Below are 57,671 nucleotides of genomic sequence, written 5' to 3' on the forward strand. Positions count from 1 at the left end.
CGCGGGGCCGTTCGCCACCATGGTCCTCGGAGATCTGGGCGCCGACGTGATCAAGGTCGAACCCCCTCATGGTGACTTCATCCGAGAGCAGGGACCGTTCGCACCGGATGACGAACTTCGCGCATTCGGTGGGTATTTCCAGAGCGTCAATCGCAACAAGCGGAGTGTCGTTCTCGACCTCACCACCGAGGAGGGACGCGCCTCGCTGCTCGAACTGGTCGCGCACGCCGATGTCGTCGTCGAGAACTTCCGCCACGGGGTCATGGACCGGCTCGGGCTGTCCTACGAGCGACTCCAGGAGAAGAATCCCCACCTGGTATATGCGGCGATCCGCGGATTCGGTGACGAACGCACCGGCAGCAGCCCGATGCGGGACTGGCCGGCGTACGACATCACCGTCCAGGCCCTCAGCGGCTTGATGGAAATCACCGGCGAGCCCGACCGCCCCCCGATCAAGACCGGCCCCGGTCTCGGTGACACCGTGCCTGCGCTCTTCGCGGTGATCGGCCTGCTGTCGGCCGTGCACCGCGCTCGCCGCGACGGAGTCGGCGGCTTCGTCGACGTGTCGATGTACGACGCCATGCTGGCCATGTGCGAACGCACCGTCTACCAGCACTCCTACAACGGCGACGTGCCGACCCGGCAGGGAAACAGCCATCCCCTGCTCTGCCCCTTCGATGTCGTGCCCGCGGCAGACGGGTGGGTCAGTATCGCCGCGCCGGGCAACAATCATTGGCAGCAACTCTGCGCGGCAATCGGGCGCCCCGAGTTGTCGACGGACGAACGCACAAGGGACAACGTCAGCCGACTGGCCAATCGTGACTTCACCATGTCTGCGGTGACCGCGTGGACAACCACCCGGACCAAGGACCAGATCGTGGAAACACTCGGTGGCAAGGTCCCGGTGGCACCGGTCAATACCGTAGAGGACATCTATGCGGATCCTCACGTGCGTGCCCGCAACATGTTGGTCGAGGTCGATCACCCCGGCGTGTCCCACCCGCTGACGATCGCCAACTCTCCGATCAAGTTCGCGGATGCGCCCCCGACCCAAATCCGGCGAGCACCGCTACTCGGTGAACATACCGACGAAGTGCTGGCCCAGTTCGACAACGCCACAACTGCCTTCCAACTCGAAGAAACAAGATAGGGAGATCATGTCCAGAACACAACGACCGCGGCGTTCCTGCCTCGCGGTTCCCGGTTCGAACCCGAAGATGATCGAGAAGGCGAAGGGTCTCGATTCCGACCAGGTCTTCCTGGACCTCGAGGACGCGTGTGCTCCACTCGCGAAACCTGGTGCGCGCAAGACCATCGTCTCGGCACTCAACGAAGGTGGGTGGGGATCGAAGATTCGCGTGGTGCGGGTCAACGATCTCACCACCCACTGGACCTATCGTGACGTGGTCGAGGTCGTCGAAGGTGCCGGTCAGAATCTCGACTGCATCATGCTTCCGAAGGTGCAGTCGGCTGCCCAGATCGACTGGCTCGACTTCACTCTGACCCAGATCGAGAAGACCATGGGTTTCGAGGTAGGCCGAATCGGAATCGAGGCGCAGATCGAGGACGCCGCCGGATTGATCAACGTCGACGAGATCGCAGCCGCGTCGCCGCGCATCGAAACGATCATCTTCGGCCCCGGTGACTTCATGGCGAGCATCAACATGAAGTCGCTCGTGATCGGTGAGCAGCCACCGGGCTATGGGGTCGGCGACGCATTCCACTATCCGCTGATGCGGATACTGATGGCCGCCCGAGCCAACGGGCTGCAGGCAATCGACGGACCCTATGTTCAGGTCCGTAACGTCGACGGCTTCCGCCGGGTTGCCGGACAGGCCGCCGCACTCGGCTACGACGGGAAATGGGTGCTGCATCCGGCCCAGATCGACGCCGCCAACGACACCTTCAGTCCCGCCCAGGCCGACTACGACCACTCCGAGAACATCCTCGCCGCGTACGAGTGGTTCACCTCCGACCAGGGCGGCCGCAAGGGCGCCGTGATGCTCGGCGACGAAATGATCGACGAGGCGTCCCGCAAGATGGCGTTGGTCATCGCGGGCCAGGGCCGCGCGGCCGGCATGGAACGACTCGACGTATGGAAGCCGGAGATCGAGACCGTAGAAAGCGGTGTGTGAACATGACGACCACGGAGAAAGAGCAGAACATGCAGTTCGGTCGCTACTTCGAGGACTTCGAAGTCGGAGCAATCTACAGGCATTGGCCAGGCAAGACCGTCACCGAATACGACGATCACCTGTTCTGCCTGCTGACGATGAACCACCACCCGTTGCACATCAACTCCCACTTCGCCGAGGAAACAACAGAATTCGGGCGCAACGTGGTCGTGGGCAACTACGTCTACTCGCTCCTGCTCGGTATGTCCGTACAGGATGTGTCCGGCAAGGCGATCGCCAACCTCGAAATCGAATCGTTGCGGCACGTCAAGCCGACGTTCCACGGTGACACGATCTATGGCGAAACCGAGGTCCTGGAAGTCACGCCCTCGAAGTCCAAGGACGACCGGGGCGTCGTGTACGTCGAGACCCGCGGCTACAAGCAGGACGGGCAGATCGTCTGCATCTTCCGACGCAAAGTTCTCGTACCCAAGCGAAGCTACGGCGACGCGCGCGGCGGCGAACAACCCGCTCGACCGCTGCCGCACGCGTAGTCGACTCCGGTTGGGAGCGTTCCCGTCTGCAACGCCCACAGCCGTTCTCACCGAAGCCGGATGGGTCTGCAGGTCGGCTGCGTGATCCGCGGATCGAGGATTTCGTCCCGCCGATCTTCGATCCGGGCCGGGTGTCCCCCGCTGGAGGGAGGACACCCGGCCCTTGACAGAGATCGCGGGAACGATCCAAGCTATCAACAGAAACACTGTGCCGTATATCGGCACACAGCCGGTGCGGCCGGACACCCGGGTGCACCACTCGGAATAGGAAGCACAATGCGAGAGCGTTACGAAACGTTCGTCGGCGGACAGGACGAGCGCAGTAAGAGTGGGAAGTACTTTTCCACTCGTGATCCCGCCACAGGCGACGTCATCGCCGAAGTCGCGCTCGGCGGAGCGGAGGATATCGAGGCAGCAGTTGCCGTAGCGCAGAGCGCCTTCCGCTCGTGGCGTGACACCCCGGCCGCCACTCGCGGTCGCATTCTCCTCGAGGTCGCCCGCACACTGCGTGAACACGCAGACGAACTGGCCCGAATCGAAACACTCGATACCGGTCAGACTTTGTCGCAGTCGAACGTGGACATCGAGACTGCCGCACGATACTTCGAGTACTACGGCGGGGCGGCAGACAAGGTACACGGCGAGACGATTCCGCTGGGACCCGACTACCTCTCGTACACCCGCAACGAACCGTTCGGCGTGATCGGCGTCGTCACACCCTGGAATGCGCCGATCAACCAGGCCGCGCGGGCCATCGCACCCGCATTGGCGATGGGCAACGTGGTAGTCCTCAAACCCGCCGAGGACACTCCACTGTCGGCGCTGGAGATGAGCCGTCTCGCCGTCGAAGCGGGACTGCCCGCGGGGGTTCTCAACGTCGTCCCCGGATTCGGTGCTGATGCGGGAGCTGCGCTGACCGGCCACGACAAGGTCCGCAAGATCGTCTTCACCGGCTCGGTGGACACCGGCCGGGCGATCATGCGGGCAGCCGCCCAACGACTGATTCCGCTGACTCTCGAGTTGGGCGGGAAGTCCCCCAATATCGTCTTCGACGACGCCGATCTCGACGCGGCCGCGGCAGGCGCCTGGACCGCGTTCACCACCAAGGCGGGGCAGGTGTGTTCGGCCGGCAGTCGGTTGCTGGTGCATTCTTCGGTGCACGACGAGTTGGTCGATCGGCTCGTCCAGCACGCGAAGACCACGATCATCGCGCCGGGCATCGAGGACCCGGACATCGGATCCCTGGCCACGCGAGGGCAGTTCGACAAGGTCCGCTCGTATCTCGAACTCGGACCCAGCGAGGGTGCACGTGTCGCGACCGGTGGACACGTCGCCGACACCGGGCGGCTGGCCCGCGGGTTGTTCATCGAGCCGACCATCTTCGTCGACGTCGACAACACGATGCGCGTGGCGCGCGAGGAGATCTTCGGCCCGGTGCTGACGGTGCTCCGATTCGATTCCGATGAGGAGGCGGTCGAGATCGCCAACGACAGCGACTACGGACTCGTCGCGGGGGTCTGGACCCGAGACCACGGCCGGGCTCATCGCGTGGCCGGCGCCATCGAGGCGGGGCAGGTCTTCATCAACCAGTATTTCGCCGGTGGTGTAGAAACCCCGTTCGGTGGCTACAAGTTGAGCGGATTCGGCCGGGAGAAGGGCTTCGAGGCGCTCAAGCACTACTGCCAGATCAAGACAATTACCGCACGGTTATGAGGCCCGCAGATCACGTCTCTCCATAACTGAATACGCCGAGGAGACAATCAACGGGATTCGCAGCACCCATGAGCGGTGCACTAGCTGGGGCCGTCGACGGGAGTGCGCAATGACCAAACCCGAGACGGTCCGAGTCGTCCACAATGCCGACCGGCATCGATTCGAACTCCGAGTTCGACGAGAGCTGGTCGGCATTGTGGGGTACTTCGATCTGCGAGACCTCACTGAACCGCTCAGGATCCAGGGCAGTATCGGGCCCCGGTCCGAGGACGTCGTAGTGTCCTTCCCGCACGCAACAGTCTTCGAAGAACTCGAAAACCGCTCATTCGCTGCCCTATTCGTGCGACAGGCGCTCGACCTCGCCCGCGACTGCCGATGCAAGGTGCGACCGGTCTGCCCGTGTGTTCGGAGGTTCCTTGACGATCGCCCGGAATAGGGCGATCTATTGGTCGCCTGGACGCGTAGGCGGGCGCTTCACACACCGCGACAACGCCCCGGTACAGAGCACGGCTCAACACGGGGCGTTCTCCATCGCTAAAGCATTGTGGAAGGCATTTGCCAAAAGTAATAGCGATTCGCTGGCTCGTAGAAGCAACGGACCGCGACCCGGGAACCCGTAACCCCTGTCCATCCTCCCGATCACGACTGACTTACCTCGAAGCCCAGTGACTACGAACACGATCGCAGTGAACACCGTCCGATCGCCGACCGGTGCGTTGCCACCTCCCTGCGGCAGTGCGACGAACCGGGAATTGACGGTTCGGCGATCTCCCACAACGCATCCAACATCAACCGCAGTGACAGCTCACCCACCACGCGTCACATCATGCATCACAAGTCACTTCATCCACACGAGACATACTCTTGGACAGGGCCGCGCACCCTCTACGCCGGCCAGGCCTTCGAAATCATCGGCGCTGGGCATGTTCGGCTGAACTTCGCCACCAATGAGGACATTCTCACGAGGTCGAAACCGTGACCAACTGTCGTGGAGCTGGCTGTCAGCTCGGCGACTTGTCGGACAACTCGTTGAGTGGTTGTCGATCGTAAACCGGGTGACGCCGAAACGATCCCCGAGCATGTCGACCGCATCACGAATCATGAAGAATCCTCACCGCTGCAGCAAGTCCGTCGCCGGCTCGTCCACGCTGTGCGCAATAGGAGCGCACTCGGGAACCTCGCCACGGCCGAGCCGTCCGGAATCGTGGGGCACACACCCCGCGAGCCGACCGTGATTTCCGCAGGTATGGCGCGATCGGGTGTTGTCCTGGGTTGCCCACTCCGATCCACTCCGCATTGCCGCCCGCTTGTCGCCACCAAATCGGATGGACGGATGCCAGCATCTTCCGAACGACGAACCTACCCGCAGGCGAACCACACTTCGCCCGGCTGTTGAAGGGTCGTGCCGAGATGGGCAGTCAGCGGTGTTGCCAGACAGGGGGACGTTTGGCGAGAAAGGCGGTAATCCCCTCCTGCGCATCGTAAGTGGTGGCATTTACTGCCATCGTCTCTTGCATCTGTCGGTACGCTTCGTCCTCGGACAGTTCAATTTGTCGGTAGAAGGCTTCTTTCCCGGTAGCCAGGGTCAGTGCGCTCGCCCCCGCGACCGTTTCCGCCAACGATCGCGTTACGTCGGTCAGGGTGTGGGGTTCGGTGACAAGGTTGATCAGTCCCCAGATCTCTGCCGTGACCGCATCGATCATCTCACCGGTAAGGAGCATCCTTAGGACCCGCTTTCTGCCAATCGCACGGGAGAGGGCGACCATCGGTGTCGAACAGAACAAGCCGATCTTGACCCCCGGAGTGCCGAATCGAGCCGTCGAGGACGCCACCGCCAGGTCACAGGCAGCGACGAGTTGACAACCCGCGGCGAGTGCCACACCCTGCACCGAGGCGATGACCGGTTGAGGAACGCGATGTATCGCCTGCATCATCTCGATGCAAGCAGCGAAGACCGCGCGTCCGTCATCGAGAGAGCACCCAACGAGTTCATTGAGGTCATGGCCGGCGGAAAATGCCGCCCCGCCCGCCTGGAGCACGATCACTCGGATCGAGTTATCGCCTCCCAACGCACCGAGAGCGTCCCGAATCCCTCGCATCATATTCACCGACAGTGGATTACGTCGATCAGGATCCGTCAGAGTGATCCATCCAATGGGTCCGTCGGCGCTGATGCCGATTGACGCCGAGCCAATTCTCGAGTCGGTCATCGTCTCCCTTTCTAAACCAGCAGCAGGACGATGCAGCCGCTGGGCGCTGATGGCACTCGGCCTAGGGGTAGTTAGCTGTTGCGGATACGCTCGGCGGACGCGAGGGACTTGAGGCCGTACACGACAGCACCTCCGGCTCTGAGGCTGGCAGCGATATAGGTCGCCTCTGCCAACTCTTCATCGCTTGCACCGCAGGCGACGGCATCATTGGTGTGCACCTTGATGCATCCTTCGCACTGCGTGGTCAGTGCGACCGCCACGGCCATGAGTTCTCTGTATTTTCGGGGGATCTCACCGGGTCCGGTGAAGACCGAGGCGTTGAAGGCGGCCAGCGCCTGACCCATCGAGCTGGCTCGGTCACCGAGCGGCGCCGTGCGATGGTTGTGCGTCATCACAGTCATCAAGTTTCCTTCAGATAATGGCTCGAATAGCGTTTCGAGACAACGGTCGCCAACTACACCTACGTGTCGATGGCCGAGTTCGCCTATTCCGCGTTCAGCGTCGATGTCTTCGCCCGCCGAATTCTAGGTTGGCGGGTGATGACTACGAGGCCCCGCCGTTGGTCAGCGGCGTCCTCGAACAAGCGCTGTTCACGCGACGGAGGACTGATTTCCGCTTCACTTTAACAGGTTTGGCGCATCACGCGGATGCGGGCAGTCAGTACACGTCGCTCGCGTTCACCGAGGCGTTGGTCGAATCCGGGATCACGGGCTCGATCGGCAGCGTCGCCGACACCCTCGATAATGCCATGATGGAATCGGCCATAGGGCTCTACAAGACCGAACCCATCCGCCGGGAATGGGTATGAACCGGACGGGCCGAGGCGGAGCGGGAGACGGCCGTGTGAGTTCGCTGGTTCAATGCTCGGCATAGACCGGGGGCACCGTGGGAGCAGCAGCCAGATAGGTCAACCGTGGACAACATCAGATCGGCCATTATGGCCCGACCAGCGACGCTATCTCCGACTTACTGAAAAACGGGAATTGACAACGCAGACTCGGTGTTGGACTATCAACACGCGGCGTGCCGACCAGCGGAACAGCATGCCAGCCAATTGGGATGCGGCGCGGATCTCCTGCGCACACACCGACAATAGGGCGGAACCATGGGCGTGGGACTTGACGATGACCTGCTACGTGACTTTTTCGGCAACGCCGAACAACGTGCGATCTTCGACGGACCGCAGCGACTGCAGGGGTGGCTGGATGTAGAGCGCGCTCTAGCACAAACTCAGGCTGAACTCGGAATCATCCCGGCCGAAGCTGCGCAGCGTATTTCAGCGCACTGTCAGAGCGATCTTTTCGATATCAATCAGCTGCGCCAACACGTCAGCGCAACACAGCATCCAATCGTTCCGATGGTTAATGCGCTGGAGAAGTTGGTTGGCACAGAGTTTGGACAGTTCGTGCACTATGGTGCAACTTCTCAAGACATCATGGATTCCGGTCAAGCCCTTCAACTGCGTCAATCACTGCAGGGTATCGAGCGCGATGTGGCTGCAGCCACGAAGGCAGCCGCGTCGCTCGCTCTGAAGCATCGCAACACTACTCAAGTTGGTCGAACGCATGGACAACACGCCGTTCCGATCTCATTCGGTCTGAAGGCCGCTACCTGGGTAGATGAGCTGCAGCGGTTGCACACACGCATAGCAGAATCGCGTGATCGAATTCTCACAGTTCAGATCTTCGGTGCCGCCGGAAGCATGGCGGGGTACGGTGACCGTGCCTTCGAAGTAAAAGCGGGTGTGGCATCGCGGCTCGGCCTTACGGAACCGGTGGCACCCTGGCACGCGACTCGAGACCGCATAGCCGAGCTAGGTTGCTTGATGGCCCTCCTCGCTGGTGTATCCGAGAGGATCGCGGCAGAGGTGATTCGCCTGCAATCCACAGAATTTGGGGAACTGGTAGAGCCTCTCCAGCCTGGTCACATCGGATCATCGACGATGCCGCAAAAGCGAAATCCGCACCTTTCCGAAGGCATCGTAGCCAAAGCACGAATTGCGCAAAGCCTATCCGCTGGGCTACTCCGAAATGGCGCTCACCAGCACGAACGAGACATGGGGCATGGGCTGTCGAGTGGCTGACTGTCCCTGAGTTGATGGTTGGATCTGGCGCGATGGCAGCCGATCTGAACCATCTGCTGGAAGGTTTGCAGGTAAATGTCGAGCGTATGCGAAGAAATGTCGGAATCACCGGGGGCCAGGTCAACGCCGAATCTCTGATGATGATTCTTGATTCATCCATTGGACGTGATCATGCCCATCACCTTCTTGTTGAGTTGACTCGATCCGCCGACCTTCGAAACCTGAACTTCTCCGAGGTTGCGACGGCGGATGAACGAGTAGCCTCCCACCTGTCGCGAGATCAGATAATGAAAGCTCTTGATCCAACACAATACCTAGGTTTCGCGCCCGAGGTGGCAGACCGTATCAGTCGCGCGCTCACCGCTGATGCGGAGGACCGACCCTCGATCAGCCCATAGCCCGGCATCTCGTTCTTTGGCTCAGCTCTGCCGCCTGCGACAACATCAAGTTCTGGCGAAGCGTGCCCTGACAGGCAGCAGGTGGAGGGGAGGTTGAGGAGTTCGAAACACTGAAACGCTACGCCCAAGAATCGATCACCGTACGGATCCTTCACCTGTCCGATCGTACGGCGAGCACGGCCAGCGACAGGAACGATCCACTCAACTTGTACGGCGCTCCAGAGAAGTTGATTTCGAGCGCACACTCCTGCCCTATTCGGTTCATGAGGGCACGAGCGCAGAAAACCCACCGGCGGTCGTGACTACCTCGTCGCGCACACCACACAAGATGCAGTCGAAACAAGGCCGAACGCAAGCGCTGGGCTGACGAATCGTAAGGAAAAAGAATTGAAGCTTGGACTTCGGATACCACAACGCGACAAGGTGAACCTTCGTCTAGACGTCACCGAGGTGGCTCAGACTGCGGAAAATAGCGGATTTGACAGCCTCTGGGTCTATGAGCGAAGCCTCTATCCCCTAACGCCCGAGGAACCCTATCCATACTCTGATCCGCCCGGCGGCGATTGGCCATCCTATTATCGGCAAACCGCAGATCCACTCAGCGTACTTGCCGCTGCCGCGATGGTAACCAGTCACGTGCGTCTTGGGACGAGCGTGCTCATCGCCGCGCAACATATTCCTTTCCAACTGGCGAAAACAATAGCAACAATCGATCAGATCAGTGAAGGCCGATTCGTCGCGGGCTTCGGTGCCGGATGGTCGAAGGACGAAATGCGCGCCGCAGGAGTGGATCCCAATCTTCGAGGGCGCTACCTCGACGAGACGCTCGACGTCCTCGCGGCAGCATGGGGACCGGATCCAGTGAGCTACCAAGGACGACGCACGATCGTCAGCAACGCTATCGTCGGCCCGAAGCCGGCGTCACGAGTGCCTGTTCTCATCGGGGGCGGAGGTACCCCCCGGACCATCGAACGAATCGCTTCTCGAGCCGATGGATGGCTGTCCATTCCCTTCGGCTCAAAAGGATTCCAGGAGATCGAATCCACCTGGAACAAGATCCGCGAGCGCGCCGTCGAACTAGGTCGCTCCGCCGAACACCTCGAGCACATCGTCTGTGCAAATATGACTCTCACCTCCGAGCTCGCGGGGGCCGAACGCACACCTTTCGTCGGCACGATCGACCAAATTGTCGAGGACGTCGTCGCCGCGTCGGAAGTGGGCGTCGACGAGCTGATCATCGATCTGAACCTTCAAGATCCTTGGTTCACCGATAGCAGAAAGATGCTAGACACGGCACTCGAGATCTTCCACCGTGTCAACAAAACGCTGAAACATACGGTAGCCGATATCTCCCTATCGGGTTCTTCGGAACCACGATAGGGAGATATCGGCGTACTTGATCTCGTCGACCGAGGTGGTCTTGTCGTACACCGGAGCATCGAAGGGGAAGGTTTGAGCGCCTCGGTGGCTGCGATATCAATCATGGAGCGCAACCGTGATGGTGGTTGCGCTGTTGGTCACCGTCGACGAGCACGTGACAGTGGCCGAACCGATTTGCCGGGTTCGCGATCAAGGCGAGAGCGGAGAATCCGGCGATCGCGCCGGCACAGACGACACGGCGCGTGATTGATACAGCCACGAGACTGTACCTTTTCGAGTCACCGCGCCCCCGCGCACCGGTTGCCCAGGCGTCGCTTCCACCGATTGTGGTAACGACGCGGTTGCCCGATCCGGAAGACGTCCTGGGGACAACGAACCCCCGCTCCGATTTCACTACCGACCGGCTTCGACGGGAAGCTTTCGCGGCTGCCCCTTCGTGAGCCGGCGAGCTCGCTCCTCTGTCGGGGCTGTGGAAGAACACTGCGTGGCTCGACGTTGATCAGGCTCGATGTTCACGGGAGGCCAGCGGTGCACTGGCCATCGGTGCGCACAATGTTGGCGAGCCGACAGTCGACCCAACAATCCGCGGCTGGCTCGATCGGCTACCGGGCATCAGTCTGTTGTTGTTGTGGTCGCCGTGCAGAGCCACAAACGCAAGCAAGGTGTGGAATCCGGTGACAAAGCGCTCGACGGATCAGAGCAGTGAACTCACGTTCGCTGCAGTGTCGGAGACCTGCTTTCCCCACCAGGGCACACGATGCTCGTCGAAACGGGTCTCCGGCATCGAGATACCGATGCCACCTACCGGGCATCCCCCCTCCCCCAGCACAGCTGCCCCGACGGCACATACTCCCATGCGGTTCTGATTGACATTCACCGCATATCCGACGCGGCGGATCTCCTCGATCTTCATTCGGATCGATTCGGGATCGGTGTCGGTCTGCGGAGTGAGTTGCTGGATGGGATTGGAAAGAATTCTGTCGACCTCGTCGTCCGGCAGGCGCGCCATGATCGCCATTCCCCCCGACGTGTGAGGTAGCTGCCATGTGCTGCCGACCTTGATGAAGGTGCGAACCGCCTGATGGGAATCCATGCGTTCGATCTGAACCACCCGTTCCGCACCGTCACGGACCTGGAGTGTGATGGTCTCGTTCGTCAGATCCCGCAGCTCACGCATCGGTTCGAGCGCGACCGTTCGCAAGTCTCCCTTGTCCCAGCCGCGCCGGCCCACGGCGAGTGCCCGTGAGGTGAGCTTCCATCGTGTGTACTCGCTCTCATCGCTGCGGATCCAGCCGGCGGATGCGAGTGCCTGAAGAGTCCGCTGCACGGTCGATTTCGGCAACTGAAGGGTGCGTGACAGTTCGCCTACTCCGACCGGCTGGCTCTCCGCCACAGCTTCGAGTACGCGCAAACCTCGTTCGATGCCCTGCACCTACTGTTCCTCTCCCTCGACCGCCGCTCCGCGCGGTGCAACATTTCGTACTGTGCCGATTATCGGCACAGTATGTCGAAATGTCCAGTCTTGATGTCCGCTACGGACTCAGCGAAGGCGACTCTCGGCGACCGCGCCGACGCCGACAGGCGGCGAACTGTCTGCGAGGATCTTGAAGACGCCCGTCGCCGTTGCCACCACCGAGTCGTTCACCCGCAGATCGGAGTCCGCAAAGACGATCGATGCCGTGCGCCGCACGATACGGGGTGAGCTCGTCAAGAGATCACCGACCCGCACGATACCGAGGAAACTGACATTCAGCTGCACGGTTGCCATGTTCTGCGTGCCGGTTTCCGCGAGGGCGGTCGAACCGAGAGCCCGGTCGGCGAAGGCCATGATCAGGCCACCTTGCACGACTCCTCGAAGGTTTCGATGTTTCGGTTCACACCGCAGCCCGTATTCCCGCGCACCGCCTTCTCCGCGACGCAGCAGCAGTGGACCGATCAGCCCGATGAACCCACCGTCGTGCACCTCGTCCCATTCGACTTCGCTCACGCCCACCTCAACTTCTACTTCCATCCTGGCTTCGATCTTTCATACCCATCGACTCGGGTCGCGACCTGATGGGTGGCGCGGAGCCGCCGACGGCGAGGTTGGAGGAACTCGCTCGTCGGCGGCCCGCGAGGTTGCGCCGGCCTCGTGTCTCGTGACCACCACGAGCACTGCCGGCCGCGCAACCGGTCAGTGGGTTACTGGGTAGCCGAGAGCACCTTCGACGGCACGGCCGAGTCACGGATTTCCCATAGCACCGGCTTGATGCACCGGAAGAACTGGGCTGCGTCCTCGCTCATCGGGAAATGTCCGAGTCCCGTCATCGGAACGACCTTCGCACCCTCGATCTGCGCGCCGAGTTCCTCAGCCTCCTCCGGTCCCGTCGCGAAGTCGTATTCGCCGTTGAGGATGTACACGGCGGTCTTCGACGTATCGATGTTCTGTGCCGTTTCCCGAAGATCGTGCTCGACGCTGTAGTAGTGGAGATCGCCCTTGAAGACCGGCGGGGACCCCTGGCTGTAGACCCAGGTCGTTTCCCTGCGGCCGACCTCGGGCGCCGTCGGCGAGGTGAGCGCGTACATCGCCGCCGGCTTGGAGTCGTTGCTGATCTCGGGGTGGAACCAGTAGTCGAGGTAGTAGCCGGGCGAATGCAGCGCCGCCTCGAGCGCGATCACGGCACGGAACACGCCGGGGTAGTGCAGGGCCAGATCGGGGGCGAGGTTGCCGCCCATCGAACTACCCATGTAGACCGCATCCTCGCAGTCGAGGGCCTCGGCCAGGGCAACGACGAACTTCATGAAGAAGTCCTGGGTCAGGTTGTACTCCTGCTCCCACCATCGCACCGAGAGCGGCGGCAGCGACCGCCCGTGATACGGCAGATCCCACGTGATCACACGGAAGTGAGACGTGATCTCCTCGTCCTCGAGGAGATGACGATACTGGCGGCCGTCACAGCCGGCGGTGTGCTGGAGAAGCAGCGGGATCCCGGACCCGCTCTCCTCGTAGTAGACCCGGTACTCGACGTCGTCGATCGTGAGATGGACGTACCGCCCGACCGCCTTGTCGAACTTCGTCGTGGTCATTTCGCCTCCTCGGCAACATTGGTGTACGAACGCATGAAATCGAACAGTCGCCTGAGCGCGGCGTAGTAGGCGAAGAACATCTTCATGTCGCCCCCGTAGCGGAAGTTATGCCGGGTGACCGCCGAGAAGAGGTCCTGATAGAACGGGCGAGGCACCCGCTGGAAGAACTTGCTCCATTCTTCGATCGGCGCCGAGATCTCGATGTCGTAGTTCCGCGCAACCGTCATGAGGTTGTTGCCCTCGGGCGGTGCCATGGAGTCGAGTCGACCGTCACGAATCACCAGCACGTAGGTTTCATCGCCGATCTCCAACCGGACGATGGCGTTCCAGAAGCGCGCCGCAATCTTGAATTCGGGATCCAAGTTGAGCGCCTCTGTGAACCTCTCCGTGTCCACAAATGGCATGGCCTTTCCCTTTCCAGTAAGTCGCTATTCGACCTGCGATCACACGCGGGCGGCGTGGGGTTCGCGGGACATGGCGGCCGCAGGCCGCCCCTAGTGGAACTGTGCCGTTCAGCGGTACGCCGTGTCAGTTTCGAGTATGTGTACTGGCTCACAATTTGTCAATACGCTGACGTGGACCTCCGATGCCCGAGCTCGACACACCCCGCCCAGCGCCGAACGGCTCGCTCGGAGGCGCGCGTGCTCCATGGGGTTCGTCAATTGCTGTGAATCTCACTATGTGACATGCATATTCCACCATTTGGTTTTGCGCGATAGCTTCTGTGGACCGACGCCATTTCCGCCCGCTGCACCCCCGCACTCGGGCTGGGCGACTCGTCACGCGCGGAAACAGTCCCGCGTTCGTAGTTCGGAGATCTGATGAAAATTGCAGTCATTCCCGGGGACGGAATCGGACCCGAAGTCATCGGCCAGGCGGTCCGGACCTTGCACGAGGTTGCCCCCACCGTCGAAACCAGCTACTTCGACCTCGGTGCCCGAAACTACCGGGCAACAGGTCGTCTGCTCGACCCGGAAACACTCGACGAGATCCGGCATCACGATGCGATCCTGCTCGGTGCGATCGGCGACCCCACCGTCCCCGCCGGCACGCTGGAACGTGGCATCCTGCTCGAAATGCGCTTCGCGCTAGATCATCACATCAACCTACGTCCCACGAAGACGATGCCCGGCGCGCCTCGAGTACTTGCCGGAGATGCGAATCTCGACCTGCTCGTTGTCCGGGAGGGAACTGAAGGCCCGTACACCGGCAACGGGGGCGCACTCCGCGTCGGAACGCCCCATGAAGTCGCTACCGAAGTCAGTGTCAACACACGCTTCGGCGTCGATCGACTTCTCCGGGAGGCGTTCGAGCGCGCCACGGTCAGGCGGCACAGGTTGACGATCGTGCACAAACCGAACGTTCTCGCTTTCGCCGGCTCCTTGTGGACGCGCGCCGCCGACGAACTGGCAGTGCTGTATCCGGACGTCGAGGTCGATCACATGCTCGTCGATGCGGCCATGCTGCATCTCGTCACAAACCCTGCCCGATTCGACGTCATCGCCACCGACAACCTCTTCGGTGACCTCATCACCGATCTCACGTCCGCCCTGGGCGGGGGTGTCGGGCTGGCGGCAAGTGCGAACATCGACGGCTCACGGAGGAATCCCGGCATGTTCGAACCAGTACACGGGAGCGCCCCGGATATCGCCGGTCGAGGAGTCGCCGATCCCACAGCCGCGATTCTCTCGGTGGCGTTGATGCTGCATCACCTCGGGCTGTCACGTGAGGCGAACACCATCGACCAGGCAGTTCAGGACCACATCGCATCCCGCGGACAGGAATCCTGCCCCACCGAGCAAATCGGTGAGCAGATCAGGAGCCGAGTAGCCTCCGGACCACTCACACCCCCTCACCGTCTGCCGGCCGCCAGTTCGCAATGAGTTCCACGAGACCGGGAAAGCGCTCATCGAGGTCTTCGATGCGGACTCGGCTTCGTCGCTCGAGCCCGTGCTGCCGCTGTCGGATGACACCTGCCTCCCTGAGCGCTTTGAAGTGGTGGGTGAGGCTCGACTTCGGCCGGTCGAATCCGAACCAACCGCAGGTGTGGTCGTACTCCTCAGAGCTGGTCAACAGCCGATTGACGATCGTGAGCCTCAGCGGGTCGGCGAGGACGCCCATGACCCGCTCCAGACGAATCTCCGATGCCGCCGGTTCGGGTAGCGGCGTCGGCAGAGAAGGCTCTTCGCTGTCGCTCATGCGATAGGTCGGCGCAAGTTCGGTCATAGATCCAGCATAGCGGTAGTACGAATATTGTCGTACCATCTCTGTACGACAATTTTCGTACTAGTACGACCGGTATCGAACCGGGTGCGGAAGAGGAGACAGCGATGGCAAAGAGTTCGGCCGGCCCGAAGGAACTGAGGTGGTCCCTGGCCGCCGCAAGCACGGTGACAGCCGTATTCGTGCTGTCCAACGCGCCCACACCGCTGTACACGCGCTGGCAAGCGCAATGGGGATTCAGTTCCGGAACCTTGACGATCGTGTTCGGGGCGTACATGGTCGGGCTGATCGGGACCCTTCTCGTCGCCGGGAAACTCGCCGATCGATATGGGCGGAAGGTCGTGCTCGTCCCAGGCCTGGTCGCCGCGGTCACCGCGGCGGGACTCTTCCTCTCGGCCACGGACGTAGTGTGGCTGCTGGCGGCCAGGCTGCTCGCGGGCGCCGCAGTTGGCGCTGCCGTCACCGCAGGCATGTCGGCGACGATCGATCTCGCCCCCGATCACCGGCGCCGGACCGGATCCATGATCGCCTCCGCTGCAATGGTATTCGGTGCCGGACTGGGCCCCCTCCTGTCCGGGGCGCTCTCCCAGCTCATCGACACACCACAGTCCTGGATATTTGGAATCGTGCTCGCAATAACGACGCTGACGCTGGTCGTCGCGATACGGTTGCCACTCCACCGCGGATTCGCAGAGGACGGTCCTGTCGGACCTCTCTGGTCATGGCCTTCCGTACCTCGCCCGAACCGTCGTGAACTCGCCTGGGGAGCAGCAGCATTCGCTCCGGGCATTACCTCGACCTCCTTCTTCCTCTCCCTCGGACCCTCAGTCCTCGCCACCGGCATCAACGCCCCCAGCCCGCTACTCGCGGGCGCAGCGGCATGCGGCATGTTTCTGGTAGCGACCGGAATCCAGTTCGCCCTGGCGCATCTACGTACCAGAACCCATCTCGCCCTTAGTTCCTCTGCCGCATTCGTCTCGATGGTGACGCTGACGGCGAGCGTCACCATTTCCCCGACGCCGGCGTTGTTCGTCATCGCGGCATTTCTTGCCGGCGCCGCGCAGGGCCTCGGCCAGCTTGCCGCACTGACGCTGATCGGCACCCGGGTCCCGTCGAACCATCGCGCCGAAGCAAATGCGACATTGAATATTGCCGGCTACATTCCTGCGGCTCTGCTACCCGTGGGAACGGGCTACCTGATCCAATTCGTACCCTTCAGCGCAGCCATCATCACGTTCGCGGCAGCCGTCATGGCATTCTCCTTCGCCGCCTTGATCACCGTACGAATCAGCACAGCCCAACACCTGCGTCCAGGTACCGCGGAAGAGCACGGGATCCGAGGCGAGACGGACGCTGCCACCGAGGAAGCACTGATGGAAAAGGCGCAGAGATGACCCACGGACAGTCGTGTTGCCGGGCACCATTGGTCTCCACGTCGATGGGTTGGACCCCGTCAGCCCTTGTCAGGAGCTCCGCCGAGGGGCTTGACTGAAACCTGGGTCTCGATCGCTCAGGACGACAGACAGGGAGAATACAGATGCCCACCCATCAGGCAGTTCACGTCCAGGCCCCCGGCGAACCGCTGACACTCGTCGACGTCGAAACCGCATCGCCCCCTCGCGACCACGTACGCATAGCGGTGTCCGCGTGCGGAGTATGCGGCACCGACCACGCGTTCATCAACGGCCAATTCCCGGAGATGTCCTGGCCACTGACACCTGGACACGAGATCGCCGGAACCGTCGCCGAACTCGGCGCCGGCGTCGACCACTACACCGTCGGCGACCGCGTTGCCGTGGGTTGGTTCGGTGGGCACTGCAACCAGTGCATCCCCTGCCGCAAGGGCTACTTCATTCATTGCGAGAAGTTGCAGGTGCCGAGCTGGCAGTACCCCGGCGGATACGCCGAGTCCGTGACTGTTCCAGCCAACGCACTGGCCCGGATTCCGAGCGAGCTGTCCTTCGCCGAAGCCGCGCCCATGAGCTGCGCCGGCGTCACCACGTACGACGCGCTGCGGAAGACCAGCGCCGTCCCAGGCGACCGCGTCGCCATCCTGGGCATCGGCGGGCTCGGCCACCTCGGTGTGCAGTTCGCCCGGGCGATGGGCTTCGAGACGATCGCCATCGCCCGCGGCGCCGACAAAGGCGACGACGCTCGTCAGCTCGGCGCCCACCACTACATCGATTCCACCGCCGGCGACGTCAGCGAAGCGTTGCGGGCACTGGGCGGCGTGGCGGTGGTCCTGGGGACCGCGGCGAACTCGAAAGCGATGGGCGACACGGTCGGTGGGCTGCTTCCGCACGGAGAACTCACCGTCGTCGGTGTCACGCCCGAGCCACTGCCGATCAGCCCTCTGCAGTTGATCACTCCCGGCCTCAACGTGACCGGCCACCCCTCCGGCACCGCCCGCGACGTCGAAGAGACGATGCAGTTCGCGGTCCTGTCGGGGGTGCGCGCCCGAATCGAGGAACGGCCTCTGACTCGAGCGGCGGAGGCCTATGCAGCGATGGAGGAAGGTCGGGCACGCTATCGCATGGTCCTCACCATGTGACCAATCTCGGCATCGGTTGATCGACTGTCGTCAGCGGGGTTCGTTGCCACTCCGCCGTTCGATGCCCCAGGTGCCGGAAGGTCCGTGGAGCTTCTCGTACGCCGCCTTTTCGGCGTCGTGACGGGACGCCTTCCTCGGGTTCTCCAGATCGGGCGGCAGTCCGTGCCTCTCGAGGCGTCGAGATCGGTTCTGCGCCATGTACGACACCGCGTAGAACACGGCGAGTAGCACTCCGAGCAGGACCATGGAGGCGCGCAGTCCGAGCGGTCCCGGGAACAGGAAGAACGCGGCGAAGACCGGAACGAACGGGACCATGCTGCGAATGAGGTGCCGAGGAACCGCCCAGTCACCGACCAGGTCGTTGCGGACCCAGTCCTGCATTGAGTCGGGAAGTTTGCGGCCTACCGCGTAGCCCAGCCACTGTATGGGGCCGGGCCGGGTTCGTTGCGTGTTTCGCGACATGACAACTACCTGTTCACGTTGTACTGAAGTCGAATTCGACATGATTGTCCTCATTGATCGAGCGCGCCCGCTCTGAGCGCAGCCTGATTGACGCGAGTGAGAACGTCGTGGAGTTCTTCGAGTTCGGCCAGGCCGACCCCGAGCTTCTCGATCACGGCGGGCGGAATCTTCTCGGCTTCCGCACGTAGCGCAGCACCGGCTTCGGTCAGCTCGACATCCAGTTGCCTCTCGTCGGCCCGGCTGCGGGTGCGCGTGATCAGTCCGGACGCCTCGAGGCGCTTCAGGAGCGGCGAGAGGGTGGGTGAATCGAGTTGCAGCGCGGTCCCGATCTCCTTGACCGCCATCGGGGCCTTTCCCCAGAGAGCGAGCATGACCAGATACTGCGGATGCGTCAGCCCCATCGGTTCGAGCAGGGGGCGGTAGACGGCGAGAACCGCCCGGTTCGCGATCGCGAGCGCGAAACATACCTGCCGGTCGAGAGCGAGTAGATCGCCGCCGGCCTTCTCCTGCTCAATGTCTGCGGTCATGCCACCAGGCTACCAGAATGATTCGTGCAATAACTAATATTGCACGAATCATTCTGGAGATAGTCGGCGATCCTCAAGGCAGACGCGCAACGAGGGCATCGAGGCCGGTTCGCGGGCCGGAGAAGAACGGCGTCTCCAACCGAACGTGCCGACGCGCGTCGGTCGCACGAAGGTCTCGCATCATGTCGAGGATCCGGCTCGAGTCCGGAGCCTCGAAGGCGAGGATCCACTCGTAGTCGCTCAACCCGAAGGAACTCACAGTGTTGGCCCGCACGTCCGGGTAGGCGCGAGCCGCTCGGCCATGTTCGGCGAGCTGCCGTCGCCGTTCGGCGTCCGGCAGCAGATACCACTCGAGCGATCGGTTGAACGGGTACACGCACACGAACTGCCCCGGCTCCTCATCGGCCACGTACGCCGCGATGTGAGTGCGGTTGAATTCGGCCGGCCGGTGGAGCGCGACCGCACTCCACACCGTCGTACACGCCCGCCCGAGTCGGCAGCGACGAAAACCGGAGTAGGCGGCCTGCAATCCCTCGACGGTGTCGTCATGCGTCCACATCATGAAGTCGGCATCTCCACGTAGTCCTGCGACGTCGTAGATTCCGCGGATCGAAACACCGGACTCGGCAACTCGCTCGAGATAGGCGTGCGCATCGTCCACCACCTCGGCGCGCACATCCGGCAGCGCGCCGGGGGCCACCCGGAACACGGTGAACATCATGAACCGCACGCGCTGATTGAGCTCGGTAAAGCGAGACCTGGTCAAGGGCTCGGGCTACCGCTCGACCGGGGCGCCGACCAACGAGCCGTACTCCACCCAGGAGCCGTCGTAGTTCCGAACGTCGGGGTAGCCGAGCAGTTCGTGGAGAACGAACCAACTGTGCGCCGATCTTTCGCCGATCCGGCAATAGACGATGATGTCCTTCGTCTCGTCGAGGCCGGCGCCGCCGTACAGGGCGCGGAGTTCGTCCTCGCTGAGGAAGGTGCCGTCGTCAGCGGCAGCCTTGGACCACGGCACGTTGACCGCAGTCGGGACGTGCCCCGGGACCTGGGGTTGTTCCTGCGGGAACTGCGCGGGAGCGAGGATCGTCCCGGAGAATTCAGCGGGAGACCGGACGTCGACAAGGTTCTTGTTCCCGATCTGCTCGATCACCTCGTCGCGGTGCGCGCGGATTCCCGACACGGGCTCGGACGCCACGTAGTCGGTGACCGGCCGGGTGACCTTCTCGCTCGACAAGGGCCGGCCGTCGAGCTCCCACTTCTTGCGTCCGCCGTCGAGCAGCCGGACGTCGCGGTGGCCGTAGAGCTTGAAGTACCAGTACGCGTAGGCCGCGAACCAGTTGTTGTTCCCGCCGTACAGGATCACCGTGTCGCCGTTGGCGATGCCTCTCTCGGACAGGAGTTTCTCGAACGATCGCCGATCGATGACGTCGCGGCGCACCGGATCTTGAAGATCGCGCTTCCAGTCGATCCGGACGGCACCGTCGATGTGGTTCGTCTCGTACTGCGCGGTGTCCTCGTCCACCTCGACGAGGACGACGTCGGGGTCGTGTCCGTGTTCGACGACCCATTCGGCGTCGACCAGAAAATTGCTTCTACTCATGGTTCATCCTTCACGTCGTCGGCAACCGGGGTGTGCACATATAATTAATGCACGATCTATTCGCCTACGCTACAGTTTCGGGCACGCAGTTTCGACAGGAGCACCGATGACAACACCGAAGACCCGCCCTGCGCAGGCGAAGACCCCGCGCACGGAGGGGCAATGGGCACAGGGCGACCGTGAGCCACTCAATGTGAACGAGCAGGTCAAACAGGACGACGACGGCCTCAACGTGCGCAAGAGAATCGAAGAGGTGTACTGCCGTACCGGCGTCGCCGGCATCGACCCGACCGATCGGCGAAGCCGATTCCGCTGGTGGGGGCTCTACACCCAGCGCGCACCTGGCATCGAGGGCGGCCGAACCGCCACGTTGCCGCCGGAAGAGCTCGAGGACGAGCACTTCATGCTCCGCATCCGCATCGACGGAGGGGCACTGACCACTGAACAGTTGCGCGTCGTCGGTGAAGTCTCCCGACTGTTCGCCCGCGACACCGCGGATCTCACCGACCGCCAGAACATTCAGCTGCACTGGATCAGGGTCGAGGACCTACCCGAAATCTGGCGGCGACTCGAAGGGGTAGGCCTCACGACCGCCGAATCCGCAGGCGACACCCCGCGCGTGGTCCTCGGCTCGCCGATGGCCGGCATCGCCGTCGACGAGGTTCTCGACGCCACACCCGCTCTGCACGAGATCACCCGCCGATTGATCGCAAACCCCGAGTACTCCAACCTGCCGCGCAAGTTCAAAACCGCCATCTCCGGCCTCCAAGACGTGGTCCACGAGATCAACGATGTGGCGTTCATCGGTGTCGACCATCCGGTTCATGGCCCGGGACTGGATGTCTGGGTCGGCGGCGGCCTGTCGACGAATCCGCGGATCGGCGAGCGCCTCGGCGCATGGGTACCACTGGAAGACGTGCCCGACGTGTGGATCGGAATCGTCTCCCTCTTCCGCGACTACGGGTATCGGCGACTGCGGGCGAAGGCGCGCCTGAAGTTCCTCGTCTCGGACTGGGGTGTCGAGAAGTTCCGCAACGTGCTCGAAAAGGAATACCTCGGACGCGCGATGCTCGATGGACCAGCACCCGAACCGCTCGACGAACCCCGCGATCACGTCGGTATCCAGCGTCAGAAGAACGGTCTCAACGCCGTCGGGATCGCACCCGTCGTGGGCAGGGTCGGCGGCACCGTGCTGACCGACTTGGCACGAGCAGCGGAAGCATCCGGATCCCGGCGGGTCCGCATCACCCCGATGCAGAAACTCGTCATCCTCGATGTGCCCGACGAACAGGTCGGCTCACTTCGATCGAGTCTCGACGCTCTCGGGTTCCCCTCGAGCCCGTCACCGTGGCGACGGAGCACCATGGCCTGCACGGGCATCGAATTCTGCAAGTTCGGGATCGTCGAAACCAAGGCGCGAGCCGCCGCACTCATCACAGACGTCGAGAAGCGATTGGCCTACGTCCAGGATCAGCTCGAGCACCCGATCACAGTGCACCTCAATGGGTGCCCCAACTCGTGCGCCCGCATCCAGGTCGCCGACATCGGCCTCAAGGGCATGATCGTGACCGATGACGATTCCAACCAGGTCGAGGGATTCCAGGTTCATCTCGGCGGCGGCCTCGGGCTGGATACGAGCTTCGGGCGCAAATTGCGCGGCCACAAGCTTCCAGCCGCCGAGGTGCCCGACTACGTCGAGCGGATCGTTCGACGGTACGTGGCCGACCGCGAGGGCTCCGAGAAATTCGCGGCCTGGGTCCAACGCGCCACCGAAGCCGATCTCGCATGATCGGCTGGCACCGCCGGCCACCACGTAATCGCGGCTGAGGCCAGACCTCCCGGAGCGCCCGTCAGTCGAGGTCCGCTACTTGCCGGCGTCGGTGAGGGGTCGCGTCAACTCGCCTGCGCGTGTCGGCGGGGAGGAAGCTGGTTGACCAACTGCTCCCACTCTTCGAATCGGGCGGCTTCGGGCGAGCGCCGACGGGGCGAGGGTCCGGCGGCGAGGTCTACCAGGCTCCGGGCAGCGCCGAGGACGGTCAGATGATGACGCCGGGCGACGTCGAGGAGTTCGTCGAAAGCCTGGGCGTCACTGCAGCCGCGACCGGCGATCAGGATTCCCTTCGCCGTGCCGAGTAGTTCACGTCCGTCGGGACGCCTACGAGGGATCAGGCGTGTCGGGCCGGGAGTCGGAGTCAGTAGTGTGCTGTCCTCGATCATTCCGCGATGCTCCTTCGCTCTCGTGCATCGACCGCCGACCCGCCGGTGTGCCGACGATCCAGTCCGGACGCAAAATGTGAGTCACGTCACTGTCGATGCCTCAACATTTCTAGCCCACGGCGCCGCGCCTGTCATCTAGACAAATGTCCAGCTGTGCCGTCACATGACAAAGCGCTCAGGTAGTGGCCACCAACAGGTCTTCTCCACTCGACGGGCGCAGGCCGTCGGATCGATCGGCGAAGTAGCGCTCGGCGAGTGAAGTTCCCGCCACATGCTGCGCGCCGTCGAAGCCGGCCTCGCGGGCCAGGGTCAGCATTTCCGGCGGGGTGTAGAAACTGACGAACGGTGTTCCGGCCGCCCGCGCACCGCTCTCGGACGCCCGGAATCCGGGGCGATCGGCGTCGTCGAAACGAGCACGCGCGACAATGGGCCGCCCGAAACCCGCTGGTGCCGGCCGGGTCCATGTCCGGGCGAGCCCGCCAGCCGTCGCCCGGAGACGCGAGCTGCAGGCCGATCTCGTCGACGAGCACGTGTGGCGGCGCGTCGACCTGTACGTGCATCGCCCGCCACAGGGCAACTCGCTCGGCCTGCTGTCCGGTCCGTCCGTCTGCTCGCGTGCCGTCGCCATGACGTTCTCGCTCCTCACGGTCAGTTCTCGAGAATCCGATACCACGCCCAGCTAACGCCCACCGTCCCCAGCGTATATACCTCGTATGAAACGTTCAGTGAAGCGAGCCACCAGCCTGCTCACGGCTACAGCAGCCGCTCTCCTCGCGTTCGCAACACCCGCGCAGGCAGACTCCCCCACCCCCGTCTACTTCCGTGTGGGGAACTTCAACTGCTCGATCGCACCCGACGACAGCGTGGGATGCGATCTGCCACAACCATTGCCGATGGACTTCCCGATCCTCGGCGAGTTCGGACTGCCGTGGCTGGGACCCGTCCAGCACGTCGTCATCGACCTTCCCTGGCTTCCCGCTCACCCCACCTACCCGCCCGGCACCCTGTTCACCCTGCCCGGCGGCAACCCCGACATCTCCGAGGTCGCCACCAGCCAGAGCATGTACCAGAAAACGATCACCCACGGGGGAACCACCTGTCTCGCAGGGTTCATGGGAGACGTCACCTGCACCGCCAAGGGACACAGCTTCGTCGTCACCGTCTACGGAATCCACGCCCACTGAACCGGTAGCACACGAACCGGATACCGACTTCGTCGCTCACATGCGCACCCTCACACGGCGAGATGCCGAGCGAGATAGGCGGCGGTGGCGGAGTCGGCAGTCTCGGCAACGACCGTCGGTGGTCCCGAGGCGATGATCCGGCCGCCGTTGTCTCCCCCGCCGGGCCCGAGATCGATCATCCAGTCCGCCGAGGCAATGACCGGCATGTCGTGTTCGACGAGTACGACGGTATTTCCCGCCGCGACGAGCCGTCGCAACACCACCATGAGGCGATCGACGTCGGCAGGGTGCAATCCGGTGGTCGGTTCGTCGAGTACGTAGAGCGTGTGCCCGGATCGGAGGCGCTGCAGTTCGCTGGCGAGTTTGACGCGTTGCGCCTCCCCGCCGGACAGGGTGGTGGCGGATTGGCCGAGCCGCAGATATCCGAGACCGACTTCGACGAGCATGTCAAGGCTTTTCGCCGCCGCCGGGACGTGACTCAGGAATGCACGGGCGTCGTCGACCGTCATCGCGAGGACGTCGGCGATCGTCCGGCCGTCGACGAGGACCTCGAGGGTCTCCGCGTTGTATCGTGCGCCCGCGCAGGCCGGGCACGGTGCGGAGGCCTCGGGCAGAAACAGCATGCCGATGGTGATCGAACCGGCTCCCTCGCATTCCTCGCAACGGCCGCCACTGACATTGAATGAGAATCGGCCCGGACTGTATCCGCGTTCACGGGCAACGGGGTGTGCGGCGAAGAGTTTCCGGATCACATCGAAGAGGCCGGTGTAGGTCGCAAGATTCGAGCGCGGGGTCCGCCCGATCGGGGTCTGGTCCACGCGCACCAGCCGGTTGATGTGTCCGAGCCCGTGGGCGGCCACGACCGTCGGCTCGGTGTTCTTCTCGCGCTCCTCGGTCAGTACGACCGTGGAGTCGTCGGCGTCGTCTCCCCCGGTGTCGGCGCCGGGTTCGCTGTCGACGCCGAGGTGTTGGGCGACGACGTCGGTGAGAACCCGGCTCACGAGTGTGGATTTGCCCGATCCGGACACGCCGGTGACCGCGGTGAGCACCCCGAGCGGGATTCGCACGGTCAGATCCCGCAGGTTGTGCATCGTGATGCCGGCGAGTTCGATCCACCTGCTCGGCGGTCCGGGCTCGGGGTAACTCTCGGCGGTTCCGAAAAGGTATCGGCGAGTTATGGATTCGGGGACGTGCGCGAGACCGTCCACCTCACCGCTGTAGAGTACCCGCCCGCCGTGCTCCCCGGCTCCGGGACCGACGTCGACGATCCAATCTGCCGCGCGGACGACGTCGAGGTTGTGTTCGATGACGAAGACGGAGTTACCTGCCGCGCGTAGCCGCCGCACGGCGGTGACCAGTGCCTCGGTGTCGGCGGGATGCAGGCCTGCGGACGGTTCGTCGAGGACGTACAACACTCCGAACAGACCCGATTGCAGCTGGGTGGCCAGCCGCAGGCGCTGAAGTTCGCCCGGCGAGAGGGTGGTGGTCGAACGGGCGAGACTCAGGTATCCCAGCCCGAGCTCCGTCAGACCCGCGAGGCGGCCGCGAAGGTTGTCTACCAGCGCCGCGGATGCTCGTTCGGTAGCGTCGCTTGCGGCGGAATCGCGGGATACGACGACGGCGTCGAGGACCGAGGCCAGATCGGCCAGTGACAGTTCCGTGGCGTCGGCTATGTCGAGGCCGGCGAACCGGACGGCCAGCGCCTCGGGGCGCAGCCGTTTGCCGTTGCAGGCACTGCAGGGCCGGGACACCAGATATCGGGCGACCTTCGCCCGCTGGGTTGCGCTCTTCGTCGTCGCGTAGGTGTGCAGAACGTAGGTGCGGGCGCTCGAGAACGTTCCCTGGTAGTCGCGCACCATCTTGCCCGGGTCGCGCACGGGTGACACCGTGACCGTGGGTTGTTCCTCGGTCGTGAGGATCCACTCACGCTGGTCTTCCGGGAGCTCGGACCAGGGGCGGTCCACGTCGATACCGAGTGTGTCGAGGATGTCGCGGTAGTTCTTGCCCAGCCAGGCGCCGGGCCATGCGGCGACGGCACCGCCGCGGATACTTCGGCTCGGGTCCGGCACCAGGGCATCGATGTCGACGTCGTGAGTGCGTCCGAGTCCGTGGCAGGCTGGGCATCCGCCTTCGGGTGTGTTGGGCGAGAACGCGTTCGAGTCGAGGACGGGGGCACCCGGCGGGTAGGTACCGACTCGGGAGAACAGCATCCGCAGCACGTTCGAGATATGGGTGAGGGTGCCGACCGACGATCGGGCGGAGGTGTGACCGCGGGCCTGCTGCAAGGCAACCGCCGGTGGAAGCCCGGTGATGTCCCCAACCCTGGGCGCTCCGATCTGATCCATCAGCCTGCGTGCGTACGGGGTGACGGACTCGAGGAACCGCCGTTGCGCTTCGGCGTAAATGGTGCCGAAGGCCAACGACGACTTGCCCGATCCCGAGACTCCGGTGAACGCGACGATGCAGTCCCGGGGAATGACCACATCGACGTGGGCGAGGTTGTGTTCGCTGGCGTCGAACACTGCGATGCCGTTGAGGTCCTGGGCACGTGGCGCTGCAGCCTGCGGTGCGGGATCGAAGGTGGGCACAACTGCTCCCGGTGTCGGTTCGTGCTCGGACAGGTTACGTCCCAGTCTTACTCGAGGGGTGGAACCATGTGTACTGGCGACGTTCTTTCGGCGAGAGTCCGCCCCGGATTCCGGCCCGACCAATGCCATCAGCTCACCTGTGCCAACTTGATCGCCGCGGCCTCGATGGTGTCTTCGGAGAGCAGGACCCCGAGGGCGGCATCGCCGAGCGGGATGAAACTGTCCTCACTGGCTACTCGCGCGAGACGGCCGGTGAAACCTTCGTCGATCAGGGCGGTGACGACTCCCTCCGCGACGCCCCCGGAAGATCGGGTTTCGTCGACGACGAGCACCCGTCCGGTGGCGTTCGCCTCTCGGAGGATGTCGTGCACGGGTAGCGGTGCGAGCCACCGCATGTCCACCACACGCGCGGCGATGTGTGCCTTCTCGAGCCGGCGCGCGACCCGCAGACTCATGTACACCCCGTTGCCGAACGTGACGATCGTCAGGTCGGTGCCGTCACCGTACGTGCGGGCGGAGCCGATCGGCACGTGATTCTCGGCCCGCTTCACCGGATCCGGATACGCGGCCAGCCACTGCTCGTCACCGTCCTCGTACAGATCCCGGGTGTGATACAGCGCAATGGGTTCCAGATACACACACACCGCCCCCGCGGTGCGCGCGGCCGCCGCGCACGTGTGCATCATGGCCGCGGCGTCGTCGGGGCGAGCCGGGGAGGCCACGACGATGCCGGGGATGTCACGCAACGCGGCGACGGCGTTGTCGTTGTGGAAATGCCCGCCGAACCCCTTCTGATACCCGTACCCCGCGACCCGCACCACCATCGGATTGCGGTACTGACGGTCGGAGAAGAACTGCAACGTCGCACCTTCCCCGCGGATCTGATCGGCGGCATTGTGCAGATACGCCAGGTACTGGATCTCCGGGATCGGCAGCAGTCCGGACACCCCCGCGCCCAGCGCGAGTCCCAGGATCGCCTGCTCGTCGAGGAGCGTGTCGAACACGCGCGCCGACCCGGCCTTCTTCATCAAACCCCGCGTCACCCCGTAGACCCCGCCCTTGCGGGCGACGTCCTCACCGAACACCAGCGACTCGGGATACTCGATGAGAACATCGAGCAGGGCGCGGTTGATCGAGAGGGCGAGAGTCAGTAGGCCCTCGTCTTCGGGCAGTGGGCTGCCGACGATCTGGGCTCGGCGGGCCGGGTAGGTCCGTCGTGGTTCGGCGGCCATCGCCTCGTCGAGTCCCTCGGTCAGTGGCCGCATCACTGCGGCGGGACTGTCGAGCTGCGGCAGCTCGCTGACTTCCTGCGCGAGCGCGGCTACCTCGGCGCGCTTGTCGTCGTAGAGCGCGAGGATGTCGTTGGGGCTCAGGTGCCCTCGCTCGATCAGCAGCTTCGCCGTGCACAGCACCGGATCCCGGTCGAAGTCTGCGGTGATCTCGGTCGTGGTGCGATAGGCGGCTTCGAAGTCGGAGCCGGCGTGGCCCATCAACCGCACGGTGCGCAGGTGCAGGAACGCCGGCTTGCGGTGCCTGCGAACCCAGTCGGCGGCATGCTTCGCGGTGGCGTAGGCCATCGGGAGGTCGGATCCATCGACCGTGAAGTACTCGAGACCCTCACGGTTGCCGAAGTTCGCGGAGATCCACCCCTTCGGCGTCCTGGTGCTGATGCCGATCCCGTTGTCTTCGCAGACGAACAACAGCGGAAGCGGAAGTCCCTGGAAGGCCGAGTGGATGGCGGTGTTGATCGCGCCGATCGCGGTCGAGTGATTCGCCGAGGCGTCGCCGAAACTGCATACCGCGATCGCGTCCTCGGGCCACGCGGAGAGCACGTTCAGTTTGGCGGCGCGGGCGATGGAGAAGGCGACGCCGACCGCGCGGGGCAGGTGAGATGCGATCGTCGAGGTCTGGGGAATGATATTGAGGTCGTGGCGGCCGAACACCTTGTGCCGGCCGCCGGACATCGGTTCCTCGGTGGCGGCGACGACGCCGAGAAGCACATCGCGCAGCGGGTTGCTGCCCCGGACCTGCCGGGCGCGTTGGAGGAAGAACGCACCGGAACGGTAGTGCAGCAGCGCCGGGTCGGTGGGTCGGAGGGCTCCCGCGACGACGGCGTTGCCTTCGTGCCCGGACGAGCCGATCGTGTAGAAGCCCTTGCCATTCGAGCGAAGCCGTCGGGCAACCAGATCCAGGTGCCGACTGCCCAATTGAGAATCGAACAGGTCCAGGGTTTGCTGCACGAACAGGCTCGACGCTGTCTCGACGGGCTGGTCGTGATCGCTCGCTCCCGGACGTGTCATATCGGCCATCGCGGCGACGGTGGTGGTGAAGTGATCATCGATCTGTTCGGCCATGAGTCCGGCTCCTGAGGGGCAGGTGATCGTCGTCTGCTGGGCGGTGCAACGGGTGGGGTCAGACGATGTTTGTCTCGCCTGCGCCGATACCGGCCTGCGCGAAACGGTCCAGGGTGAACGAGCTGATGTCGTATCCGGGCTCTTTGCTGTGGTAGAGGTCGCGCACGATCTCGCCGGTCGCCGGTCCCATCAGGAAGCCGTGGCCGGAGTAGCCGGTGGCGATGAGCAGGCCCTCGACCTCGGTGGAGCGGTCGATGATCTGGTTGCGGTCGGGGGTGACCTCGTAGAGGCCGGCCCAACCGGTGCTGATGCCGTAGTCCAGTACGGCCGGCACCCGGGTCTCGGCGATGGCGCCCAGTCCCATCAGCCAGTCCTCGAGTTCGAACTTGAGGTTGAACCCTTCGCGCTCGTTCGGGTCGGACCAGCCTAGAAGCAGGCCTTTGCCTTCCGGGTGGAAGTAGAAGTTCGACGGGAAGTCGATGGTCAGCGACGGCGAGGATTCGGGCAACTCGGAGAGCGGCTCGGTGAAGGCGATCTGTCGGCGGACGGGAACGACGGGGATGTTCACCCCGAGCATGTTGCCGATGCCGGCCGACCAGGCTCCGGCGGCGCAGACCACGGTGTCGGTCTTGATGCGTCCGTGTTCGGTCACGACTGCGGTAATGGTGCCGCCGGTGCTCTCGATGTCGGTGACCGCGCAGTGGCGGACGATGCGGGCGCCGTGTCGACGGGCAGCGGCGGCGTATCCCATCACGACCGATTCGGGGGTGGCCTTGCCGTCCTGGGGTGACCAGGAGGCGGCGAGGAGGCCGTCTGTGCTGATGAGCGGCGAGATCTTCTGTGCTTCTTCGGGGGTGACCATGCGGCTCGGAACGCCGTGGCGGTTCTGCAGTGCGACGCTTTCGGTGAAGATGTCGACGTTGGCCTGGTCCGAGAGGAGATAGAGGTAGCCGTCGCGGCTGAAGTCGATCTCCTGGTGGTACTCCTGCGCGAATCGCGAATACACGTCGAGGCCGCGCAGACCGATCGCGATGTTGGCTTCGTTGCTGAAGGAGGCGCGAACACCGCCGGCGGCCTTGCACGTCGACCCGCAGGCCAACTCGTCCTTTTCCAGGAGGACGACATCGGAGACCCCGGATTCGGCGAGGTGGAACGCAATGCTGGCGCCGATGACGCCGCCGCCGATCACGACGACGGACGCCTGTTCGGGGAGTTCCTTGCTCATGTCGTCCTCTTCTTTCCTTCGAGAGTAGTGATGTAATGCCCTACCGGTTTCGGGGACACCCGACGAACGACCAGGTCGATGCATTTGCCTGAATGAATGGGGCGCGCCCGCTGACCGGAGTGGGTCACACAGTTGCGCGTGGTTGGTGCCGAACCTTCTAGAACGTGGCGGTTTGCGGGGCACGCCCGCGGAGCACCATGGCTTCGCGCACGCGCTCCTGGGCGGTGGTGCGGGCCACCTCGTGGGTGGTCCGCCCCTGCACCTTCGACGCGTCGAGGGTGTCGATGGTGCTGGCGCGCAGCTTGTTGGAGATGTTGTCGAACACGGCAGCCGGTTCGGGACGGATTCCGGAGTAGCGAGCGTCCATCGCCACGGCTGCGGCAACCACACCGCCGGCGTTGGCGATGAAATCCGGAACCACGGTCACGCCGCGGTCGAACAGCACCGACTGTGCTTCGGGGTTGCTCGGCAGGTTCGCGCCTTCGACAACGATCTTGGCCGGCAACGTCCGGGCGAGATCGACGTCGATGACGTCCTGCAACGCTGCCGGGATCAGGACGTCCGCGGTCACCGAGAGTTCTTCCCCAGCAGCGAGAGGCTTCGCGTCGGAGTACTGGTCGACGAGACCGTCACCGTACTGATCACGCAGGTCGAGCAAGGTGGCGACGTCGAGCCCGTCCGGGTTGTGGAGGCCACCCTGCGAGGTGGACACAGCGACGACGGTGGCCCCGAGTTCGGCGAGGCGCTTCGCGCTCGCCGCTCCGACCGCTCCGAAGCCCTGGATGGACACGCTCAGCGAACCGGTGGACAGGCCGAGGGTCTGCGCGGCGGCGTCCGCCGACTCCGCGACACCGTGGCCGGTGACCCCGAGCTGGTCGTACGGGAGCCCGCCGAGCGCGTGAGGGGTGCCCACCGCGCCGCCGCGACCGTCGACCTCGTCGAGCATGATCGCGGCGTCCTTCTCGGTCAATCCCACGTCGAGCCCGAAGACGTACTCCTCGGGGACCTCGTTGCGCAGTGCCCGGACGAAGGCACGCAGCACCGCTTCCTTGGAGGAGGCAGTCGGGTCGGCCCAGATACCGGCCTTGGCGCCGCCGTAGAAGAGGTCGACCCCCGCCCATTTCCAGGTCATGTTGCGGGCCAGCCTGGCGACCTCGCCGACACTGACCGTGGTGGACATGCGGGTGCCGCCCTTGCCCATTCCGCGGGCAGTGTTGTCGATGACCAGAACGCCGCGCATGCCGGTGCGTGCGTCGGAGACACACACGACCTTCTCCGGGCCCCATTCGTCGATCAATTCGAACATCGTCGTTGCTCCTCGTGCGATTCGAAAGCGGGGATGTCAGCCGAAGTTGACGCCCTGAGCCAGGGGCAGCTCGCGGGAGTAGTTGATGGTGTTGGTTGCCCGGCGCATGTAGGCGCGCCAAGCATCCGAGCCGGATTCGCGGCCGCCGCCGGTGGTCTTCTCGCCGCCGAATGCGCCGCCGATCTCGGCGCCGGATGTGCCGATGTTGACGTTGACGATGCCGCAGTCCGAACCGTCGGCGGCGATGAACCGCTCGGCCTCACGCTGGTCGGTGGTGAAGATCGACGACGACAGGCCCTGCGGGACGTCGTTGTGCAGGGCGATCGCCTCCTCGAACGTGTTGTAGGTCAGCACGTAGAGGATCGGGGCGAAGGTTTCGTCCTTGACGATCTCGCTCTGGGCCGGCATCCGCACGATCGCCGGCTCGACGTAGTACGAGTCTTCGCTGCTCGGGCGGCGTTTTCCGCCGACGAGGATCTCGCCGCCTTGCGCGACCGCCTTGTCGAGGGCCGCGGTCATGTTGGCGTGGGACTTGCCGTCGATCAGCGGGCCCACGAGGGTGCCGTCGGCGAACGGGTCACCGATCGGGAGGCGGCCGTAGACCTGGGAGATCCGGTCGATCAGCGCGTCGGCGATGTCCTGGTGGACGATGATGCGGCGCATCGAGGTGCAGCGCTGGCCGGCGGTTCCGGCAGCGGCGAAAACGATTCCGCGGGTAGCGATGTCGAGGTCCGCCGACGGTGTGACGATCGCAGCGTTGTTTCCGCCGAGCTCGAGGATGGCGCGGCCGAAGCGGGCGGCGACGCGGGGAGCGATCTGCTCACCCATCCGCTCGGAACCGGTGGCGCTGATCAACGGCACCTTCGGGCTGTCGATCAGGGCCTGGGTGTCGGCGGCACTCGCCGAGACGAGGACATTCAGGTTGGCCGGGGCGCCGGATTCTTCTGCGGCACGGTCGAACAGCGCCGAGCATGCGGCGGCGGTGAGGGTGGTCAACTGAGCCGGCTTCCAGACCACCGAATCCCCGCAGACGATGGCAAGAGCCAGGTTCCAGGACCACACCGCGGCCGGGAAGTTGAACGCCGAGACGACACCGACGACACCGAGCGGGTGCCAGGTCTCCATCAGTCGGTGTCCGGGACGCTCCGAGGGCATGGTGCGGCCGTCGAGCTGCCGGGACAGACCGACCGCGAAGTCGCAGATGTCGATCATCTCCTGGACCTCGCCAAGGGCCTCCGAGCGGATCTTGCCGACCTCGATGCTGATCAGGTTGGCGACGTCTTCCTTGTGCTCGGTGAGCAGTTCACCGAGGCGTTTGATCAGGAATCCGCGGACCGGGCCGGGAACGGTGCGCCACTGCAGAAACGCCTCGTGGGCGGCATCGATCGCGGCCTCGACGTCGGCGGCGCCGGCGGCGGGATAGTCGAACAGGCGCTCCCCCGTGACCGGGGTGCGGGTGGTGATGGTGTTCTCGACCCCAGCGGTGTCGAGTACGGCCGGGTCGACCCCACATCGCTGCAGGCTGGTGCGTGCGAGCGTGCGCAGTTCGTCGGTGGTGGGCAGGGCGATGGTCTCGGCGACAGCGGTGCTCATTTACTTGACTCCTTGGGTAGCGATGGGTGCCGGTTCTTCGATGGGTCCGCAAATTTCCAATTGGTTGGCAACGTGATCGAGGGATGCGCGGCGGATCCCGTCGTAGAGCGTGTACGGGTCGTGCAGTGGGCGGCCCAGAACTCCTTCCATCCAGGCGGCGTCGATATCGGTCGTCGACTGTGTGGTGTCCTTGTGTCCGTCCGAGGTCAGGTTGGACTGGAAGATCCCGGCCGCGGATCTCGGCAGGAAATCCTCGTAGACGATCGGCTCCGGGCGGACCCAGCCCTGATCGATCAGATCCTGGAGTGATCGCCCGGGCACCGTGCCGTTGCGCTGCTTGTCGGTGTCGACCCGGTAGGTGAAGTACGCCAGATCGTGCAGGGCAAGCCCCTGCTCGGTGGCGGGCACCTGCTGGTTCCACAGCTCGGCGGCGATCTCGTTGCGTACCTCGGCCGACACCGGAGCGGTCGCGGCCGCCTCTCGGACCGCCTGCTCGACCTCGACGGTCAATCGGTCGTAGACCTCGCGGCCGCGGACGGTGGCGGCGATACCGCGGGCCTCCACCTCACCGAAACGCACCCGCAGTGAACCCTTCTCGACGCTGCCGTCGGGTTCGCGGAACACCCGCGGTTCGGCGAGAGCCCGGAACGAGGTCTGCCGCAGCAGCAGATCCGGACCGGCCCACCGCGGCGGACCCTGGATCGTGTCGATCATGTCGATCCGGCGACGCTCCATGCGGGCGTAGAGATCGTCGATGTCGAGCACGCGAGGGGTCAGGTGGTTGATGTGTGTGCTGGTGACGCCACCGATATCGGCGGCCACCGAGGAGACCTGCTCGAGTTCGCGGTACCAGGCGCGGTCGACGGCCTCGGTGGACAGCTTGAATGCCGCGGTGGCCAACGTCAGGAACATCTCGGCGTCACCGGAATTCAGCCCCCGGTACTCGGTCGCCCGGTCGGCGAGGACCAGCAGTTCGGTGGTGAACAGCCTGCGCTTGGCGAGGAAGCTTTCCAGGCGTTGCTGCAGATCGGCGCTGAAGAAGCGGCGATCCGAGGGCACCAGCATGGAGGTGAACACCCGGAAGGGGTTGCGCGCCAGTTCGTCCGGGTCCGTCGGACGGAAAGCCGTCGAGACGACCGGAACCGAACTGGCAGCGGCCTCGCGCAGGTCGTAGAACCCGACCGGGTACATGCCCATGGCCGCGAACACGCGGGCGACCTGGGCCATCTCCTGCGGGGTGCCCACTCGGATGGCCCCGTGACGTTCGGCAGTGACCCGGGCGATGGAACCCAGACGTTCTGCGCCCGCACCGAGATCCGACAGCACGGTGTCGTTGACGGCCTGCGATACCTCGAGCAACGTGGTGTATGCGGGAACTTCCTTCCCGTACAGATGCGAGAGACGGCGAGCGAACTCGGCGCGCAGTTCCCACTGCTGGGTGATCGGCATGGCGTGCAACTCCAGGGTCGATGAGGATCGGGTGAGATCGCGATCGTGGTCGCCGGCCGGCTACGAAGAGCTCCGACGTGTCCGACGTTTCGTTCCGCACGTTCATCGTGGTCCGCGGAAATGAATAGCACCAGCGAAGAAAGTTTGCCACCACCGTTTAGAATCTCTATATGAATTTGAGCTTGGCGCACCTCGTGGCACTCCGAGAGCTGGCCCGGCGTGGAACGATGGTCGCGGTCGCCGAGGAACTCGGGTACACCGCGGGCGCCGTATCGCAGCAGATCGCAGCCTTGGAGAAAGCCGTCGGCTCCCGGCTCGTCACCAAGGTGGGTCGCAACGTCGTGCTCACCGATTCCGGGACCGTTCTGGCCGAGCACGCGGTGAAGATCTTGAGCGCGGAACAGCGGGCCCTCGACGCGCTGCGCGCGGTGCACGACGACGTCGCTGCGCCTCTTCTTCTCGGCACCTTCGGCAGTACCGCTGCGGCGTTGTTGCCACCGGTGGTGGCCGCAGCGCAGCGCAAGTACCCGCATCTCGCCCTGAGCAGCCGTGAACTCGACGTCGACGAGGCCGCCACCGCGGTCCAACGCGGTCAGGTCGACGTCGCCTTCGGGCTGGACTACCCCAATTCACCGATGCCCCGCACACCGGATATCGAGATGATCACCCTGCGCAGCGAGCGATTCGGACTCGCCGTCTCCTCCGGCGCCTACGGCATCCGCACCGAAGGCACCATCGATCTGCGCGAGGCCGCGGAGTGGAACTGGATCCTGCCGCCCGCGGAAACCCAGTTCGGCCGCGCTGTTCGTATCGCCTGCCGCCAGGAGGGTTTCGAGCCGATCGTGCGGCACGAAATCGTCGACACCGCCGTGTCTCTGGCGCTGGCCGGAAAGGGGTTGGGGGCGGCGCCGGTCACCGACCTGATGATGAGGCTCAACAGTTCGGTGCCGATCATCCGCGTCGACCTGGAGCAGGAGATCGGTCGGCGAATCGTCCTCATACGCCTCGCCGGCTCGGATACCAGGCCTACGGTGCGGGCCGTCACCGACATCGTGCGCGCCGCGGTCGACCCGGCGGCGGCCGAGTAGATCTGATCGCCTGATCGGAGAAACAGCAGTCAGGCCTGCTCGCCGTTGCGCCCCTCTTCGGTGCCGAGATGCTCGAAGATGAAGCGCCCGAGGGTGAGGCCGACATGCAACTCGAGGCGCTGCGCACCCACCGAAAGATCGAGGCCGGTGATTTCCTCGATCTTCGCGAGGCGGTAGTACAGGGTCTGGCGGTGAATGCCGAGTACACCGGCCGTGGCGCCGGTGTCACCCGCCTGGTCCAGGTAGGTCCGCGCGGTGACGAGCAGGTCGATGTTGCGGTGGTCGAGCAGGGCCCGCACGGACGGGGTGAGGACTGCATCGGCGAGGACGCTGGTGGGTCCGCAGGAGGACAGCCGGTAGATGCCGAGTTCTTCCCAGTAGGCGATCGGTCCCATCGATTCGTCGTGCCGGGCGACCCGGACGCCGAGTTTGGCCTGCTGCCAGCTTCGGCGCGCAGATCGCAACCCCTGATACGAACCCCCCACACCGACCAGAGCGCCGGCACCCGCGCCGCTTTCGGCAATGGACCGAACGGGGTCGACGGCGCCGTCGCCGGCGGGAACCATGACCGCGGTCAGCGATCCGATCGGTGCCAGCAGGGTGCGGGTGCCGGGGGCGGGCAGGAGACCGTCGACGGCCAGCACGGTCAACGCACTGCCGTCCGGGAAGAGTCCGGAGTCTTCGATGCGAGTAATCGCACGGGCGAAAGCCTTTCGGTCACCCTCGAGGAGGTCTGCGACGGCGACCGCCATATCGTCCCGGCCCCGGGAGGTGTGTGCGAGTTGTGCGCCTGCCTGCCCGGCCAGGGACATCGCGGCGGTGAGATCGCCGTCGGACACGGCGCCGTTCTCATCCGGAAGGACGAACAGATATCCGTACGCCGTGCCTGCGTAGCGGGCCGGAAGGCAGATCCGCGACGACGCCTCGATGTCTGGATTCTCTGGCGTAATTACTGGGCGCGTGGTATCCGCAATCCCGAAACTTTCGTACCACGCACGCGCCTCCGGCGGGCAACTGCGGGCGAGGATCGACTGCACCCGATCTTTGTCGACGTCCGGCGACTGGGTGCTGTAGGCGATCAGCGAAAAGGCCCGGTCAACCAGGACCACCGATGACGACAGGCGTTCGGCCACCTCGGTGACCACTTCATCGAGATTCACTCCACCATCTCCGTGAACAGCGTATTTCGTGAGCGATAACTATGGCGATCATTCCGAGTCGGCCATACAAGTGTCTGACTGTCGGGGCGGAAAGTTCTGACACCTGTCCCTAGCATGCTACGTGATCGGCCGTTACGTTGATCACACACGAACGGAAGTCCGCCATCTGGCTGGGCCCTGGACGGCATTTCCGTCCTCGGCCCGTCACGGTATCTCGGCGTCCGATCGCGCCTGCGACCACCGGGGCACAGCTCGCGCTTTCGATCTCGTGTCCGACTCGACCTTTGGAGCGTTTGATGTCCACTCTCGAACAACCGCCCGAGACGTTGCAGAAGTCTCTGAAACAACGACACCTCACCATGATCGCGATCGGAGGTGTCATCGGCGCAGGCCTCTTCGTGGGATCGAGCGCCCTGCTGCACACCTCCGGGCCCGCAGCATTCGTGTCCTACGCGATCACCGGTGTCGTCATCGTCCTCGTGATGCGCATGCTCGGCGAAATGGCCACCACCAACCCGTCGACCGGATCGTTCGCCGGCTATGCACGCAAGGCCTTCGGGGGGTGGGCAGGCTTCACCACCGGCTGGCTGTACTGGTTCTTCTGGGTCGTCGCGGTCGGCGCCGAAGCCGTCATCGGCGGCAAATTGCTGCAACGCTGGATCGACCTGCCCTCCTGGGTGATGGCGGTCGTCCTGTTGCTGGCCATGGTCGCCACGAACCTCCGCTCGGTCCGCAACTTCGGCGAGTTCGAGTACTGGTTCGCAGGCATCAAGGTCGCCGCGATCCTGCTGTTCCTCGGCCTCGGTGCCGCCTACGTCTTCGGGCTGTGGCCCAGCCATTCCGCCGACTTCTCCAACCTCACCGATCACGGCGGCTTCACCCCCAACGGTTGGACCGTCATCCTCTCCGGCGTCGTCGTCGCCGTCTTCTCCATGGTCGGCCCCGAAATCGCCACCATCGCCGCAGCCGAATCCGCCGAACCGGAGAAGGCCGTCGCCAAGGCCACCAATTCCGTGATCGCCCGCATCGGGTTCTTCTACATCGGCTCCGTGCTGCTGCTCGCCATCATCGTGCCCTGGACCGACGTCAAGGTTGGCCAGTCGCCGTTCGTCGACGCCCTCACCCACATGGGCATCCCCGGCGGACCCGACATCATGAACGCTGTGGTGCTCGTCGCCGTACTCTCCTGCCTGAACTCCGGCCTCTACACCTCCTCGCGGATGCTCTTCACCCTCGCGCACAAAGGCGATGCGCCACAGAGCATCGCAAAGCTGGACAAGCACGGCGTTCCCCGCAACTCGCTGCTCCTTGCGACCCTCGTCGGCTTCGCCTGCATCGGCCTCGACTACCTCTCCCCCGAAACCGTCTTCGCCTTCCTGCTCAACGCCTCCGGCGCCACCATCCTGATGGTCTACCTCATGATCGCGATGTCGCAGATCAAACTGCGCGGCCTGATGACCCGAGAAGAAGTCGCCCGACTCCGCCTGAAGATGTGGCTGTTCCCCTACCTGTCCATCCTCGCCGCCGGCGGCATCCTCGCCGTGCTGGTGTCGATGTTCTACGTCGAATCGTCGCGCTCGCAGATCTCCCTGAGCGTCGGAGCCCTTGTCGCGACGTTGATCGCCTACCGGCTTCGCCGTCGCATCAACCCCCAGCGTCCGCTCGCGGACAACATCTCCGTTCCCGCTCCTGGGCCGATCACCAGGCCCGCCTCGAAGTAGCACCCGGGGTGGCGGCGAGTGAGACCCACGGTCTCCCGCCGTCACCCCCTTTGTTTGTGTGCACGCCCGAGAGGGGTGCTCCCGCACATGGTGTGCTGGAGCACCCCTCTCGACGTTTCCGATCCGAGGGACCACCGATGGTCAGTCCCGTCGACGCACAGCATCGGCGTCGAGCTGAGCGGCGAGCAACTGCGCCAAGTGGTCACCGCGACGATCGGTCAGATCCGACAACTGGGTCCGGCAGGAGTAGCCGTCGGCCAGGATCGTCGTGTCCGCATCGGCCCCCACCACGGCGGGCAGCAATTGCTGTTCGGCGACAGCCACCGACACCTCGTAATGCCCCTTCTCCACGCCGAAGTTGCCGGCCAACCCGCAGCATCCGCCCAGTCGCTGAACCTGCGCACCGGCCTTCTCGAGAAGCTGCGCGTCCGGACTCCACCCCATCACCGAATGATGATGGCAGTGCGGCTGCGCGACAACGGACTTGCCTTGGAGAGACGGCGGTTCCCACCCTCGGTCCGTCAACAGTTCCGCGAGGGTGCGAGTTGCCTCGGCGACCGGTTCGGCCGCCGACGTACCCAGCAGTTCCGCGGCGTCCGAGCGCAACACACCCGTGCAGGACGGCTCCATTCCGACGATCGGAATTCCGGCCGCGGCACTACCGGACAGTGCGTCCACGGTGCGGCCGAGGATCTTCTTCGCCGCGGTGAGCTGCCCGGTGGAGATCCAGGTGAGCCCGCAGCACTGCTGCGTGTCGGTCAGTTGCGGCCGGTAACCGGCGGCCTCGAGCACCTGTACCGTGGCGTGCCCGACTTCGGGGGTGAAGTAGTTGGTGAACGAATCCACGAACAGCAATACCGGGTCACCGGTAGTGGCACGGTCGTTTTCCGTGGTCTTGAACCAGGACCGGAACGTCTGCTTCGCGAACGGTGGGATGGTGCGGCGCTTGTCCACCCCGGCCGACGACAACGCCAGCGGTCCGATGCCGGGAACGCGCATCGTGGCGTTGACCAGACCGGGCGCGCGGCTGGCGATCTTCGCCCAGCGCGGGAGCCACCCCAGCGAGTAGTGCGAGGCGGGCCGGACGCGGCCCTTGTAGCTCTGGTGCAGCACTTCGGCTTTGAACGCGGCCATGTCGACACCGGTCGGGCAGTCCGAGGAGCACCCCTTGCAGGACAGACACAGGTCGAGGGCGTCGTGAACTTCGGGTGATCGCCAGCCACCCTCGATGCCGGTGCCGTTGATCATCTCCTGCAGCACGCGCGCGCGGCCGCGGGTGGAGTCCTTCTCCTCCCGGGTCGCCTGATACGACGGGCACATCACTCCCCCGGTGGCGGTGTTGTCGGCCCGGCATTTTCCGACGCCGGTGCAGCGGTGCACCGCCTGGGTGAAGTCGCCGTCGTCGTGGTGGTAGGCCAGGGCCAGGTTGCGGCGCAGGAGTGGGGCTGCGGGGATGCGCAGGTCCGCGTCGACCGGACGGGGGTCGACCACGACACCGGGGTTGAGGATGTTGTCGGGGTCGAAGGCGTGCTTGACGGCGGCGAAGAGATTCATTGCGTCCGGTGAGTACATCAGCGGTAAGAGTTCGCTGCGGGCGCGACCGTCCCCGTGCTCCCCGGACAGGGATCCGCCGTAGCCGGCGACGAGTGTGCTCGCCGAGACCAGGAAGTCGCGGAAGATGCCGCTGCCGCCGGGCTTGTCCAGCGGCCAATCTATGCGCACGTGCAGACATCCGTCACCGAAGTGCCCGTACGGCAGGCCGGTGACGTTGAATTCGTCCATCAGGGCGTCGAAGTCGCGTAGGTAGTCGCCGAGCATGGCCGGCGGTACTGCCGCGTCCTCCCAGCCCGCGTGTGCGGGCAGGCCGGCGGGACTGCGGCCGGCGAGTCCGGCACCATCGGCGCGGATCCGCCAGAGCTGGGCGGTACGGCCCGCGTCGGTGACCACGAGGCTGTCCACGGCTCCGCAGTCGCGTCCGACCTGCTGGGCCCTGGCGATCGTCTCGTCCAGGTCGTCGCCGACGACCTCGACGAACAACCAGGCCGCCCCGGTGGGCAACGGCGGAACCGCGTCCGGGCCGCGGCGCTCACGCACGACCTCGACGATCCGGGAATCGATACCCTCGCAGGCGGTCGGATCGAACTTCAGCACCAGCGGGGTCGCGTCGCCCGCCGACGCGATGTCGGCGTATCCCAGCACGACCAGGACACGGTGGGCGGGCTCGGACACCAAGCGGACTGTCGCACGAGTTGCCACCGCGAGGGTGCCCTCCGTGCCGACCAGCATGCGGGTCACGTCGAACCGATTCTCCGGCAGGAGGTGTTCGAGGGCGTATCCGGACACCTGACGGCCGAATTGCCCGAGTTCGGTACGAATGGTCGCCAAACCGGCGCGGGTGACCTGCTGCAATGCACTCAGTGCCGGGGAAGCCGTCACCTCGCCGGCCGAACCCAGGTGCAACGACTCCCCGGTTCCGGTCAGCACGTGCAAACCCGTCACATTGTCCGAGGTCCGGCCGTATCCGAGCGTGCGTGAACCGCAGGCATTGTTTCCGATCATGCCGCCGATGGTGCAGCGGGTGAACGTCGATGGGTCGGGCCCGAATCGCAGGCCGTGCGGTGCAACGGCCTGCTGCAGCACCGTCTGAATCGTCCCCGGCTCGACGGTGGCGGTCTGTGCGTCCCTGTCGATCGAGAGCACCCGGTTCATGTGTCGGCTGAAGTCGAGAATCAGTCCCGTCCCGACAGCGTTACCGGCAACGGACGTGCCGCCACCTCGCGAGGTCAGCGGCACGCCCTCTCGGCGGCACACCGCGAGGGCGGCAGCGACCTCGTCGGCATGGCGTGGCCGCGCGACGACCAGTGGCCGCACCCGGTACAGGGACGCATCGGACGAATAGGCAGCGCGGGTGGTGCCGTCGGAGAGAACATCGCTCACTCCCGAACTGCGCAGCTCAGCGGCCAGTGATTCAGCGGAGATCATTCGTAGCATGCTACAACCTCTAGCATGCTACGAACAGCCACGAGTTGTTACAGTGATCGGGTGGCAGACGAAGCGCTCGAACTCGAACCGCTCACCCCGTTCACGGGCCGACGGATGGAGCAGGCGATCGCGGCGGTACGGGCGGCCATCGACGACGGCCGCATGAAACCAGGAGTGAAGTACTCGGTCTACCAACTCGCCGAGGGCCTGGGCATCTCCCGAACCCCGGTGCGGGACGCTTTGCTGCGCCTGGAAGAAGTGGGACTCATCAAGTTCGAAGCACGCCAGGGCTTCCGCATACTCCTCCCCCGGCCGAAGGAGATCGCGGAGATCTTCGCAGTCCGGTTGGCCCTGGAACTTCCCGCGGTCCGCAAGGCCGCAACCGTGGCCGACCCCACGCTCTCGGACGCACTGCTCCGGCAACGACGCCTGATGCAGGACGCCGCCGCGGGCGGCGACGAACACGAATTCGCCCACCACGATCTCGGGCTTCACGACCTGATCCTCGACGCCGCCGACAACGCCCGCGCACGCGCGATCGTCAAGACCCTGCGTGAGACCACCCGGCTGCTCGGGGCCAACACCGCCGACAGGACCCGAACTCTCACCGACATCGACGACGAGCATGCGCCCATCATCGATGCCATCATCGCCGGGGACCCCGACGGAGCCGAAGCCGCCATGCGCGTTCACCTGGTCAACACCGGGAAACTCCTTGTCACCCAAGCTGTTCTCAGCGACGACTCAGGCCTCTCCGTCGACGAGATCTGGTCGGCCGTCATCGCCTGACCAACGCGTCAGCTCGGCGACGGCTTCTCCGGTGTCGTGCGCCGGCGCACGCCAAGTGCCAGCCAGGGACGGGACGCCGGGCAGGCACGACTCCCACCGCATCTCACGCGATGCCCGGTTGCTCCGGCGCGCCTTCGCCCGCGCCACCCGCCCGGGTGAATAACGAGACGCGGCGGTTGGTCTCGAGCACGGCAAGCTCGATTTCGTCGAACCGGCGGATGCCCTTCTGCCGGGCATCCGACATCAGGTCGTCCAACGACATTCGCTCGGTACCGCACCTCTTCGGAGCCAGGCGACGGCCGGTGTGCGAGCACGCTCCCGGACACCGTCGAGCACCGAATCCGGGACATGGGCGGTGGAGCTCATCGTCCCAACGTCTCACGAACTGGCGGTCCGCGAAGTCCTATCTGCGTGTGCTGCGACATCAATTCGATAACTACGCGACCGCACGGCACACGAGTCGTTGTTTGACTCACCTGCGGCACGGGTAGGCGGAACACGCAGCACCGTCAATGTTTCGGAGGGAGGAACACGAGATGGCACGCAAAGATTCGCAACCCCAGCTCAAAGACCAGGACATGTACGAGGAACTCCGCGAGAAGGGCGATTCCAAGGAGAAGGCGGCACGAATCTCCAACGCCGCGGCCAGTCGTGGTCGCAAGAACGTCGGAAAGTCGGGCGGGAAGTCGCCGTCATACGAGGACTGGACCGTCGACGAGCTCCAGAAACGTGCCAAAGAGCTGGGTTTGCACGGCTATTCGAAACTGAACAAGAAGGAGCTCATCGACGAGCTTCGCAATCACTAGCCCGGCGCCCGTTCTGCGAGGCCACACGGTCCTGCGTGATCGCGGCCTCGCCAGTTGCAACCAGGAGGACAGGAGAACAACGTGCTGCTCGATGGGATCAACCACATTGCCTGGATCTCCAAGGACGCCGCCCGGTTGGGCCGGTTCTACGCCGACGTGTTCGACGCCGACGTCGGACCCACACGCACCCACGGCGACGACGGCAAAGAAACGATGACCATCATCCGCATCGGCCCGCACACCGAGCTGAACATCTTCGTGATCGAAGGCAACACCGAACCCGAGCGCCAAACACCCATGTGGGGACGGGGACGCATCGATCATGTCGGCCTGCAGGCCGCCTCCCACGAGGCATTCGCCACGATTCGGCAACGCCTCATCGACGAGGCGGCCAGCGACGGAACCGTCAACGACTTCGGCGCCGTCCAGAGCATCTTCTTCCGCGACCCCGACGGACTCGAAGGGGAAGTACTGATCGCCAAGTCCTCCCGGTAACACCGCCGTGGACGGTCACCGGGAGCTCGATCCCTCATGCCGACGACCCGGATTCCGACCTCGACCGGTGCCGCCCGTCGTAACGTAGGACCTCCATCGACCTTCCAGTGACCGATGCGAGGAGTGCTGAAGATGTTCGATCTCCGACCCGCCGCCGACGTGATGGCCGCTCTCGTCGAGGCCGTGCACGACGACCAACTCACCGCACCGACACCGTGCCCGGAGCTCACGGTCGGTGAACTCCTCGACCACATCGACGGGCTGTCACTCGCGTTCACCGCCGCCGCGACGAAGACCCCGCCGGCCGGGGGCAGCCAACCGCCCTCCGCCGACGCCGCTCGCCTCGGCACCGACTGGCGCACCCGGATCCCGCAGCGTCTGGCCGCCCTGGCCGGAGCTTGGCGCGAGGAGCCGGCATGGCACGGGATGACCCAGGCAGGCGGACTCGACCTACCGGCCGACATCGCGGGCGCGGTCGCGGTGGACGAGATCGTCGTGCACGGCTGGGACCTCGCCGTCGCCACCGGCCAGAACTTCCACTGCACACCGGAACTACTCGGCGCCGCATACGAGTTCGCGAAGTCGTCGGCCGACCAGAACCCCCACGGCACACCTGGACTGTTCGGGCCACCGGTGACCGTTCCAGACTCCGCGCCACTGCTCGAACAACTGCTCGGCCTGACCGGCCGCGACCCACGGTGGGTGCCCGCCGCCACGTAGCAGTCCGCACTGTCCGCCGCGGACAAAGACCGGGGCGAACTCGAGCCCGGCGGAATATTTCGGACCGCACTCCCCCCGCATAGTGTCGTGGATCACACGGCAAAGCGAAGGGGATCGAAACAGTGTCCGACATCGGCTATTTCACCTGGGACCTCGCGACCGAGCACGGTGACGTTCCGTGCCTGCGCGACGACCACCTCGACCTCACGTACCGGCAGTTCGCCGATCGCGTGGATGCGTTCGCGGCACAACTGAGCGAACACGGGGTCGGCAAGGGTCACGTCGTCGCGGTGATGCTGCCGAACCGGGTGGAGCTGCTCGTCGTGCTGATGGCGGCCTGGCGGCTCGGCGCGGCCGCGACACCGGTCAATCCGACCTTCACCGCCGTGGAAGCGGAGTACCAGATCACCGACGCCGGCGCCGTCCTCGTCGTGAACGAGGGACCTGACGCCCCTACCGCCGGTCGTCCGTCGATCGCGGTCGACGAGATGGCCGCGTCTCAGCCTTCGGGGCCGACCCCAGGCCTCCGCCCGGCGGGAAGTGACGTCGCACTACTGATCTACACGTCGGGGTCGACGGGGCGCCCCAAGGGAGTCATGCTCACCCACGACAACCTGCAGTTCATGAGTTCTTCTCTGGCCGAGCACCTTTCACTGACCACCGATGACCACTGCCTACTCGTCCTGCCGCTGTTCCACGTCAACGCGATCTGTGTCAGCTTTCTCGCGCCGATGCTGGCGGGAGGGCAATTGAGCGTCACCGGACGGTTTTCCCCGGCCCGATTCTTCGACGACGTCGCCCGGCTGCGGCCGACCTACTTCTCCGCGGTCCCGACAATCTATGCACTGCTCGCGTCGCAACCCGAGGAGATTGTCACCGACACGTCCTCGTTGCGGTTCGCCGTCTGCGGCGCCGCGCCGATCTCCAAGGAACTACTCGACCGCGCCGAACAACGCTTCGGCCTGGTGATCGTCGAAGGGTACGGGCTCACCGAGGGCACCTGCGCATCGGCGTGCAACCCGCCTGCCGGCGTCCGGAAACTCGGCTCCGTGGGGCCCGCACTGCCGGGGCAGACCATCGCGATCATGGACGATTCCGGCGCTCTGCTCCCCCCTGGAGCGGTCGGCGAGGTCGTCGTCCGCGGCGCCAACGTGATGCACGGCTATCTGGGGCGTCCCGAGGAGACCGACCGGACGATTGTCGACGGATGGCTCCACACCGGCGACGTCGGCCGACTCGACGAGGACGGCTATCTCACCCTCGTCGACCGCATCAAGGACATGATCATCCGGGGCGGCGAGAACATCTACCCCAAGGAGATCGAGAACGCACTCGCCACTCACGACGGCGTACTCGAGGCGGCCGTGGTGGGAGCACCCCACGACGTGTACGGCGAGGTGCCCGTCGCCTACGTCGTCACCTACCCCGACAGTCCGGTCACCGAGGACCAACTCACCGAGCACCTGCGCGACCGGCTCACGAAAGTGAAACTGCCCGTAGCCATACACATCGTCGACGCCTTGCCGCGCAACCCCGTCGGCAAGATCGACAAGCCGGGACTGCGCAGCCGTCACCGCCCGCAACCCGCCGCCACGAGGGGATGAGCAACAGGCTCTCACCGCTCACCACAACACCCTGCCGCAACTCGGGACACCCCCGAGGCGATGACACCTACCCTCCACCCGCCCTATCCAGGAGCATCCGATGGGATTCAAAACCGGGAACTTCCCCGAAGTAGACCCCGCAACATTCCTCGACCGCCCCTTCTTCGACCGGATCCGAGCCATGTCGACCCACTGGGTCGACTACGGCTTCGGCACCCCGAAGATGGTGCACACCATCTACATTCTCAAGCTGCTCGTCCTGTACATCGCCGCCGGACTGTCGATCGCGACATTCACGTCCGGATACAACGTGCTCGACGTCGGCGCGTGGTGGAACGCACCCATCGTCTACCAGAAGCTCATCCTGTGGACGCTGCTCGTCGAAACCCTCGGCCTGGGCGGTTCCTGGGGTCCGCTCGCCGGCCACTTCAAACCGATGATGGGCGGCGCGCTGTTCTGGCTCCGGCCGGGAACCATTCGCCTGCCACCCTGGCCAGGGAAGGTGCCGCTGACATCAGGCGACACTCGCACGGTCTTCGACGTCCTCGTCTATGCCGCAATTTTGGTCAATATCGTCCTCGCGCTCGGATTTGCCGGGGTGCACACACCGTCTGTCGACGCGGCGTTGCCCGGCAACCACGGCCTGGTGAACCCCACGCTTCTGTTGCCGCTGATCGCGCTGCTGATCGTGATCGGGCTGCGTGACAAGGTCATTTTCATCGCCGCCCGCGGCGAGCAGTACTTCCCGGCCATTGTCTTCTTCGGTGTCCTTCCGTTCGTGGACATGATCGTCGCGCTGAAGCTGCTCATCGTGTCGGTGTGGGTCGGTGCCGGCATCTCGAAGCTCGGCCACCACTTCTCGATGGTCGTGCCGCCGATGCTGTCCAACACCCCCTGGTTGCCGTCGAAGACGATCAAGCGCGCCCACTACCGCAGCTTCCCGAACGACCTGCGGCCGTCCATCGTCGCCGGCGGCGTCGCCCACGTCCTGGGCACCGTCGTCGAGGTGGTCACTCCACTGGTGTTGCTGTTCACCACGAATGGCACCATCACCCTGCTCGCGGTTGCGTTGATGGTGGCGTTCCACCTGTTCATCCTGTCCACGTTCCCGCTCGCGGTCCCCCTCGAATGGAACCTGCTGTTCGCGTATGCGGCAGTATTCCTGTTCCTCGGTTTCCCGAACGCCGCCGGCTTCGGGCTGGGGGACATCTCCTCACCGCTGCTGCTCGCCGCGATCGTCGCCGCGCTGGTGTTCTTCCCCGTCCTCGGCAATCTGCGCCCCGACCTCGTGTCGTTCCTGCCCTCGATGCGGCAGTACGCAGGAAACTGGGCCTCGGCGACCTGGGCATTCGCACCGGGTGCGGAGGACAAGCTGGACGAGTTCATCACGCGGCCCAGTCAGAACACCCGCACCCAGTTGCTGGCGACGTATCCGCCCGAGGTAGCCGACGTCGTGATGCACCAGCTGCTCGGTTGGAGGTCGATGCACAGCCAGGGCCGCGCCCTGTTGTCGCTGATGAGTCGGCATCTCGGGGACGACATCGACACCTACTCCCTCCGGGAGGCCGAGTTCAGCTGCAACTCACTGGTGGCGTTCAACTTCGGTGACGGCCACTTGCACAACGAGCACCTCATAGCTGCCATTCAGCGGCGCTGCAACTTCGCGCCCGGAGAGTTCCTGATCGCGTGGATCGAATCGCAGCCCATCCACAAGGGCATTCAGGAGTACAAGGTGATCGACGCCGCCCTCGGTGTCATCGAGCGAGGCACCTACAAGGTGTCCGACGCCATCGCCGAACAGCCGTGGCTGCCGAACGGTCCCATCCCGTTCGATGTGCGGTGGACGTTGGACATCGACGCCGACCGGGCGATCACCGATCCCGGCTCGCTGTCGGAACCGAGGATGCGCAGCAAGCACGCCACCAATTCGTCCCTCCATGGTGACGAGGGCAGCGGAGTGCTGCGGTGACCACCGCAGTCGTGGTCGGCAGCGGGCCCAACGGGCTCGCCGCCGCGGTCCACCTCGCCCGGCACGGCGTCGACGTCCAGGTCCTCGAGGCCGCCGACACCATCGGCGGCGGCACCCGCTCCGGCGAACTCACCGTCCCCGGACTGCTGCACGACGAGTGCTCGGCGTTCCACCCGATGGGTGCCGGGTCGCCGTATCTGCAGACCCTCGACCTCGGCCGGTACGGGTTGACGTGGAAGTGGCCGGAGATCGACTGCGCCCACCCCCTCGACAGCGGGGAAGCCGGTCTTCTGCATCGCTCCATCGACGCGACGGCCGCCGGACTCGGCGAGGACGGCGCCCGCTGGCAGCGCATGTTCGGCGGACTCGCCGACGGATTCGACGACCTGGCTGCCGACCTCATGCGTCCGATCGCGAACGTGCCCCGGCACCCGCTGCGGCTCGCCAGCTTCGGACCCCGGGCCCTGCTGCCGGCCGCGGTGACGGCCCGCTGGTGGCGCACCGACAAGGCCCGCGCACTGTTCGGCGGTGCCGCCGCGCACGCCTACTACCGCCTCGACCGGCCCGCGACGTCCGCGGTCGGGATGATGATCGTCGCCGCCGGGCACCGCTACGGCTGGCCGGTCGCCGAGGGCGGATCGCAGTCGATCACCGGTGCACTGGCGGCCATGCTGACCGACTGGGGCGGGAAGATCTCCACCGGCGTCCGGGTGAACAGTGTCGCCGATATCCCCCCGGCGGACGTCGTCCTGCTCGACCTGGCACCGTCCGCCGCACTGCGTATCCTCGGTGAACGTGTCCCCGAACGAGTGGCACGGGCGTATCGCCGGTTCCGGCACGGGCCGGCGGCATTCAAGGTCGACTTCGCCGTCGAGGGCGGGGTGCCCTGGCGCAACCCGGACTGCGGCCGCGCCGGAACCGTCCACCTGGGTGGGAATTTCGCCGAGATCGCCGACGCCGAACGCGACGTCGTGACGGGGAAGATGCCGCAGCGGCCGTTCGTCCTCGTCGGACAGCAGTACCTCGCCGACCCCGGACGGTCGAAAGGAACCCTGCATCCGCTGTACGCGTACGCCCATGTCCCGCACGGCTACACGGGCGATGCGACGAAGGCGATCACCGCGCAGATCGAACGGTTCGCGCCCGGGTTCCGGGACCGGGTCGTCGCCACGGTCAGCAGTGGGCCCGTGAAGCTCGCCGAGTCGAACGCCAACTACATCGGCGGTGACATCATCGGCGGAGCCAACAGCGAAACCCAGGTGGTGCTGCGTCCGCGCATCGCCCTCGACCCGTACAGCACCGGGGTACCGGGAACCTATCTGTGCTCGGCGTCCACGCCGCCGGGAGCCGGCGCCCACGGGATGAGCGGATTCAACGCCGCCCTATCCGCACTGCGCCACCTGCGCAGACACGGCGGCGATGTGCTGTGACCGTGGAGAGGTCTGGGAAACGGAATCGCCGTGGTGCGGCGTTCCTGGAGCGGCACGGTCCGATCGCAGTGATAACCCTCAATCGTCCCGAGGTCCGCAACGTCGTCAACTCGGACGTCTCCGCCGCGGTCGGCGCGGCAATGGAAACACTGGCCCACTCTCCCGACCTTCGGGTCGGAATCCTCACAGGTGCGGGAGATACCTTCTGTGCCGGTGCGGATCTGGCCGCCCTGACCGCCGGGCACAGCATCGACGCACCCGGACACCCGGAATGGGGGTTCGGCGGCTTCGTCCGACATGACATCGGCAAACCGCTGATTGCAGCCGTGAACGGCTCGGCCTCGGGTGGAGGCCTCGATCTCATCTTGGCGTGTGACGCAGCCATCGTCAGTTCTCACGCCTCGCTCGGGTCGCCGGGAATGGGACGATATGCGGACTGCGATCCCGACGCGAGGGCACTCGGCGGTCGACTCCAGGCCAGGTCGGTGTTCCTTGGCGACGCGCTCGAGCTGGAGACGGCACTGCGTTGCGGAATGGTCGACAGGGTCGTCCATCCCCATGAGGTACTGCCGGAGGCCCTGCGGCTGGCACGTGCGCTGGCAACGACAATCCCGCCCTTGGAAGGGATCGGCGCCGCGGTCATGCGTCGTCGCGCCGGGAGGAACACAATCGGGCACTGCGAGCGCGACGCGCCACGTCATCCTCATCAGTACCGGCACGGAGCCCAGCGCGTGCTCCGCACCAGTACGATTTGAGGGACGATTCCCCTACCCGACAGCGTTTCCCGGCACCGCAGCGATCCTGCGGTGCCGGGCGCGCGACCCACTCCACGACGCACACGAACTGAGGAACGATGCTGGATCGACTGTACGCAGCCCTCCTGGCGGCAGCCGGATTGTCCTTCGGCGACTACATCGCCCTCGAGGACGCGGTGAGCGATCCCGATGACCCGCCGCGGACGGTCACCGACCCCACCCTTACCGCCCACCCACTCCTTTGACCGTCGGCTCGCCCTTCGCCTGATCCGGCGTCAGGACCACAGGTCCCAGCCATTGGCACACGAGCAGGGCGAGCTCGACGGCGAGGCGATCCCCGGTGAAGTCTTCGCCCCGTTCCTCCGCGGCCCGCTTCACCCGATATTTCACTGAATTATAGTGCAGATCAAGCTGTTTCGCCGCGGCGACATTGCTGAGGTTGCTTGCGAGGTAGACCTGTACGGTCTCGCGCAGGCGGGCGGCGTTCTCATTGTCGGCCGCCAGACCACGCAAGACGCTGCGCACCCACGCCCGGGTCGACGCGACGTCCTCTATCAGCAGTGCGACTGTCGACACTCCCGGTTCGTCGTACGCGGTCACGACGGGGGCATTCTTTCCTGCAGCGATCGCGAGCGCTCGTGCGCGCTGAGCACGCGTGTACGACTGCCGGAATCCCTCCGGGCCGTTGGTGACCCCGCCGACGGCCATGACCAGCCCCGGATGGCGGGCCTCGAGGAAATCGCGCAATTCACCGTAACCTCGCCGGGGAGCCGCGCGCGTACCGAGCGGGACCCATACCCATCCGGTGACGCGGTCGGCCGCCACGAACAACGGATCGGTCATTGCACCCATGAACCCTGCGACGTCGTGCGCCGCCGATTCGATTCTGGCCAGCATGTCTCCCGAACCGGTATCGGGAACCCAGATGATTGCCGCCAGGTGATTCTGTTGCAGAACATAGTTGAGGGCGGCGCTGGCCCCGGCGTCCGGGCGTTCGTTGCCCGCCAGGATTTCCTGGACTCGGACGGCACGAACACTGCTCTGGTGGGCCAGCCACCGCTCCCGTTCACGCTCGTAGACTTCGACCACCTGCTGCGACACCCTGTCGATATACACCGACATCACGGTGATGATGCGCTCGAGCACCGGCACACCGAGTTCCGGCTCGACCGCTTCCCCACCCAACTCGTCAAATACCAGCTTGAGGAGGTTGGTCTGCCCGAGTCGGTATGCGCGTACGAGCGCGTTGACGGGAACCCTTTGCTGAGCAAGACGTCTCGCGTATTCCATCGCCGCAGCGGGCGCCTCCAGATTTTCTGGTGCGATGTTGTGCTGCAGTGTGTGGAAGATGGTGTCGAGGTTTCCTTCGACACTCGCACCGAGTAGGTCGAACAGCTGCCGATCGGCGCGCAGATCGGGAATCTCGCTGTACAGCACATCCGTGATATCGGCGGTCAACGTCACCAGCCGCTGGTTGAGCGAGCCCGCGATTCGTGCGACCAACAGCGCGGCGCGCTCGTCGTGTGAAGCCATGCGAAGACAATAGAGCAGTCGACACCCGCGCATGACGATTTACCCGGAACGCCATCCTCAGCATCCCTACCTGCACATTTCCGCCCAGCCGGCCGTCCAGGTCTCCACTGGCACGAACCGGGCATGTCCCGACAGGACAAAGGGCATCTGTTTCTTGATGCTTCGCGGACGTGGTCACCATTACAGGATTCTCCTATCGTCAAGAGCGCTCGGCCAGCGCCTGCGGACTGCACGATGAGCGACGCACGGCCCCCCGAGACACCGTCGTACGGGGTTGTTTTCGAGCGATCCCGTCCAGTTCGACAGGCGCGAACGGCGTCTCAGCGTCCACAACGAAGGGATCACAGTGAACACCACAAGCTTCCGCGGGAGAACCGCCGTCATGTCCGGGGGAAGTCGTGGCATCGGACTTGCCATTGCCCGCGCGATCGCGAGCCGCGGTGGAAACGTCGTCCTGCTCGCCAAGACCGATACCCCCGACCCTCGACTGCCCGGGACGATTCATACCGCCGTCGCAGAATTGAACGAGCTGGGCGGACACGCCGTACCCGTTGTCGGTGACGTCCGGAACGACGACGACATCGCCGGGGTGGTCGATGCCGCCGTCGACAACTTCGGCGGCATCGACATCGTCATCAACAACGCAAGCGTGCTGGATGTCTCGAAGACCGAGGACCTGCCGCTCAAGAGGTTCGATCTGATGCAACAGGTCAACGTGCGCGGCACTTTCGCCCTGACCCAGGCGTGTCTTCCGTACCTGCAGAAATCCTCCGCCCCGCACGTACTGACACTCTCACCACCACTGAACATGTCGCAGCACTGGCTGGGCGCCCATCCGGGCTACATGCTGGCCAAGTACGGGATGACGCTGGCGGCGTTGGGCATCGCCGCCGAACACGCGAATCTACCCATTTCCAGCAACTGCCTGTGGCCGCAGACGATGATCGCGACGGCAGCGGTCGGGAACCTGCTCGGCGGCCACGACAGCCTGGAGCACTCCCGCTCCCCCGAGATCATGGCCGACGCCGCGATCGAACTGCTCGGCCGTCCCGCAGGCACCGACAACGGTCGCACCGTCCTCGACGTCGAAATTCTCACCGAAGCCGGCATCACCGATTTCACGACATATGGTGGAACCGCCCCGTTGACGATCGACATCTTCGTCGACGCTGCTGCGGGATGACATCGCACTCTTCGACGTCAGGCGTCGTAACCGCCCTCGACGCTGACCTCCTCCGTGTCACCCTCGACCGGCCGGCGCGCATGAATGCAGTGCGGATCGAAACGCTCGACGCGATCACAGACGCCCTCGAGTCGCGTGCCGGCGATTCGGCGGTCCGCGCGGCCGTCCTCACCGGCGCCGGGGGCGCGTTCTGCACCGGTGCCGACCTGTCGACCACGACGACGAACGACCGGCCGACAGCGGCCACCATCGATGCCGCGACCATCGACGCCGCAAACCGAACCGTGGCCGCGATCCGCGCGTTTCCCCGTCCCGTCGTCGGTGCAGTCAACGGACCCGCCGCGGGTGTCGGCGTATCCCTGGCACTCGCATGCGACCTCACTGTCGCTACGAAGTCCAGCTACTTCCTTGTTGCGCTCACCAAGGTCGGTCTCATGCCGGACGGCGGAGCCACCGCCCTCGTCGCCGCGTCGATCGGCCGCGCCCGTGCCATGAAGATGGCTCTCCTCGCAGAACGACTCCCGGCGCGTGAAGCGCTTACCGCCGGGCTCATCGCCGATGTCTACTCCGACGACGAATTCGACTCTGCCGTAGAGAACCTCACGTGCCGGCTCACGAACGGCCCCGGCGACGCCTTCCGCTGGACGAAAGACGCCGTCAACGACGCCACACTCACCGAACTCGACAATGCGTTCGCACGCGAACGGAACGGGCAACTCGAGCTACTCGCCTCCCCCGACTTCGAGGAAGGCGTCACCGCGTTCCGGAAGAAGCGTCCCGCCGCGTTTCGCCGGACCTGAGAACCATCGGGACCGCCACAACATCCATCACGAAGAAGGCCGAAGTGACCTGTCGGCGAGCGAGGGCCTCGAGGATCAACGCCCGTGATGCCGGGGTAGCCGAGAGTTTTCGAAGCGCTCCCGGGTAGAGCCGTTGCGGCCGCGCAGGGCGCCGACCAGTCCGCCGGAGATCACCACCACGCTCTGTATGCGGCCATCGACGGGCGGCGGCGGCAGATGGTCGACCATCTTGGTTTTCGGACGTTCTGTTGGTCGTGAGCGGCGAGACAGGCCGTGCGGTGGTTACCCTCGGGTGATGAATGCATTCCCGAACTCCACGGTGGGCACGAACACAGCGGTGGCCGGCCTCGAGAGCACCTTTGCCGACGAGCTGGGCGCCTTGACGGTCCCCTGGCAGGGTGCGCATGCGCCGGACCCCACGTTGCTGGTGCTCAACGAGCAGCTCGCGGCGTCGCTGCGGTTGGAAGTCCGGGCACTGCGAAGCGAGGACGGAGTCGGCGTGCTGTCCGGATCGACGGCGCCCGCCGGGACCAAGCCGGTGGCGATGGCATATTCGGGCCATCAGTTCGGCGGATACGCACCGCTCCTCGGGGATGGTCGGGCGTTACTGCTCGGCGAACTGGTGAACAGTGATGGGCAGCGGGTCGATCTGCACCTCAAGGGCTCGGGGCCCACGCCATTCTCCCGGGGCGGCGACGGGTTCGCGGTGGTCGGCCCGATGCTGCGCGAATATCTGGTCAGTGAGGCCATGTACGCCCTGGGCATCCCCACGACGCGCGCGCTCTCGGTGGTCGCGACGGGCCAGCACGTTCGCCGATACGGCGCCGAGCCCGGTGCCGTGCTCGCACGGGTCGCGGCCAGTCACCTGCGGGTGGGCACCTTTGAATACGCGGTGCGGCAGGGTGATGTCTTGCAGCCGCTCGCCGACTACGCGATCGCCCGCCACTACCCGCAGCTGACCGAACTACCGGCGGAGCGTGAAAATAATCGCTACCTGACGTTCTTCGAGGCGGTGGTGGAGGCGCAGGCCTACCTGATGGCGAAATGGATGCTCACCGGTTTCGTGCACGGGGTGATGAACACCGACAACACGACCATTTCGGGTCAGACCATCGACTACGGTCCGTGCGCCTTTCTCGACGCGTTCGACCCGGCCGCAGTGTTCAGTTCGATCGACCACGGCGGCCGCTATGCGTTCGGCAACCAGCCCGCTGTCCTGAAGTGGAATCTGGCGCGTCTCGCGGAAACGCTACTGACCCTGATCGATTCCACGCCGGATGACGCGATCACCGCGGTCTCGGCGGTCCTCGACACCTTCGACGAGCGTTACGACGGCCACTACGCGACCGGTATGGCGGCAAAGCTCGGTTTGGCCGGCACGCTCGTCGAGCGAGCGCTGATCGACGACCTGCTGACGTTATTGGAGGAACACGGTGCCGACTGGACGGGCACCTTCCGTGCTCTCGCGGACGAACTACGCGGAAACTCGACGCCGCTCGACGGCCTCGTACCGCGCGAGCACATCGGGCCATGGCTGGAACGCTGGCGCGGCGCCCTGACCAACCATGGGCGCGGGGCGGCGGAGACCGCGAACGCAATGGACCGCGTCAACCCGCTGTACATCCCCCGCAATCATCAGCTCGATGCGGCTCTGCGCGCCGCGACCGACGGGGACCTCGCTCCGTTCGAGAACCTACTCGAGGTCGTCACGCATCCGTTCGACCGCCGCGACGAGTGGTCCGACTACACCACGCCCGCTCCACAGTCGTTCAACCAGACCTTCCAAACCTTCTGCGGCACTTAACTTCCAAGTGGCCATAGGCTACGTTCGCGTCGAGTGAATTCGGGGCGGCTGTCACTGAGCTGAAGAAGGCTGTCCAGCTACCCCAGCGAATGACACCTAAATGCACAGGAACGCAGCGGGCAGTCTGCGTAGGCGAGATCCGCCCGGAGGCGTGGACTCAGCCCGGGCCAACCAACCACCCTTGCGCGCCATCGGATGGCGGTCAGCGCCGGCTCCGGAGGGTTATGTACGACCACGGCGCTGCGGTGGGCAGGGCGTGGACGCGACGAGGGAAGGCGACCGCACCCTCAACTCCGCCATCCATGGCGTCGCGATGAGCCAAGCCAGGGTCCACGGCAACGAGGGCGAGCCCGGACTGTCGGTGCGGTGCCGGTATACGCGAAACGCGGGCTCGGGGATGCCCGAGAAGACTCGGGGAGTCGTCTTGGTGGCCCCGGCGCTGCCGAGGCGCCGGACGTCACCAGCCGAGGCGCTCGAGTGGCAGACACTGGGACGCCTCGTCGTCGCGGCTGGCCCGCCAATGACACGCGCGGTGCTGCGACTGGCGGGCCGGCGAATACTGGACGCCAAGCGAACCGCGATCAACGACGCGGGCTCCATCTCGGGTAGCCGGACCGACCTCATCGGTGGAGACCCGGGCCGTGTCTCACGAGCGCAGGTCGACCTGTGGCTCGATGCCCTCGAGGCGGCCCGCGAGCACCCGGAACGGCTCGCGGGCACGGCTGCCGCGTTCGCGTCGATCGTCAAGGCCATGTTCATCACGCAGAGACCGACGAACGAGGCACTCGATTCCGTGCGGGTGCCCGTCTTTGTGCTGTGGGGAAGGGACGATCACGTTGTCGACCCCACGTCGCTCACGCAGCACGCCCGACGGCCGGGCTGGACACCCCGGCCCATCGATGACGTTGGCCACCTGCTTCCCGTCGAGGCGCCCGACCTCTACACGCAGGCAGTCTGCCAGTGGCTCGCCGTGATTCCCGGATTCGGACGCCCTACATAGATGGCATCTTCCCGACCCCAGCAGATGGGCCCAGCGGAGGCCAGTTCCTCGCCGCTCGGGGATCCCCCAGTGGGACGGCCGGATGACGTCATCGCCCCAGATTCCGCCTGATTTCACCGGCGAGGTGCGCCGGTACCCGGACGAAAGGTGCGGGTCTGCGGATAGCCGCCGCAGCGAGCCGAGAGTGTCCAGGAAATCGGATGTTCCTGCCCTCGAGGAAGTGCTCAGTGCGCGGTCGCCCCACCGCACGCGCGTCAACGCGGTGCGCGCGGCGGCGAAGCCGCATAATTGAGGGTGCGAGGTGAGACCGTTGCGGCAGACACCCTGGTTGACGACGACGATATTCGTCGGGTCGGTTGTTCTCCTGCTCGCAGTCCACACCGGCGGCGGTGCGTCGAGCGAACCCGATACGGAAGCGACGCGCAGGCTCGACCCCGCCGGGCCGGTACTCACCCTCACTCCGCCTCGCGGGCAGCCGGGCGACCGCATCCAGTACCACGCGGCGAATCTTCCGACCTGCGGCGGACCGTGGGCGGTGGAGTTCGGCGATCGTGTCCTGGGTGAGACCCGTCAGGTCGGCAGCGTCGCCGACTTCCGCTCGGCGGTGCCGAACCGCGGCAGTCGCGGTTTCCAGGTGGCCGGGCTGCGGTGCCTGCCGACCCCGTCGATGGTGGTGCAGACGACGTTCGAGGTCCTCCCGGTGACACGTTCGTCGGAGCCGACCACTACCTGGATACTGCCGCCACCACCAGAGCTACCGACGCGGACGAAGAGACCCACACCGACGACCCCCACCACCACGCCCACAGCTCCTGCTGACGCGGAGCGGTAGCGGCGGCGGCCGGAGCCGGAACGGCGGCGCCTGCGGAAGGCTGCGCCGCTCGAACCGACGTCGTTCACGGGTCCCTTACAGCGGCGGGGCCGCGTGCTCGTCCGTACCAGCCCAGGTCGAACTTCACCCACCGCTGCCAGGTCTCCTGAAGGACGTCCTCGGCGTCGGTTGGCGAGCCCAGCAACATCCACCTCCCCGCT

At 65.0% G+C, this 57,671-nt stretch carries 53 protein-coding genes and 3 pseudogenes (2 of these 56 running past the window's edge); 31 read left to right on the forward strand and 25 right to left on the reverse strand.

All coding sequences use genetic code 11. The features are described from left to right. The 5 genes from QM806_RS32135 to QM806_RS32155 form a co-directional block, all read left to right on the forward strand. Nucleotides 1-1,150, forward strand: partial view of a CaiB/BaiF CoA transferase family protein gene (locus tag QM806_RS32135; RefSeq protein ID WP_005253156.1) — the 3' portion only. Its footprint begins 62 nt before the window's first position; only the last 1,150 of its 1,212 coding nucleotides appear in the window; its start codon lies beyond the left edge, outside the window; the stop codon is at nucleotides 1,148-1,150. Between the two features lie 7 nt (nucleotides 1,151-1,157). After that, nucleotides 1,158-2,135 (forward strand): HpcH/HpaI aldolase/citrate lyase family protein, encoded by a 978-nt coding sequence (locus QM806_RS32140; protein ID WP_005253155.1) that lies wholly within the window; start codon nucleotides 1,158-1,160, stop codon nucleotides 2,133-2,135. 2 nt (nucleotides 2,136-2,137) lie between these two features. Beyond that, entirely contained in the window at nucleotides 2,138-2,668 is a 531-nt protein-coding gene (locus tag QM806_RS32145) for a MaoC family dehydratase (protein ID WP_196775153.1), read from the forward strand. Nucleotides 2,669-2,944: 276 nt separating this feature from the next. Beyond that, nucleotides 2,945-4,381 carry an aldehyde dehydrogenase family protein gene (locus tag QM806_RS32150; RefSeq protein ID WP_283294030.1) on the forward strand — a complete coding sequence of 479 codons (1,437 nt, stop codon included), beginning with the start codon at nucleotides 2,945-2,947 and terminating at the stop codon, nucleotides 4,379-4,381. A gap of 109 nt (nucleotides 4,382-4,490) precedes the next feature. Continuing rightward, nucleotides 4,491-4,817, forward strand: a complete 327-nt coding sequence (locus QM806_RS32155) for a GNAT family N-acetyltransferase (protein WP_065491291.1) — start codon at nucleotides 4,491-4,493, stop codon at nucleotides 4,815-4,817. Between the two features lie 228 nt (nucleotides 4,818-5,045). On the opposite strand, the pseudogene QM806_RS32160 reads toward QM806_RS32155, so the two are convergent. The 3 genes and pseudogenes from QM806_RS32160 to QM806_RS32170 form a co-directional block, all read right to left on the reverse strand. Then, nucleotides 5,046-5,170, reverse strand: a pseudogene (locus QM806_RS32160) (IS5/IS1182 family transposase); the annotation flags it as partial. A 629-nt stretch (nucleotides 5,171-5,799) separates the two neighbouring features. Next, a complete protein-coding gene (locus tag QM806_RS32165) occupies nucleotides 5,800-6,591 on the reverse strand; it encodes an enoyl-CoA hydratase (RefSeq protein ID WP_037202759.1) in 792 nt (263 codons plus the stop codon). 71 nt (nucleotides 6,592-6,662) lie between these two features. Continuing rightward, on the reverse strand, nucleotides 6,663-6,992 hold the full coding sequence (locus QM806_RS32170) for a carboxymuconolactone decarboxylase family protein (RefSeq protein WP_009472874.1): 330 nt from the start codon (nucleotides 6,990-6,992) through the stop codon (nucleotides 6,663-6,665). 45 nt (nucleotides 6,993-7,037) lie between these two features. Between QM806_RS32170 and QM806_RS32175 the strand changes: the two are divergent. The 5 genes and pseudogenes from QM806_RS32175 to QM806_RS32195 all read left to right on the forward strand — a co-directional run. Continuing rightward, a pseudogene (locus tag QM806_RS32175) lies at nucleotides 7,038-7,396 on the forward strand (DDE-type integrase/transposase/recombinase); the annotation flags it as partial. Between the two features lie 300 nt (nucleotides 7,397-7,696). Then, nucleotides 7,697-8,674: a lyase family protein gene (locus QM806_RS32180; RefSeq protein ID WP_283294032.1), complete on the forward strand. Its 978-nt coding sequence runs from the start codon at nucleotides 7,697-7,699 to the stop codon at nucleotides 8,672-8,674. Nucleotides 8,675-8,706: 32 nt separating this feature from the next. Next, nucleotides 8,707-9,072: a lyase family protein gene (locus QM806_RS32185; protein ID WP_231137612.1), complete on the forward strand. Its 366-nt coding sequence runs from the start codon at nucleotides 8,707-8,709 to the stop codon at nucleotides 9,070-9,072. A 387-nt stretch (nucleotides 9,073-9,459) separates the two neighbouring features. Beyond that, complete coding sequence (locus QM806_RS32190) at nucleotides 9,460-10,452, forward strand: LLM class F420-dependent oxidoreductase (RefSeq protein ID WP_054245834.1); 993 nt, start codon at nucleotides 9,460-9,462, stop codon at nucleotides 10,450-10,452. A 115-nt stretch (nucleotides 10,453-10,567) separates the two neighbouring features. Further along, a complete protein-coding gene (locus QM806_RS32195; protein WP_269207242.1) occupies nucleotides 10,568-10,702 on the forward strand; it encodes a hypothetical protein in 135 nt (44 codons plus the stop codon). Nucleotides 10,703-11,146: 444 nt separating this feature from the next. Here QM806_RS32195 and QM806_RS32200 read toward each other — a convergent pair whose 3' ends face one another. The 4 genes from QM806_RS32200 to QM806_RS32215 form a co-directional block, all read right to left on the reverse strand. After that, the gene (locus QM806_RS32200; protein WP_065491294.1) at nucleotides 11,147-11,884 is read right to left on the reverse strand and encodes an IclR family transcriptional regulator; all 738 of its coding nucleotides are present in this window, start codon (nucleotides 11,882-11,884) and stop codon (nucleotides 11,147-11,149) included. Between the two features lie 108 nt (nucleotides 11,885-11,992). Further along, the gene (locus QM806_RS32205; RefSeq protein WP_231137613.1) at nucleotides 11,993-12,439 is read right to left on the reverse strand and encodes a PaaI family thioesterase; all 447 of its coding nucleotides are present in this window, start codon (nucleotides 12,437-12,439) and stop codon (nucleotides 11,993-11,995) included. A gap of 194 nt (nucleotides 12,440-12,633) precedes the next feature. Next, complete coding sequence (locus tag QM806_RS32210) at nucleotides 12,634-13,518, reverse strand: alpha/beta fold hydrolase (protein ID WP_005253144.1); 885 nt, start codon at nucleotides 13,516-13,518, stop codon at nucleotides 12,634-12,636. After that, complete coding sequence (locus tag QM806_RS32215) at nucleotides 13,515-13,880, reverse strand: hypothetical protein (RefSeq protein ID WP_241769434.1); 366 nt, start codon at nucleotides 13,878-13,880, stop codon at nucleotides 13,515-13,517. Before QM806_RS32215 ends, QM806_RS32210 begins: the two co-directional genes overlap by 4 nt. Before the next feature lie 456 nt (nucleotides 13,881-14,336). Between QM806_RS32215 and QM806_RS32220 the strand changes: the two genes are divergently transcribed. Further along, nucleotides 14,337-15,401, forward strand: a complete 1,065-nt coding sequence (locus QM806_RS32220; protein WP_231137932.1) for a 3-isopropylmalate dehydrogenase — start codon at nucleotides 14,337-14,339, stop codon at nucleotides 15,399-15,401. Here the strand turns inward: QM806_RS32220 and QM806_RS32225 are convergent. Then, nucleotides 15,361-15,744: an ArsR/SmtB family transcription factor gene (locus tag QM806_RS32225; RefSeq protein WP_054245836.1), complete on the reverse strand. Its 384-nt coding sequence runs from the start codon at nucleotides 15,742-15,744 to the stop codon at nucleotides 15,361-15,363. The two genes, QM806_RS32220 and QM806_RS32225, sit on opposite strands and share 41 nt — an antisense overlap. 104 nt (nucleotides 15,745-15,848) lie before the next feature. Between QM806_RS32225 and QM806_RS32230 the strand changes: the two genes are divergently transcribed. After that, complete coding sequence (locus QM806_RS32230) at nucleotides 15,849-17,135, forward strand: MFS transporter (RefSeq protein ID WP_005253140.1); 1,287 nt, start codon at nucleotides 15,849-15,851, stop codon at nucleotides 17,133-17,135. 143 nt (nucleotides 17,136-17,278) lie between these two features. Further along, nucleotides 17,279-18,292 (forward strand): alcohol dehydrogenase catalytic domain-containing protein, encoded by a 1,014-nt coding sequence (locus QM806_RS32235; RefSeq protein ID WP_005253139.1) that lies wholly within the window; start codon nucleotides 17,279-17,281, stop codon nucleotides 18,290-18,292. Between the two features lie 30 nt (nucleotides 18,293-18,322). Here QM806_RS32235 and QM806_RS32240 read toward each other — a convergent pair whose 3' ends face one another. The 4 genes from QM806_RS32240 to QM806_RS32255 form a co-directional block, all read right to left on the reverse strand. Further along, nucleotides 18,323-18,754 (reverse strand): DUF5313 family protein, encoded by a 432-nt coding sequence (locus QM806_RS32240; RefSeq protein WP_037202753.1) that lies wholly within the window; start codon nucleotides 18,752-18,754, stop codon nucleotides 18,323-18,325. Between the two features lie 50 nt (nucleotides 18,755-18,804). Next, nucleotides 18,805-19,281 (reverse strand): MarR family winged helix-turn-helix transcriptional regulator, encoded by a 477-nt coding sequence (locus tag QM806_RS32245; protein ID WP_283294035.1) that lies wholly within the window; start codon nucleotides 19,279-19,281, stop codon nucleotides 18,805-18,807. Between the two features lie 73 nt (nucleotides 19,282-19,354). Then, nucleotides 19,355-20,047, reverse strand: coding sequence for a hydrogen peroxide-dependent heme synthase (gene hemQ, locus QM806_RS32250; protein ID WP_502943921.1), 693 nt, complete (start codon nucleotides 20,045-20,047; stop codon nucleotides 19,355-19,357). 9 nt (nucleotides 20,048-20,056) lie between these two features. Next, nucleotides 20,057-20,884: a sulfurtransferase gene (locus tag QM806_RS32255; protein WP_005571770.1), complete on the reverse strand. Its 828-nt coding sequence runs from the start codon at nucleotides 20,882-20,884 to the stop codon at nucleotides 20,057-20,059. A gap of 106 nt (nucleotides 20,885-20,990) precedes the next feature. On the opposite strand from QM806_RS32255, the gene QM806_RS32260 reads away from it, so the two are divergent. Next, a complete protein-coding gene (locus tag QM806_RS32260; protein ID WP_283294037.1) occupies nucleotides 20,991-22,673 on the forward strand; it encodes a nitrite/sulfite reductase in 1,683 nt (560 codons plus the stop codon). Nucleotides 22,674-22,777: 104 nt separating this feature from the next. Here the strand turns inward: QM806_RS32260 and QM806_RS32265 are convergent, their stop codons facing one another. Further along, complete coding sequence (locus QM806_RS32265) at nucleotides 22,778-23,101, reverse strand: ANTAR domain-containing protein (protein WP_283294038.1); 324 nt, start codon at nucleotides 23,099-23,101, stop codon at nucleotides 22,778-22,780. 175 nt (nucleotides 23,102-23,276) lie between these two features. Next, a complete protein-coding gene (locus QM806_RS32270; RefSeq protein WP_502943922.1) occupies nucleotides 23,277-23,729 on the reverse strand; it encodes a methyltransferase in 453 nt (150 codons plus the stop codon). Between the two features lie 97 nt (nucleotides 23,730-23,826). Here QM806_RS32270 and QM806_RS32275 point away from each other — a divergent pair, with 97 nt between their 5' ends. Next, on the forward strand, nucleotides 23,827-24,285 hold the full coding sequence (locus QM806_RS32275) for a hypothetical protein (protein WP_283294039.1): 459 nt from the start codon (nucleotides 23,827-23,829) through the stop codon (nucleotides 24,283-24,285). Between the two features lie 50 nt (nucleotides 24,286-24,335). On the opposite strand, the gene QM806_RS32280 is transcribed toward QM806_RS32275, so the two are convergent. The 6 genes from QM806_RS32280 to hglS form a co-directional block, all read right to left on the reverse strand. Next, nucleotides 24,336-26,873: an excinuclease ABC subunit UvrA gene (locus tag QM806_RS32280; RefSeq protein ID WP_283294041.1), complete on the reverse strand. Its 2,538-nt coding sequence runs from the start codon at nucleotides 26,871-26,873 to the stop codon at nucleotides 24,336-24,338. 128 nt (nucleotides 26,874-27,001) lie between these two features. After that, on the reverse strand, nucleotides 27,002-29,227 hold the full coding sequence (locus QM806_RS32285; RefSeq protein ID WP_265146006.1) for a thiamine pyrophosphate-dependent enzyme: 2,226 nt from the start codon (nucleotides 29,225-29,227) through the stop codon (nucleotides 27,002-27,004). A 58-nt stretch (nucleotides 29,228-29,285) separates the two neighbouring features. Further along, complete coding sequence (locus QM806_RS32290; protein ID WP_182624874.1) at nucleotides 29,286-30,452, reverse strand: NAD(P)/FAD-dependent oxidoreductase; 1,167 nt, start codon at nucleotides 30,450-30,452, stop codon at nucleotides 29,286-29,288. A 157-nt stretch (nucleotides 30,453-30,609) separates the two neighbouring features. Further along, complete coding sequence (locus QM806_RS32295; protein ID WP_265146007.1) at nucleotides 30,610-31,758, reverse strand: Glu/Leu/Phe/Val family dehydrogenase; 1,149 nt, start codon at nucleotides 31,756-31,758, stop codon at nucleotides 30,610-30,612. Nucleotides 31,759-31,794: 36 nt separating this feature from the next. Next, nucleotides 31,795-33,351: an L-piperidine-6-carboxylate dehydrogenase gene (gene amaB / locus QM806_RS32300; protein WP_005571351.1), complete on the reverse strand. Its 1,557-nt coding sequence runs from the start codon at nucleotides 33,349-33,351 to the stop codon at nucleotides 31,795-31,797. After that, nucleotides 33,352-34,800 (reverse strand): 2-oxoadipate dioxygenase/decarboxylase, encoded by a 1,449-nt coding sequence (gene hglS, locus QM806_RS32305; RefSeq protein ID WP_005571352.1) that lies wholly within the window; start codon nucleotides 34,798-34,800, stop codon nucleotides 33,352-33,354. Between the two features lie 170 nt (nucleotides 34,801-34,970). Between hglS and QM806_RS32310 the strand changes: the two genes are divergently transcribed. Further along, on the forward strand, nucleotides 34,971-35,888 hold the full coding sequence (locus QM806_RS32310) for a LysR family transcriptional regulator (RefSeq protein WP_120661096.1): 918 nt from the start codon (nucleotides 34,971-34,973) through the stop codon (nucleotides 35,886-35,888). A gap of 29 nt (nucleotides 35,889-35,917) precedes the next feature. On the opposite strand, the gene QM806_RS32315 is transcribed toward QM806_RS32310, so the two are convergent. Continuing rightward, complete coding sequence (locus QM806_RS32315; protein WP_043792437.1) at nucleotides 35,918-37,048, reverse strand: PucR family transcriptional regulator; 1,131 nt, start codon at nucleotides 37,046-37,048, stop codon at nucleotides 35,918-35,920. 296 nt (nucleotides 37,049-37,344) lie between these two features. Here QM806_RS32315 and QM806_RS32320 point away from each other — a divergent pair, with 296 nt between their 5' ends. Beyond that, nucleotides 37,345-38,769: an amino acid permease gene (locus QM806_RS32320; RefSeq protein WP_005253123.1), complete on the forward strand. Its 1,425-nt coding sequence runs from the start codon at nucleotides 37,345-37,347 to the stop codon at nucleotides 38,767-38,769. A 141-nt stretch (nucleotides 38,770-38,910) separates the two neighbouring features. On the opposite strand, the gene QM806_RS32325 is transcribed toward QM806_RS32320, so the two are convergent. Continuing rightward, nucleotides 38,911-41,760 (reverse strand): FAD-binding and (Fe-S)-binding domain-containing protein, encoded by a 2,850-nt coding sequence (locus QM806_RS32325; protein ID WP_283294045.1) that lies wholly within the window; start codon nucleotides 41,758-41,760, stop codon nucleotides 38,911-38,913. 51 nt (nucleotides 41,761-41,811) lie between these two features. Between QM806_RS32325 and QM806_RS32330 the strand changes: the two genes are divergently transcribed. Beyond that, a complete protein-coding gene (locus QM806_RS32330; protein WP_054248752.1) occupies nucleotides 41,812-42,540 on the forward strand; it encodes a GntR family transcriptional regulator in 729 nt (242 codons plus the stop codon). Nucleotides 42,541-42,643: 103 nt separating this feature from the next. Here QM806_RS32330 and QM806_RS32335 read toward each other — a convergent pair. Next, nucleotides 42,644-42,820: pseudogene (locus tag QM806_RS32335) on the reverse strand (YetF domain-containing protein); the annotation flags it as partial. A 256-nt stretch (nucleotides 42,821-43,076) separates the two neighbouring features. Here QM806_RS32335 and QM806_RS32340 point away from each other — a divergent pair. The 8 genes from QM806_RS32340 to QM806_RS32375 all read left to right on the forward strand — a co-directional run bounded on the left by QM806_RS32340 (nucleotide 43,077) and on the right by QM806_RS32375 (nucleotide 50,564). Then, nucleotides 43,077-43,346, forward strand: a complete 270-nt coding sequence (locus tag QM806_RS32340) for a DUF7218 family protein (protein ID WP_005253118.1) — start codon at nucleotides 43,077-43,079, stop codon at nucleotides 43,344-43,346. 81 nt (nucleotides 43,347-43,427) lie between these two features. Next, nucleotides 43,428-43,841: a VOC family protein gene (locus tag QM806_RS32345; RefSeq protein ID WP_005253117.1), complete on the forward strand. Its 414-nt coding sequence runs from the start codon at nucleotides 43,428-43,430 to the stop codon at nucleotides 43,839-43,841. Between the two features lie 132 nt (nucleotides 43,842-43,973). Then, nucleotides 43,974-44,561 carry a TIGR03086 family metal-binding protein gene (locus QM806_RS32350; RefSeq protein WP_043787002.1) on the forward strand — a complete coding sequence of 196 codons (588 nt, stop codon included), beginning with the start codon at nucleotides 43,974-43,976 and terminating at the stop codon, nucleotides 44,559-44,561. A 122-nt stretch (nucleotides 44,562-44,683) separates the two neighbouring features. Beyond that, nucleotides 44,684-46,165: a class I adenylate-forming enzyme family protein gene (locus QM806_RS32355; protein ID WP_005560855.1), complete on the forward strand. Its 1,482-nt coding sequence runs from the start codon at nucleotides 44,684-44,686 to the stop codon at nucleotides 46,163-46,165. 100 nt (nucleotides 46,166-46,265) lie between these two features. Beyond that, on the forward strand, nucleotides 46,266-48,134 hold the full coding sequence (locus QM806_RS32360) for a DUF3556 domain-containing protein (RefSeq protein WP_054248750.1): 1,869 nt from the start codon (nucleotides 46,266-46,268) through the stop codon (nucleotides 48,132-48,134). Next, nucleotides 48,131-49,564, forward strand: coding sequence for a phytoene desaturase family protein (locus tag QM806_RS32365; RefSeq protein ID WP_283294052.1), 1,434 nt, complete (start codon nucleotides 48,131-48,133; stop codon nucleotides 49,562-49,564). Before QM806_RS32360 ends, QM806_RS32365 begins: the two co-directional genes overlap by 4 nt. A 2-nt stretch (nucleotides 49,565-49,566) precedes the next feature. Continuing rightward, nucleotides 49,567-50,319 (forward strand): enoyl-CoA hydratase-related protein, encoded by a 753-nt coding sequence (locus tag QM806_RS32370; protein WP_283294053.1) that lies wholly within the window; start codon nucleotides 49,567-49,569, stop codon nucleotides 50,317-50,319. Nucleotides 50,320-50,417: 98 nt separating this feature from the next. After that, nucleotides 50,418-50,564: a hypothetical protein gene (locus QM806_RS32375; protein ID WP_155756079.1), complete on the forward strand. Its 147-nt coding sequence runs from the start codon at nucleotides 50,418-50,420 to the stop codon at nucleotides 50,562-50,564. On the opposite strand, the gene QM806_RS32380 is transcribed toward QM806_RS32375, so the two are convergent. Further along, entirely contained in the window at nucleotides 50,542-51,783 is a 1,242-nt protein-coding gene (locus QM806_RS32380; RefSeq protein WP_248949943.1) for a PucR family transcriptional regulator, read from the reverse strand. The genes QM806_RS32375 and QM806_RS32380 overlap by 23 nt on opposite strands. Before the next feature lie 415 nt (nucleotides 51,784-52,198). Between QM806_RS32380 and QM806_RS32385 the strand changes: the two genes are divergently transcribed. The 5 genes from QM806_RS32385 to QM806_RS32405 all read left to right on the forward strand — a co-directional run bounded on the left by QM806_RS32385 (nucleotide 52,199) and on the right by QM806_RS32405 (nucleotide 57,471). Further along, the gene (locus QM806_RS32385; RefSeq protein ID WP_043786996.1) at nucleotides 52,199-53,035 is read left to right on the forward strand and encodes an SDR family oxidoreductase; all 837 of its coding nucleotides are present in this window, start codon (nucleotides 52,199-52,201) and stop codon (nucleotides 53,033-53,035) included. After that, complete coding sequence (locus QM806_RS32390; RefSeq protein WP_005560869.1) at nucleotides 53,032-53,835, forward strand: enoyl-CoA hydratase; 804 nt, start codon at nucleotides 53,032-53,034, stop codon at nucleotides 53,833-53,835. Before QM806_RS32385 ends, QM806_RS32390 begins: the two co-directional genes overlap by 4 nt. A gap of 295 nt (nucleotides 53,836-54,130) precedes the next feature. Beyond that, on the forward strand, nucleotides 54,131-55,639 hold the full coding sequence (locus QM806_RS32395; RefSeq protein ID WP_054246898.1) for a protein adenylyltransferase SelO: 1,509 nt from the start codon (nucleotides 54,131-54,133) through the stop codon (nucleotides 55,637-55,639). Nucleotides 55,640-55,952: 313 nt separating this feature from the next. Beyond that, nucleotides 55,953-56,639, forward strand: a complete 687-nt coding sequence (locus tag QM806_RS32400; protein WP_164709542.1) for an alpha/beta fold hydrolase — start codon at nucleotides 55,953-55,955, stop codon at nucleotides 56,637-56,639. A gap of 310 nt (nucleotides 56,640-56,949) precedes the next feature. Further along, nucleotides 56,950-57,471: a hypothetical protein gene (locus tag QM806_RS32405; RefSeq protein ID WP_210460738.1), complete on the forward strand. Its 522-nt coding sequence runs from the start codon at nucleotides 56,950-56,952 to the stop codon at nucleotides 57,469-57,471. 199 nt (nucleotides 57,472-57,670) lie between these two features. Here the strand turns inward: QM806_RS32405 and QM806_RS32410 are convergent, their stop codons facing one another. Beyond that, nucleotide 57,671 carries a 1-nt sliver of an NAD(P)/FAD-dependent oxidoreductase gene (locus QM806_RS32410; RefSeq protein WP_210460737.1) on the reverse strand. The gene runs 1,220 nt beyond the window's last position, so a 1-nt sliver of its 1,221-nt coding sequence is all that appears in the window; its start codon lies beyond the right edge, outside the window — the gene reads right to left on this strand; the stop codon is cut by the window's right edge — 1 of its three bases falls inside, at nucleotide 57,671.

The sequence above is a fragment of the Rhodococcus sp. IEGM 1351 genome, from assembly GCF_030056875.1.
Lineage (GTDB): Bacteria > Actinomycetota > Actinomycetes > Mycobacteriales > Mycobacteriaceae > Rhodococcus_F > Rhodococcus_F opacus.

Bases quoted from the DNA above. Each gene is read 5' to 3' on its own strand.
- QM806_RS32395 (WP_054246898.1), top strand. From the start codon at position 54,131: ATGAATGCATTCCCGAACTCCACGGTGGGCACGAACACAGCGGTGGCC.
- QM806_RS32375 (WP_155756079.1), top strand. From the start codon at position 50,418: ATGCTGGATCGACTGTACGCAGCCCTCCTGGCGGCAGCCGGATTGTCC.
- QM806_RS32290 (WP_182624874.1), bottom strand. From the start codon at position 30,452: ATGAGCAAGGAACTCCCCGAACAGGCGTCCGTCGTCGTGATCGGCGGC.
- QM806_RS32260 (WP_283294037.1), top strand. From the start codon at position 20,991: ATGACAACACCGAAGACCCGCCCTGCGCAGGCGAAGACCCCGCGCACG.
- QM806_RS32340 (WP_005253118.1), top strand. From the start codon at position 43,077: ATGGCACGCAAAGATTCGCAACCCCAGCTCAAAGACCAGGACATGTAC.
- QM806_RS32400 (WP_164709542.1), top strand. From the start codon at position 55,953: ATGAGCCAAGCCAGGGTCCACGGCAACGAGGGCGAGCCCGGACTGTCG.
- QM806_RS32360 (WP_054248750.1), top strand. From the start codon at position 46,266: ATGGGATTCAAAACCGGGAACTTCCCCGAAGTAGACCCCGCAACATTC.
- QM806_RS32140 (WP_005253155.1), top strand. From the start codon at position 1,158: ATGTCCAGAACACAACGACCGCGGCGTTCCTGCCTCGCGGTTCCCGGT.
- QM806_RS32155 (WP_065491291.1), top strand. From the start codon at position 4,491: ATGACCAAACCCGAGACGGTCCGAGTCGTCCACAATGCCGACCGGCAT.
- QM806_RS32265 (WP_283294038.1), bottom strand. From the start codon at position 23,101: ATGATCGAGGACAGCACACTACTGACTCCGACTCCCGGCCCGACACGC.
- QM806_RS32270 (WP_502943922.1), bottom strand. From the start codon at position 23,729: ATGGCGACGGCACGCGAGCAGACGGACGGACCGGACAGCAGGCCGAGC.
- QM806_RS32255 (WP_005571770.1), bottom strand. From the start codon at position 20,884: ATGAGTAGAAGCAATTTTCTGGTCGACGCCGAATGGGTCGTCGAACAC.
- QM806_RS32325 (WP_283294045.1), bottom strand. From the start codon at position 41,760: ATGCTACGAATGATCTCCGCTGAATCACTGGCCGCTGAGCTGCGCAGT.
- QM806_RS32295 (WP_265146007.1), bottom strand. From the start codon at position 31,758: ATGTTCGAATTGATCGACGAATGGGGCCCGGAGAAGGTCGTGTGTGTC.
- QM806_RS32350 (WP_043787002.1), top strand. From the start codon at position 43,974: ATGTTCGATCTCCGACCCGCCGCCGACGTGATGGCCGCTCTCGTCGAG.
- hglS (WP_005571352.1), bottom strand. From the start codon at position 34,800: ATGCCGATCACCCAGCAGTGGGAACTGCGCGCCGAGTTCGCTCGCCGT.
- amaB (WP_005571351.1), bottom strand. From the start codon at position 33,351: ATGAGCACCGCTGTCGCCGAGACCATCGCCCTGCCCACCACCGACGAA.
- QM806_RS32390 (WP_005560869.1), top strand. From the start codon at position 53,032: ATGACATCGCACTCTTCGACGTCAGGCGTCGTAACCGCCCTCGACGCT.
- QM806_RS32180 (WP_283294032.1), top strand. From the start codon at position 7,697: ATGGGCGTGGGACTTGACGATGACCTGCTACGTGACTTTTTCGGCAAC.
- QM806_RS32320 (WP_005253123.1), top strand. From the start codon at position 37,345: ATGTCCACTCTCGAACAACCGCCCGAGACGTTGCAGAAGTCTCTGAAA.
- QM806_RS32230 (WP_005253140.1), top strand. From the start codon at position 15,849: ATGGCAAAGAGTTCGGCCGGCCCGAAGGAACTGAGGTGGTCCCTGGCC.
- QM806_RS32145 (WP_196775153.1), top strand. From the start codon at position 2,138: ATGACGACCACGGAGAAAGAGCAGAACATGCAGTTCGGTCGCTACTTC.
- QM806_RS32310 (WP_120661096.1), top strand. From the start codon at position 34,971: ATGAATTTGAGCTTGGCGCACCTCGTGGCACTCCGAGAGCTGGCCCGG.
- QM806_RS32285 (WP_265146006.1), bottom strand. From the start codon at position 29,227: ATGGCCGAACAGATCGATGATCACTTCACCACCACCGTCGCCGCGATG.
- QM806_RS32245 (WP_283294035.1), bottom strand. From the start codon at position 19,281: ATGACCGCAGACATTGAGCAGGAGAAGGCCGGCGGCGATCTACTCGCT.
- QM806_RS32235 (WP_005253139.1), top strand. From the start codon at position 17,279: ATGCCCACCCATCAGGCAGTTCACGTCCAGGCCCCCGGCGAACCGCTG.
- QM806_RS32165 (WP_037202759.1), bottom strand. From the start codon at position 6,591: ATGACCGACTCGAGAATTGGCTCGGCGTCAATCGGCATCAGCGCCGAC.
- QM806_RS32150 (WP_283294030.1), top strand. From the start codon at position 2,945: ATGCGAGAGCGTTACGAAACGTTCGTCGGCGGACAGGACGAGCGCAGT.
- QM806_RS32185 (WP_231137612.1), top strand. From the start codon at position 8,707: ATGGCAGCCGATCTGAACCATCTGCTGGAAGGTTTGCAGGTAAATGTC.
- QM806_RS32225 (WP_054245836.1), bottom strand. From the start codon at position 15,744: ATGACCGAACTTGCGCCGACCTATCGCATGAGCGACAGCGAAGAGCCT.
- QM806_RS32210 (WP_005253144.1), bottom strand. From the start codon at position 13,518: ATGACCACGACGAAGTTCGACAAGGCGGTCGGGCGGTACGTCCATCTC.
- QM806_RS32170 (WP_009472874.1), bottom strand. From the start codon at position 6,992: ATGACTGTGATGACGCACAACCATCGCACGGCGCCGCTCGGTGACCGA.
- QM806_RS32240 (WP_037202753.1), bottom strand. From the start codon at position 18,754: ATGTCGCGAAACACGCAACGAACCCGGCCCGGCCCCATACAGTGGCTG.